The organism is Nonomuraea roseoviolacea subsp. carminata, assembly GCF_024172185.1.
Lineage (GTDB): Bacteria > Actinomycetota > Actinomycetes > Streptosporangiales > Streptosporangiaceae > Nonomuraea > Nonomuraea roseoviolacea.
Window position 1 is genome coordinate 3339720 of sequence record NZ_JAMZEC010000001.1, and the last position, 56408, is coordinate 3396127.

General features: G+C 72.0%; 54 protein-coding genes (2 of these 54 cut by a window edge). 24 read left to right on the forward strand and 30 right to left on the reverse strand.

The genetic code is table 11. The features are described 5' to 3' along the window. Nucleotides 1-239: the 3' portion of a MarR family winged helix-turn-helix transcriptional regulator gene (locus tag HD595_RS15530; RefSeq protein WP_253769628.1), read on the forward strand. Its footprint begins 214 nt before the window's first position; only the last 239 of its 453 coding nucleotides appear in the window; its start codon lies beyond the left edge, outside the window; the stop codon is at nt 237-239. On the opposite strand, the gene HD595_RS15535 is transcribed toward HD595_RS15530, so the two are convergent. After that, on the reverse strand, nt 140-1036 hold the full coding sequence (locus tag HD595_RS15535; RefSeq protein WP_253769629.1) for a hypothetical protein: 897 nt from the start codon (nt 1034-1036) through the stop codon (nt 140-142). The genes HD595_RS15530 and HD595_RS15535 overlap by 100 nt on opposite strands. Before the next feature lie 73 nt (nt 1037-1109). Further along, the gene (locus HD595_RS15540; protein ID WP_253769631.1) at nt 1110-2294 is read right to left on the reverse strand and encodes an FAD-dependent monooxygenase; all 1185 of its coding nucleotides are present in this window, start codon (nt 2292-2294) and stop codon (nt 1110-1112) included. Nucleotides 2295-2465: 171 nt separating this feature from the next. On the opposite strand from HD595_RS15540, the gene HD595_RS15545 reads away from it, so the two are divergent. From HD595_RS15545 to HD595_RS15565, 5 genes are all read left to right on the forward strand, one after another. Then, nucleotides 2466-3353, forward strand: coding sequence for an NmrA/HSCARG family protein (locus HD595_RS15545; RefSeq protein WP_253769633.1), 888 nt, complete (start codon nt 2466-2468; stop codon nt 3351-3353). A 62-nt stretch (nt 3354-3415) separates the two neighbouring features. After that, a complete protein-coding gene (locus HD595_RS15550) occupies nt 3416-3901 on the forward strand; it encodes a nuclear transport factor 2 family protein (RefSeq protein WP_253769635.1) in 486 nt (161 codons plus the stop codon). A gap of 53 nt (nt 3902-3954) precedes the next feature. Next, nucleotides 3955-4707, forward strand: a complete 753-nt coding sequence (locus HD595_RS15555; protein WP_253769637.1) for a tyrosine-protein phosphatase — start codon at nt 3955-3957, stop codon at nt 4705-4707. A gap of 134 nt (nt 4708-4841) precedes the next feature. Then, on the forward strand, nt 4842-5384 hold the full coding sequence (locus tag HD595_RS15560; protein ID WP_253769639.1) for an RNA polymerase sigma factor: 543 nt from the start codon (nt 4842-4844) through the stop codon (nt 5382-5384). Continuing rightward, complete coding sequence (locus HD595_RS15565) at nt 5381-6259, forward strand: hypothetical protein (RefSeq protein ID WP_253769641.1); 879 nt, start codon at nt 5381-5383, stop codon at nt 6257-6259. Before HD595_RS15560 ends, HD595_RS15565 begins: the two co-directional genes overlap by 4 nt. A 58-nt stretch (nt 6260-6317) precedes the next feature. On the opposite strand, the gene HD595_RS15570 is transcribed toward HD595_RS15565, so the two are convergent. Beyond that, nucleotides 6318-7067 carry a phosphatase PAP2 family protein gene (locus HD595_RS15570; protein ID WP_253769643.1) on the reverse strand — a complete coding sequence of 250 codons (750 nt, stop codon included), beginning with the start codon at nt 7065-7067 and terminating at the stop codon, nt 6318-6320. A gap of 458 nt (nt 7068-7525) precedes the next feature. Next, complete coding sequence (gene corA, locus HD595_RS15575; RefSeq protein ID WP_253769645.1) at nt 7526-8536, reverse strand: magnesium/cobalt transporter CorA; 1011 nt, start codon at nt 8534-8536, stop codon at nt 7526-7528. 461 nt (nt 8537-8997) lie between these two features. Between corA and purD the strand changes: the two genes are divergently transcribed. From purD to HD595_RS15595, 4 genes are all read left to right on the forward strand, one after another. After that, nucleotides 8998-10236, forward strand: coding sequence for a phosphoribosylamine--glycine ligase (gene purD / locus HD595_RS15580; RefSeq protein WP_253769647.1), 1239 nt, complete (start codon nt 8998-9000; stop codon nt 10234-10236). Next, on the forward strand, nt 10236-11072 hold the full coding sequence (locus HD595_RS15585; protein WP_253769649.1) for a phosphoribosylaminoimidazolesuccinocarboxamide synthase: 837 nt from the start codon (nt 10236-10238) through the stop codon (nt 11070-11072). Before purD ends, HD595_RS15585 begins: the two co-directional genes overlap by 1 nt. 82 nt (nt 11073-11154) lie before the next feature. Next, the gene (murA, locus tag HD595_RS15590) at nt 11155-12423 is read left to right on the forward strand and encodes a UDP-N-acetylglucosamine 1-carboxyvinyltransferase (RefSeq protein ID WP_253769658.1); all 1269 of its coding nucleotides are present in this window, start codon (nt 11155-11157) and stop codon (nt 12421-12423) included. A gap of 201 nt (nt 12424-12624) precedes the next feature. Continuing rightward, complete coding sequence (locus HD595_RS15595) at nt 12625-13914, forward strand: GTP cyclohydrolase IIa (RefSeq protein ID WP_175590959.1); 1290 nt, start codon at nt 12625-12627, stop codon at nt 13912-13914. A 366-nt stretch (nt 13915-14280) separates the two neighbouring features. Here HD595_RS15595 and HD595_RS15600 read toward each other — a convergent pair whose 3' ends face one another. Next, on the reverse strand, nt 14281-14751 hold the full coding sequence (locus tag HD595_RS15600) for a rhodanese-like domain-containing protein (RefSeq protein WP_253769660.1): 471 nt from the start codon (nt 14749-14751) through the stop codon (nt 14281-14283). 206 nt (nt 14752-14957) lie between these two features. Between HD595_RS15600 and HD595_RS15605 the strand changes: the two genes are divergently transcribed. Next, entirely contained in the window at nt 14958-15941 is a 984-nt protein-coding gene (locus tag HD595_RS15605) for an EamA family transporter (RefSeq protein ID WP_253769662.1), read from the forward strand. Nucleotides 15942-15954: 13 nt separating this feature from the next. Here the strand turns inward: HD595_RS15605 and hisC are convergent, their stop codons facing one another. Next, nucleotides 15955-17019, reverse strand: a complete 1065-nt coding sequence (gene hisC / locus HD595_RS15610; protein ID WP_253769664.1) for a histidinol-phosphate transaminase — start codon at nt 17017-17019, stop codon at nt 15955-15957. A 34-nt stretch (nt 17020-17053) separates the two neighbouring features. After that, a complete protein-coding gene (locus HD595_RS15615; protein WP_253769666.1) occupies nt 17054-18223 on the reverse strand; it encodes an FAD-dependent monooxygenase in 1170 nt (389 codons plus the stop codon). A 68-nt stretch (nt 18224-18291) separates the two neighbouring features. Here HD595_RS15615 and HD595_RS15620 point away from each other — a divergent pair, with 68 nt between their 5' ends. Continuing rightward, nucleotides 18292-18867 (forward strand): TetR/AcrR family transcriptional regulator, encoded by a 576-nt coding sequence (locus tag HD595_RS15620; RefSeq protein WP_253769668.1) that lies wholly within the window; start codon nt 18292-18294, stop codon nt 18865-18867. Nucleotides 18868-18876: 9 nt separating this feature from the next. Here HD595_RS15620 and HD595_RS15625 read toward each other — a convergent pair whose 3' ends face one another. From HD595_RS15625 to HD595_RS15645, 5 genes are all read right to left on the reverse strand, one after another. Next, nucleotides 18877-19542, reverse strand: coding sequence for an NUDIX hydrolase (locus HD595_RS15625; protein ID WP_253769670.1), 666 nt, complete (start codon nt 19540-19542; stop codon nt 18877-18879). A 66-nt stretch (nt 19543-19608) separates the two neighbouring features. After that, a complete protein-coding gene (locus HD595_RS15630) occupies nt 19609-21414 on the reverse strand; it encodes a DUF4434 domain-containing protein (RefSeq protein WP_253769672.1) in 1806 nt (601 codons plus the stop codon). 43 nt (nt 21415-21457) lie between these two features. Further along, nucleotides 21458-22546, reverse strand: coding sequence for a glycosyltransferase (locus HD595_RS15635; RefSeq protein ID WP_253781184.1), 1089 nt, complete (start codon nt 22544-22546; stop codon nt 21458-21460). A gap of 19 nt (nt 22547-22565) precedes the next feature. Next, nucleotides 22566-23813: a nucleotide sugar dehydrogenase gene (locus HD595_RS15640; RefSeq protein WP_268960039.1), complete on the reverse strand. Its 1248-nt coding sequence runs from the start codon at nt 23811-23813 to the stop codon at nt 22566-22568. 136 nt (nt 23814-23949) lie between these two features. Then, nucleotides 23950-25617, reverse strand: coding sequence for a glycosyltransferase family 4 protein (locus HD595_RS15645; protein ID WP_253769674.1), 1668 nt, complete (start codon nt 25615-25617; stop codon nt 23950-23952). Nucleotides 25618-25673: 56 nt separating this feature from the next. Here HD595_RS15645 and wecB point away from each other — a divergent pair, with 56 nt between their 5' ends. Then, nucleotides 25674-26804: a non-hydrolyzing UDP-N-acetylglucosamine 2-epimerase gene (gene wecB / locus HD595_RS15650; protein WP_253769675.1), complete on the forward strand. Its 1131-nt coding sequence runs from the start codon at nt 25674-25676 to the stop codon at nt 26802-26804. 105 nt (nt 26805-26909) lie between these two features. After that, nucleotides 26910-28946: a glycosyltransferase family protein gene (locus HD595_RS15655; protein ID WP_253769676.1), complete on the forward strand. Its 2037-nt coding sequence runs from the start codon at nt 26910-26912 to the stop codon at nt 28944-28946. A gap of 66 nt (nt 28947-29012) precedes the next feature. Here the strand turns inward: HD595_RS15655 and HD595_RS15660 are convergent, their stop codons facing one another. Continuing rightward, nucleotides 29013-29657, reverse strand: coding sequence for a hypothetical protein (locus HD595_RS15660; protein ID WP_253769677.1), 645 nt, complete (start codon nt 29655-29657; stop codon nt 29013-29015). 362 nt (nt 29658-30019) lie between these two features. On the opposite strand from HD595_RS15660, the gene HD595_RS15665 reads away from it, so the two are divergent. Continuing rightward, nucleotides 30020-31954 carry an NAD(P)-binding protein gene (locus HD595_RS15665; RefSeq protein ID WP_253769678.1) on the forward strand — a complete coding sequence of 645 codons (1935 nt, stop codon included), beginning with the start codon at nt 30020-30022 and terminating at the stop codon, nt 31952-31954. 1 nt (nt 31955) lies between these two features. On the opposite strand, the gene HD595_RS45825 is transcribed toward HD595_RS15665, so the two are convergent. Further along, nucleotides 31956-32738, reverse strand: a complete 783-nt coding sequence (locus HD595_RS45825) for an SDR family NAD(P)-dependent oxidoreductase (RefSeq protein ID WP_301309517.1) — start codon at nt 32736-32738, stop codon at nt 31956-31958. Nucleotides 32739-32891: 153 nt separating this feature from the next. On the opposite strand from HD595_RS45825, the gene HD595_RS15675 reads away from it, so the two are divergent. The 4 genes from HD595_RS15675 to HD595_RS15690 are packed head-to-tail and all read left to right on the forward strand — an operon-like array spanning nt 32892 to nt 36382. Next, nucleotides 32892-35054: a sensor histidine kinase gene (locus HD595_RS15675; RefSeq protein WP_253769679.1), complete on the forward strand. Its 2163-nt coding sequence runs from the start codon at nt 32892-32894 to the stop codon at nt 35052-35054. Then, nucleotides 35051-35458, forward strand: a complete 408-nt coding sequence (locus HD595_RS15680) for a roadblock/LC7 domain-containing protein (protein WP_253769680.1) — start codon at nt 35051-35053, stop codon at nt 35456-35458. Before HD595_RS15675 ends, HD595_RS15680 begins: the two co-directional genes overlap by 4 nt. Then, nucleotides 35455-35829: a DUF742 domain-containing protein gene (locus HD595_RS15685; RefSeq protein ID WP_253769681.1), complete on the forward strand. Its 375-nt coding sequence runs from the start codon at nt 35455-35457 to the stop codon at nt 35827-35829. The genes HD595_RS15680 and HD595_RS15685 overlap by 4 nt, the downstream gene beginning before the upstream one ends. Beyond that, nucleotides 35810-36382 (forward strand): GTP-binding protein, encoded by a 573-nt coding sequence (locus tag HD595_RS15690; RefSeq protein ID WP_253769683.1) that lies wholly within the window; start codon nt 35810-35812, stop codon nt 36380-36382. Before HD595_RS15685 ends, HD595_RS15690 begins: the two co-directional genes overlap by 20 nt. Nucleotides 36383-36433: 51 nt before the next feature. On the opposite strand, the gene HD595_RS15695 is transcribed toward HD595_RS15690, so the two are convergent. The 3 genes from HD595_RS15695 to HD595_RS15705 form a co-directional block, all read right to left on the reverse strand. After that, entirely contained in the window at nt 36434-36814 is a 381-nt protein-coding gene (locus HD595_RS15695) for a DUF742 domain-containing protein (protein ID WP_253769684.1), read from the reverse strand. After that, nucleotides 36811-39213, reverse strand: coding sequence for a sensor histidine kinase (locus tag HD595_RS15700; RefSeq protein ID WP_253769686.1), 2403 nt, complete (start codon nt 39211-39213; stop codon nt 36811-36813). Before HD595_RS15700 ends, HD595_RS15695 begins: the two co-directional genes overlap by 4 nt. 62 nt (nt 39214-39275) lie before the next feature. Next, on the reverse strand, nt 39276-40034 hold the full coding sequence (locus tag HD595_RS15705; protein ID WP_253769688.1) for a DUF998 domain-containing protein: 759 nt from the start codon (nt 40032-40034) through the stop codon (nt 39276-39278). Nucleotides 40035-40183: 149 nt separating this feature from the next. Between HD595_RS15705 and HD595_RS15710 the strand changes: the two genes are divergently transcribed. Beyond that, entirely contained in the window at nt 40184-41134 is a 951-nt protein-coding gene (locus HD595_RS15710; protein WP_253769690.1) for an alpha/beta hydrolase, read from the forward strand. A 391-nt stretch (nt 41135-41525) separates the two neighbouring features. Here the strand turns inward: HD595_RS15710 and HD595_RS15715 are convergent, their stop codons facing one another. The 4 genes from HD595_RS15715 to HD595_RS15730 all read right to left on the reverse strand — a co-directional run bounded on the left by HD595_RS15715 (nt 41526) and on the right by HD595_RS15730 (nt 44677). Further along, nucleotides 41526-43058 (reverse strand): xylulokinase, encoded by a 1533-nt coding sequence (locus HD595_RS15715; RefSeq protein WP_253769692.1) that lies wholly within the window; start codon nt 43056-43058, stop codon nt 41526-41528. Between the two features lie 516 nt (nt 43059-43574). After that, nucleotides 43575-43721 carry a hypothetical protein gene (locus tag HD595_RS15720; RefSeq protein ID WP_253769694.1) on the reverse strand — a complete coding sequence of 49 codons (147 nt, stop codon included), beginning with the start codon at nt 43719-43721 and terminating at the stop codon, nt 43575-43577. A gap of 166 nt (nt 43722-43887) precedes the next feature. Further along, entirely contained in the window at nt 43888-44076 is a 189-nt protein-coding gene (locus HD595_RS15725; RefSeq protein WP_253769696.1) for a hypothetical protein, read from the reverse strand. A gap of 151 nt (nt 44077-44227) precedes the next feature. Beyond that, nucleotides 44228-44677: a MarR family winged helix-turn-helix transcriptional regulator gene (locus HD595_RS15730; protein ID WP_253769698.1), complete on the reverse strand. Its 450-nt coding sequence runs from the start codon at nt 44675-44677 to the stop codon at nt 44228-44230. A 61-nt stretch (nt 44678-44738) separates the two neighbouring features. On the opposite strand from HD595_RS15730, the gene HD595_RS15735 reads away from it, so the two are divergent. The 3 genes from HD595_RS15735 to HD595_RS46735 all read left to right on the forward strand — a co-directional run bounded on the left by HD595_RS15735 (nt 44739) and on the right by HD595_RS46735 (nt 47002). Continuing rightward, complete coding sequence (locus HD595_RS15735) at nt 44739-45248, forward strand: VOC family protein (RefSeq protein WP_175590935.1); 510 nt, start codon at nt 44739-44741, stop codon at nt 45246-45248. An 87-nt stretch (nt 45249-45335) separates the two neighbouring features. After that, nucleotides 45336-45680 (forward strand): hypothetical protein, encoded by a 345-nt coding sequence (locus HD595_RS15740; protein ID WP_253769700.1) that lies wholly within the window; start codon nt 45336-45338, stop codon nt 45678-45680. A gap of 260 nt (nt 45681-45940) precedes the next feature. Then, complete coding sequence (locus HD595_RS46735) at nt 45941-47002, forward strand: helix-turn-helix transcriptional regulator (RefSeq protein ID WP_253769703.1); 1062 nt, start codon at nt 45941-45943, stop codon at nt 47000-47002. 56 nt (nt 47003-47058) lie between these two features. On the opposite strand, the gene HD595_RS15750 is transcribed toward HD595_RS46735, so the two are convergent. Further along, nucleotides 47059-47664, reverse strand: a complete 606-nt coding sequence (locus HD595_RS15750; RefSeq protein ID WP_253769705.1) for a hypothetical protein — start codon at nt 47662-47664, stop codon at nt 47059-47061. A gap of 175 nt (nt 47665-47839) precedes the next feature. Here HD595_RS15750 and HD595_RS15755 point away from each other — a divergent pair, with 175 nt between their 5' ends. Continuing rightward, complete coding sequence (locus HD595_RS15755; protein ID WP_253769707.1) at nt 47840-48295, forward strand: MarR family winged helix-turn-helix transcriptional regulator; 456 nt, start codon at nt 47840-47842, stop codon at nt 48293-48295. 19 nt (nt 48296-48314) lie between these two features. On the opposite strand, the gene HD595_RS15760 is transcribed toward HD595_RS15755, so the two are convergent. The 8 genes from HD595_RS15760 to HD595_RS15795 all read right to left on the reverse strand — a co-directional run. Next, complete coding sequence (locus tag HD595_RS15760) at nt 48315-49430, reverse strand: hypothetical protein (protein WP_253769709.1); 1116 nt, start codon at nt 49428-49430, stop codon at nt 48315-48317. A 106-nt stretch (nt 49431-49536) separates the two neighbouring features. Then, complete coding sequence (locus HD595_RS15765) at nt 49537-50946, reverse strand: amino acid permease (RefSeq protein ID WP_253769711.1); 1410 nt, start codon at nt 50944-50946, stop codon at nt 49537-49539. Between the two features lie 58 nt (nt 50947-51004). Next, nucleotides 51005-52423 carry a hypothetical protein gene (locus HD595_RS15770; RefSeq protein ID WP_253769714.1) on the reverse strand — a complete coding sequence of 473 codons (1419 nt, stop codon included), beginning with the start codon at nt 52421-52423 and terminating at the stop codon, nt 51005-51007. Between the two features lie 188 nt (nt 52424-52611). Continuing rightward, nucleotides 52612-53253 carry a TetR/AcrR family transcriptional regulator gene (locus tag HD595_RS15775; RefSeq protein ID WP_253769716.1) on the reverse strand — a complete coding sequence of 214 codons (642 nt, stop codon included), beginning with the start codon at nt 53251-53253 and terminating at the stop codon, nt 52612-52614. A 36-nt stretch (nt 53254-53289) separates the two neighbouring features. After that, a complete protein-coding gene (locus HD595_RS15780) occupies nt 53290-53988 on the reverse strand; it encodes a DUF4328 domain-containing protein (protein ID WP_253769718.1) in 699 nt (232 codons plus the stop codon). Between the two features lie 176 nt (nt 53989-54164). Beyond that, nucleotides 54165-55787 carry a GMC oxidoreductase gene (locus HD595_RS15785; RefSeq protein ID WP_253769720.1) on the reverse strand — a complete coding sequence of 541 codons (1623 nt, stop codon included), beginning with the start codon at nt 55785-55787 and terminating at the stop codon, nt 54165-54167. Nucleotides 55788-55847: 60 nt separating this feature from the next. After that, nucleotides 55848-56357, reverse strand: a complete 510-nt coding sequence (locus HD595_RS15790) for a carboxymuconolactone decarboxylase family protein (protein ID WP_253769722.1) — start codon at nt 56355-56357, stop codon at nt 55848-55850. Then, on the reverse strand, nt 56354-56408 hold the 3' end of the coding sequence (locus tag HD595_RS15795) for an NAD(P)H-dependent amine dehydrogenase family protein (protein WP_253769724.1). 1025 nt of this gene lie beyond the right edge of the window; 55 of the gene's 1080 nt are visible here — the last part of the coding sequence; its start codon lies beyond the right edge, outside the window; its stop codon occupies nt 56354-56356. The genes HD595_RS15790 and HD595_RS15795 overlap by 4 nt, the downstream gene beginning before the upstream one ends.

Genomic DNA, 56408 nt, shown 5'->3' on the forward strand with positions numbered 1-56408 from the left:
AACGGGCGGGCTACGTGCGACGGGTACGCGGCGAACGCGACCGCCGCACCGTCACCGTGGAGCTGGTCGAGGACAACATGGCCGACTACGACGCCGCCTGCCGGGCGTCCCGGCGGCACCTGGAGAAGCTCACCGCGCACTACGGGCCGGACCAGGTGCCGGTGCTGCTGGACATGTTCGTCCGCATCGCCGGGGCATACCGGTCGGCCACGCGGGACCTGCGGGAGGGCACGGGCTGACCTGCCGCCCCCTGTTCGCGCCGGCCGGAAGACCGGCTAGAGGGTGGTCGTCCGCTTCGACGGGCTCTCGTTCTCGCCGGCTGCCAGTCCCCGCCAGAGAGGACGGCGGTGCCGGTGAAGCCGGCGATCAGCAGGGCCGCGCCGAGCAGCGCCACCGGGCCGAGGTCGACGCCTGCCACCAGGAGCACCGCGGCCTTGGCGATGCCCAGCGCGGCGCCGAGGCCGATGAGGAGGCCGGCCCACCGGGGCAGGATGGCGCGCCACGTCACGATCGCCACCAGGAGCAGCCCGGCGTCGACCACGAGGCCCCCGGCGCTGAAGGTCACGTTGATCAGGTTCAGCGACTCCCGGTACGCCTCCAGCAGCATGCCGCGATCACCCGCCGGTGCCGCGAGATACCGGCTCGCCAGTTCAGGGGTGGCCGACAGGCGCAGGCACGCGCCGAGGAAGCCGATGAGGGCGGCGGCACTGGAGGCCGCGATGAACGTGGCCCGCAGCGGCGCGCGGCTGCGCAGCACGGCACCCCATGCCAGGAGAAGCACGCCGATGCCCAGCCACGACAGGACGTCGAACACGACGGCCAGGCGGTAAGGGCCGGGCGCGGTGCCCGCCACGTCCAGTTCCAGCAGTTCCTCCGGCAGGGAACCGCTGCTCGCGGGGAGGACGAGGGTGATGAACAGCACCATCAGCCCGAGATAGGCAAGGGCTGTCAGCAGTGCCCAGCGGGGCAGGAATCGCGCCCATTGCCGGGCGTTGTCGACGGTGGTGAGGGGCGGACCGGCGTCGGAGGAGGGCATGCTTGCGGCCTTTCAGAGCAGGGATGTGCTGGTGTACGGCTGAGCGAAGCCGCCTGTCGGCGGAGCGGAGCGCTCAGGCCGTCGCCCGTGCGGGACGGCGGCGCGCGGTGATCCGGGAGCGCAGCCGTCCGGCGCCCGCGGCGGCGGGCCAGAGGCGGGTCGCCAGGTTCCGGGCGACGATGCCGACGCGGGTGGCGGGGACCATCATCGAGGCGGCGGCCTGGACGTTGTTCTGCTTGGGGTCGACGAGAATGCGGTGCTCGGCCTCGTACCGGGCGAAGGCCGACCGGTGGTCGCCGGGGGTGGCGGCCAGCTCCTTCGCCAGGGTGTGGGCGCCGGCGATGGCCAGGGTGGAGCCGTCGCCGAACAGCGACACCGATGAGCCGGCGTCGCCGAGGAGCGCGACGCGGCCGCTGCTCCAGGTGTCGAGCCGTACCTGACTGACGGAGTCGAGCCACAGGTCGTCGGCGGCGCGCACCCGCTCCAGCAGCTCGGGCACCCGCCACCCGTCACCGGCGTAGGCGTCGGCCAGGATCCGCCTGTGCTGGGCGATGTCGCGATGGTCGAAGCCCTCCACCGCCGGGCCGCGGAAGATGAAGGCGACCAGCGTGCGGCCGTGCACGGGATGGAGGGACACCAGGCGGCCGGGGGCGTTGTGGAGGACGACGTCCCGCTCCTGCTCGGCCGGGTCGTCGAGCTGGAGGGTGGCGACGTACAGGCCCGTGTGGCGGACGAACTCCTCCTCGGGCCCGAAGGCGAGCCGGCGGGTCGTCGAGTGGAGCCCGTCGGCTCCGACGACGAGGTCGAACCGGCGCGGCGCGGACTTCTCGAAGGTGACATCGACGCCGTCGTCGTCCTGGGCCAGGGCGGTGATGGTGTCGTCGAACAGGAACTCGGCCGAGTCCCGGCTCGCCTCGTAGAGGATCCGCGCCAGGTCGGTGCGCGTCACCTCCACCTCGTCACCGCCGGACGCCTGCCGCGTCGCCCGCAGGTCGACCCGGCCGACCTGGCAGCCGGCGTCGTTGACGAAGCTCATCGCCGTCACCTCCGTGGCGGCCTCGCGCAGCCGCTCCGTCAGGCCCATCCGCTCGACCACCTGTACGGCCGGCCCGCGGACGTCCACCGGGTTGCCGCTGGTGCGCGGCCCCGCCGCCCGCTCGACGACGGTGGGACGGAATCCGTGCTCGGCCAGCCAGTAGGCCAGCGTGGGGCCGGCCACACCGGCCCCGGAGATCAGCACTGAGGGGTTGGTCTTCATGGTCTCGCTCCTGTCGCTGGGGCCTGCCGGCTCTCCATGGCTATGAAGTTATGACCAGATATGTAAATCCGTCAACAGATTTCATGCAGTTGACGAAAAATGAAATCTGGTCATACAGTGCCGACACCGAGCACGTCGAGCCCGGCCCATCTCGATGGGGAAGGAACCACCATGACCACGCACGCCAAGACCGTCGTCGTCACCGGCGCCACCGGGAACCAGGGCGGCGCCACCGCCCGCCACCTGCTCGCCGCAGGCTGGCACGTCCGCGCCCTCGTCCGCGACGACACCTCACCGGCGGCCGTCGCGCTGGCCGCCGCCGGCGCCGAGCTCGTCCGCGGTGACCTGGACGATCGCGCCTCCGTCGAGGCGGCGGTACGCGGCGCCCACGGCGTCTACAGCGTCCAGTCCGCCAACCCTGACGAGCTCGCCCAGGGCAGGAACGTCGCCGACGCCGCCAAGGCCGCCGGCGTCCGGCACCTGGTGTACTCCTCGGTCGGCGGCGCCGAGAGCCAGAACGGCTACTACCTGGAGCGGGGCTGGGGGCCCATCGAGAAGTGGGAGATCGAGGAGCACATCCGTGACCTGGGCCTGCCCGCCACGATCCTGCGCCCCGCCGGGTTCATGGAGGACTTCGTCAGCCCCGCCAGGTTCTTCCAGAACGGCTCTCTCAACGTCCCGTGGCACGACACCCTGGTCATGCAGCTCATCGCCATCGACGACATCGGGGCGTTCGCCGCGCTCGCCTTCGCCGACCCGGACCGGTACCTGGGCAGGGCCCTGGAGATCACCGGGGACAGGCTGACCACCCCGCAGATCGCCGCGGCGCTGAGCACGGCGGCCGGCCGCCCGATCCCGCACACCCAGGTGCCGCTCGACACGCTGTGGGAGCACGCCCCTGAGGCAGCCAAGGTGTTCACCTGGGCGGGCGAGCGGTACTTCGACACCGACCTCGCGCCCCTGCGCGACGCCCACCCCGGCCTCACGGACTTCGCCACCTGGCTGGACCGGACGGGCAAGGACCGGCTCCTGGCGCAACTGGCGTCCACGACGGCGTGACTCGTGTTGGAGGTCTGATTGCCGCCAGCGGCGGCTGTTCGCGGCAGGTGAAGCTGGATGCCATGAGCACGACGAACGCGGCAGGCGACCAGACCGACGGTTCGCGGGCGGACGAGCAGCCGCCGGCCGACGCCTGGACGGTCATGCAGAGGTTCTACGCGGCCGAGGCCGCGTACGTGGCCGCGGGCGGCTTCGGTGAGGCGAGCTATGAGCACGTCGCCGCGTACCTCGATCCGGAAGTGTGCCTGTATCAGGCTCCCGGGTTGCCGTTCACCGGCACGGGGACGTGGCGCGGCCATGACGGCATGGAGCGCTTCCTGGCCCGCTTCAGCGAGGTCTGGGAGTCGATGGAGTTCCTGGAGCAGGAGCACTGGGGCGACGCGGACACCGTGGTGGTGCGCAACCGGGTGCGCTTCCGCGCCCGCGCCACCGGCCGGGAGGTCGACACCTCGATCGTGCAGTTGATCACCGTCAGGGACGGGCGCATGCTCGAATGCCGCCCGTTCTACTGGGATCCCCAGGCCGTCGCCGACGCCTGCACGCCATAAAGCTCACCACTCCGAACCAGAACAAAACAGGCGCGGTACGCATCCGATCAAGCATGAGCGGTATCGAAGTCGAGGGTGAGCCGGTGCCTCCCGATCGGCACCTCGACTGGGACGGCTGCTTCAACGTCCGCGACCTCGGCGGAATCCCCCTGCCCGGTGGGAGATCGACCCGATGGCGGGCCGTCGTCCGTTCGGACAATCCGGAGCGGCTCACCCCCGCGGGCTGGTCGGCACTCATGGCGCACGGCGTCCGAACCATCGTCGACCTGCGCAACCACGACGAACGCCGAGCCGATCCGTGGGCACGGCCCTCGGGTCTTACCACCGTGCACGTACCGCTGGACGACGCGGACGACGCGGTGCTGTGGACCTATCTGTGGGACAACGAGCTGGACGGTTCGCCGCTCTACTACCGGCTCTTCCTCGAACGCAAGGCGCAGCGCTGCGCCGCCGCCATCGCCGCCGTCGCCCGGGCCCGGCCCGGCGGTGTCCTCGTCCACTGCGGCCTCGGCCGCGACCGCACCGGGCTCATCGCCATGCTGCTGCTCGCCCTGGCCGGAGTCAGGCCCGACGACATCGCCACCGACTACGAGCTGAGCGCCCCCCGGTTGCCTCGGCTGTTCGCCGCTTTGGGGGTCGACGACCAGACCGAGGTGATCCGGGGCATCCTGGCACGCAAGAACACCACAGCGCGTGCCGCCATGCTCGACGCCCTGGACGGGCTGGATGTGGAGGACCGTCTGCGGGCGGCGGGACTCACGGCGGACGATGTCCGAGGCGTTCGGGGTCGGCTTGCCGGCGCGTGACTGACGACTCTCAGGTGCGGCATCGCCGAATCGCGCCCGGCTGGGAGGACGTCTGAGCCCACGGGCCTCGTAGAAATGCCCCCAAAATTCTGGACATGGACGTAGATGACCGATGATCCAGTTAAGGAGACCGGATGGGAGCCGATCCCAACAGCCGGTTCGTGGAGATCTACGAAACCGTCTACGAGCCCATACTCGGGTATGTCCTGCGCCGCTGCCCGCACCCTGAGGACGCCGCCGACGTGGTGGCCGAGACGTTCACCATCGCCTGGCGTCGCATCGAGGAGGTGCCCGCGGGCGACGAGGCGAGGCTGTGGCTGTACGGCGTGGCACGCCGGGTGCTCGCCAACCACCGGCGCGGTGAGCGACGCCACGAGCAGCGTACGGCGGCCCTGCGCGAGCGGCTCGCCGCGTCCCCCGCGCTGGCCCGTCCGCCGGAGGACGAGATCTCGCAGATGGGACGGGTCTTCCGTGACCTGCCGGACGACGACAGGGAGCTGCTCTCCTTGGTCGCCTGGGAGAAGCTCGATCACGGGCAGATCTCCCGCATGCTCGGCATCTCCCGCAACGCGGTACGGATCAGGCTCTATCGCGCCCGCAGGCGTTTCGCTCGGAGCCTGGCGAAAGCCGGCATCGACCATCCTCGTGCCGTCGCCCTGGAAGGGAGCTCGCTGTGAATCTCGCCGACGTCGCCCGCGTCCACGACAAGGATCTCGCCGGAGAGGTCGCCGCACCGGAGGCACAGGGACTCATGCACGCGATCATGTCGGAGGAGCGGGAGCAGCTCACCGTGGCACGCCCCCGCCGCAAGGTCCGCCGGGGACTGGTGCTGGGTCTGGCCGCCACGGCGACGGCCGTGGCGATCGCGGTCGGCGCCGGCCTGCCGGGTGGGCCGGCAACCAGTTACGCCAACGCGGCGGTCTCCATCGAGAAGACCGACGAGTACTTCAGCGTGAACATCACCGATCCGACGGCCGACCGCCGCCGGTTCGAGGAGGCGTTCCGGGCGGTCGGGCTGAACGTCACGGTCAAGGTGGTCCCGGTGGCGCCGTCCGAGGTGGGCAAGCTGATCGGCCCCATCGTCCCGGACGGCTTCACATGGCACGGCAGCATCGGCACCCAGAGCATCGAACCGTGCTCGTCGGCGTTCTGCGCGAAGGTCTGGATGCCGGCCGACTTCCCCGGCCGCGTGGTGTTCGGCGTCGGCCGCCCCGCCAAGCCGGGTGAGCCGTACGCCGACGAGGCGGCCGTGGATCCGGCGGGCGAGGAGGCTCTGTCCGGGTACGTCAGCCGCGGCAAGACGGTGGCGGACGTGCGGGCCGAACTGCGCCGGCGCGGGCTCAAGACCGGCTACCGGCTGGTGTGGCAGTACCCGGACGGCGGCTTCTTCGACGAGGCCGTGCCGGCGAACCGGGTCAAGGATCACTGGACCGTGGCGTCCACCCGTCCCCACAGCTCCGACACCGTCGACCTGTACGTGACCCCCGGCAAGGACGCGGGCCCCGCTCCGAGCCCGCATCCCCAGCCGGAGTGGTACGACATGCCGGACTGAGCCGCCGGCGGGGGCGGCCCCGGGTCGCCCCCTCAGGGCGCCGCTCCCGTCTCGGCTGTCAGCCGTGATCGCGCTCGGCCAGGTGACCCCACGCCGCCACGACGGCGATGGACACGACCAGCAGGACGACGCTGCCGGCGATGTCGAGCACGTAGTGGTTGCCCGTGACGAGCACGACCGCCGTCATACCCAGGGGAAAGATCCACGCCAGCGACGCCAGTCGCGGATGGGAGGTCCGCAGCGCACACCACACGGCATACGCGCACCACAGCGACCACCCCACGTGCATGCTCGGCATCGCCGAATACACATTCGGGCCGTTGCCGGCCTCTCGTGCGGTATGGCCGCCCAGGATGTCGTGCTCGGCGATGATGTCGACGACGCCCGGCAGGGCGAACCGCGGAGGCGACATGGGCACCGCCCAGTAGACGGGCAGCACGAGGACGACCATCGCGACGAGGGTCCGGCGGATCTTGACGTAGACATCGGCGTGCCGGACGAAGACCCACACCAGGACGCTGATGATCACGACGTAGTAGAGGCGGTAGTAGTACACCGCCGGCTGAATGAGGGCCGGATGCTCGGTCAGCCACTGGTTCGCCCTGAGGGCGACGTCCAGGTGGAGGGCCCGTTCCACCGACTGCAGGGCCGACGCGTTGGCGGTGGCGGCTGCGGCGTCCTTCCCGACGACGGAGTGGATCCAGGTGAAGAGCAGGATCACGAGCAGCAGACCGGCCGCTTCGACGAGCGGGGCGGGGCGCCGCCCGCCCATGCTCCCGGCACGCACGGCCGAGTGGGCACGCGCCACCAGGCGCGATAATCGGCCGGGGGGCACCTCACGCGGGGTCACGCGGCCACACTAACGCCCTCCGCTTCGGCATTGTGGGCTACGTCACCCTGGTTTCCCTGACCTGCCGGGCCCAGAGGCTCTGCGGATCGCACCCGCAGGGCGAAGGCCGACAGGTCCTGCTCGTGTGCTCGATCAGTCCGAGGCAGCGGTGGAAGGCGTGGTTGGCGGGGCCTTCCGGGGTGGGGCCTGGCCGTGCAGGGCGCACCGGTCGGTGGAGTGACCCGCCCGCTTCCCGAGCCGGTTCTGGTCACACAGACCTTGATGCCTGTCAGCCCTCGGGCCTCCTCCTGGCCTTCGCCCCACACCGTCGAGGACCGGGGGTGTGGGGGCCGGTAGGCCCCCACCTGGGGCGAAGCCCCCGGCAAGGCGACCGAGCGGAGCGAGGGCCTTTGTCCTGAAGCCTCGTAGGGCCCGCTTCAGAGCCAGCCGTTACGGCGGAAGCCACGGTGCAGCAGCACGCAGGCCGTGATCATGACCGCCACCACCGCCGGGTAGCCCCAGACCTGCTTGGTCTCGGGCATGAAGTCGAAGTTCATGCCGTAGATGCCGGCGATCATGGTCGGAACGGCCAGGATGGCGACCCAGGATGAGATCTTGCGCATGTCCTCGTTGGCGAGGGCGTTCGAGCGGGCCAGGGCGGCCTGGAGGATGGAGCTGCACAGTTCGTTCGAGGACTCGACCTGCTCGCACACGCGGGAGAGGTGGTCGCCGACGTCGCGGAAGTACTCGCGCATCTCGGAGGGGATGACGCGGCGCTGCGGGAGGGCGGCCATGGGGCTCAGCAGCGGGGTGACCGCCCGCTTGAGCTCGATCATCTCTCGCTTGAGCTGGTAGATGCGGTTGATGTCGCGGGAGCTGACGTCGGCGAAGACGGTGGCCTCGACCTCCTCCAGCTCCATCTGCATGAGGTCGGCCACCTGGAGGTAGCGGTCGACGACGTGGTCGGAGATGGCGTGCAGCACGCCTGCCGGGCCGCGCTGGATCAGCTCGGGGCGCTCTTCGAGGCGCTCGCGCACCTCGGCGAGGGGGCAGTGCTCGCCGTGCCGTACGGTCACCACGAAGTCGGCGCCGAGGAAGACCATGATCTCGCCCGTGGCGATGATCTCGCTGGTGGCGGTGAGCTCGTCGTGGTCCAGGTACGCGATGGTCTTGAGGACCATGAACAGGGAGTCGCCGTAGCGCTCCACCTTGGGACGCTGGTGGGCCTTGACGGCGTCCTCGACGGCCAGCGGGTGCAGGCCGAAGACCTCGGCCAGCCACTCGACCTCGGGCGCCTCGGGCTCGTGCAGGCCGACCCAGAGGAAGGCGCCGGGCTTGGCCGCCGCGGCGTTGTGCTCGCGGACGAGCCGCAGCGACTCGGGGATGCCGACGGCGCCGCTCTTCACGCCGTCGATGTACGCGCCGTACTCGACGATGGAGTGGGGCACGCGCACCTCAGGCATCGGCTTGGCCAGCCGGGGCTGCGGGTGTGCCTGGACAGGGTGACGGTTGATGCGACGGAAAAGCGTGGACGAGCGCATGGCGGTCCCTTTCCGCCCGACCTGGCACGCTCCACGCGCGACGAAAGGTCACCTCAATCAAATGCGAATGCGTGGAGGCACGATCAGGCTGCCGGATTGGAGTGGTCGGGGGTACATGGGGTGTACGTGAGCGAGCACGTACTGCTGGGATCACCAGGATTCATCCCGGACCACCTCCAATCACACGAGACGCACATAGCCGCCCTAAGCTACCACAGGCAAGGGGAACCAAACCGACGATACCCGGGTGGCGCACAGGCCGGCAGGGAGAAGTTCACCAACGGCCGGCCCCCTTTCCGGTAATTCGACTGCCCGGCTCCCGGGAGGCCACAAGTCCGGAGGATGGCGGTAGCTGCGAGAATGGGCGCGTGCGCGTACTAGTCATCGGATCCGGCGGGCGTGAGCACGCCCTGTGCCGCTCGCTCAAACTCGACCCCCAGGTCACCGAGCTCCACTGCGCCCCGGGCAACCCGGGCATCGAGGAGGTCGCCACCCTGCACGCCGTCACCCCCACCGACCCCGGGCAGGTGGCCGGGCTGGCCACGCGGATCGGCGCCGACCTGGTCGTGGTCGGGCCCGAGGCGCCGCTCGTCGCCGGGGTGGGCGACGCCGTGCGCGCCGCCGGGATCCCCTGCTTCGGGCCGTCCCGTGAAGCGGCGATGATCGAGGGCTCGAAGTCGTTCGCCAAGGACGTCATGGCCGCGGCCGGGGTCCCCACGGCGCGGGCCCGCACCTGCGTGACGCCGGAGGAGGCGGCCGCGGCGCTGGACGAGTTCGGCGCGCCGTACGTGGTCAAGGACGACGGGCTGGCCGCCGGCAAGGGCGTGGTCGTGACCAACGACCGCGACCGGGCGCTGGAGCACGCGCGCTCCTGCGAGCGGGTGGTGGTCGAGGAGTTCCTCGACGGGCCGGAGGTGTCGCTGTTCGCGCTGTGCGACGGCGGCACCGCGGTGGCGCTGCAGCCCGCCCAGGACTTCAAGCGCGCCTACGACGGCGACCAGGGCCCCAACACGGGCGGCATGGGCGCCTACACGCCGCTGCCCTGGGCGCCCGACGGGCTGACCGAGCAGGTGATGCGCGAGGTCGTCCACCCGACGATCGGCGAGCTGGCCCGGCGCGGCCTGCCGTACCAGGGCGTGCTGTACGTCGGGCTGGCGCTGACCGCCAAGGGGCCGAAGGTGGTCGAGTTCAACGCGCGCTTCGGCGACCCGGAGGCGCAGGTGCTGCTCGACCGGCTGGAGACGCCGCTCGGCGGGCTGCTGCTGGCCTGCGCGACGGGCGCGCTGGCCGAGCACCCCGCGCCGGCCTTCCACGACGGGTCCGCGGTGACCGTGGTCGTGGCGGCCGAGGGCTACCCGGTGGCGCCGACGAAGGGCGACCCGATCGAGGGGCTGGAGCCCACGGACGGCGCGTACGTGATCCACGCCGGCACGCGGCGGGTGGACGGCGAGGTGGTCTCTGACGGCGGGCGGGTTCTCAGCGTCGTGGGCACCGGCCCCGACCAGGGCACCGCCCGGCGCAACGCCTACGACCTGGTGGCGCGGATCCGACTCCGCGGTTCCTTCTACCGCAGCGACATCGCCCGCACGGGCGCGGAGGACATGTGATGAAGCATCTGCACTCGGGCAAGGTGCGCGACCTGTACGAGACGCCCGAAGGGCTGCTCCTCATGGTCGCCTCCGACCGGATCTCCGCCTACGACTACGTGCTGGAGCCCGGCATCCCGGACAAGGGCGCCATCCTCACCCAGCTTTCGCTGTGGTGGTTCGAGCAGCTCGCCGACGTGGTGCCCGACCACATCGCCGGTCCCGGGCCCGACGCGCGCAGCATGCTGTGCCGGCCGCTGCGCATGGTGCCGGTGGAGTGCGTGGCCCGCGGCTACCTCGCGGGCGGCGGCCTGGGCGAATACCGGCGCGACGGCAAGGTGTCGGGCGTGCCGCTGCCGGAGGGCCTGGAGGACGGCTCCCGGCTGCCGGAGCCGATCTTCACGCCCTCGACCAAGGCGCCGGTGGGCGAGCACGACGAGCCGATCTCGTACGAGCAGGTCGTGGAGCAGGTGGGCGAGGAGACGGCGGAGGAGCTGCGCCGCATCACGCTGGCCGTCTACACGCGCGGCGCGGAGATCGCCCGGGAGCGCGGCATCATCCTGGCCGACACCAAGATCGAGCTGGGCTGGGACTCCGACGGCGTGCTGACGCTCGGCGACGAGGTGCTGACCCCCGACTCGTCGCGGTTCTGGCCGGCCGACGGATGGACCCCTGGCCGCGCACAACCGTCATTCGATAAGCAATTTGTCCGCGATTGGCTAATGTCGCCCGAATCTGGATGGGACAAATCCTCCGGAAACCCGCCGCCTCCTCTTCCGGACAAGGTGGTCGAGCAGACGAGGCAGCGCTACCTGGAAGCCTACGAACGCATCACCGGCCGTTCCTTTAACGGGTGATTCGGCCGGGGCACGTGGTGTGAGCGGCTACTGTTGGCCCGGTCCCCCGCCCCCACCGATGACTTCCGAGGAGCCGCCGGAAATGGTCCGTTACCGCGTGCGCGGTGGCAACGCCCTGCGTGGAACCGCCTTCATCCAGGGCGCGAAGAACGCCGTGCTGCCCATGATCGGCGCCGCCCTGCTCGTGCCGAAGGGCCGCACGGTCCTGCGCAACGTGCCGATCATCGAGGACGTGCGCAGGGCCGTCGAGCTGGCCGAGGCCGTGGGCGCCCACGTGGAGCTGCACGAGGCCGAGCGCACGCTGGTCATCGACGCCTCCCGGCTCGACAGCGCGGTCCTGCCGGCGCGGATCGCCCGGCGCTTCCGCGGCTGCGTGCTCTTCACCCCCGCCCTGCTGCACCGGCTGGGCGAGGCGATCGTCGAGGGCGTCGGCGGCTGCAACCTGGGCAGCCGCAACCTCGACTTCCACTACCTCGGCTACAAGCGTCTCGGCGCGGTCGTGGACGAGGGCGAGACCGTCATCCACGTCAAGGCGTCCGGCCTGACCGGCGCCACGCTCTACCTCGACACGCCCTCCCACACCGGCACCGAGAACCTCATCATGGCCGCCGCCCTGGCCAAGGGCACCACCGTGATCGAGAACGCGGCGCTGGAGCCCGAGGTCCTCGACGTCATCGACATGCTGACCAAGATGGGCGCCCGCATCAGCGGCGGCGGCACGGGCTTCATCACCGTGGAGGGCGTCGAGGAGCTGCACGCCGTCGAGCACACCGTCATGCCCGACCGGCTCGACGCGGGCGTGTTCGCGATGGCGGCGGCCATCACCGGCGGCGAGCTGAGCCTCGTCGGCACCGGCCTCGACCTGGGCGTGGTCCGCTACAAGCTGGAGCAGATGGGCGTCGACTTCGCCCGGCAGGGCGCGGTGCTCAACGTGCGCTGCGACCGCCGGCCGCTGCGCCCGATCAACATCATCACCGACACCTACCCAGGCTTCGCCACCGACCTGCAGTCGCCCATGATGACGGTCGCGGCGCTGGCCGACGGCACCAGCTACATCCACGAGCGCATCTTCGACGGCCGCTTCGCGCTGGCCGGCGAGCTGAACAAGATGGGCGCCGACGTGGAGGTCGACGGCAGCCGCGCGATCGTGCGCGGCGCGACCCCGCTGACGGGCGCGCGGGTGACCGCGCACGACCTCCGCTCGGGCATCGCGCTGGTGCTCGCCGGACTCGCGGCCGAGGGCGAGACCCTCATCGAGTCGGGATACCTCATCGACCGCGGGCACGCGCATCTCGCCGAGCGAATGCGGGCACTCGGAGCGGACATTACACGAGAGATTTCTGAGGGTTGAAAATGGCCGGGAAATAGTCCCTGAGCTGCCAAGACTTCCGGCCTCGCGGCCAACCTGAAGCACTTTCCGGAAAAGTCGGGCGTGACATTACGGCCCTCGCGAGCGATCGTTCCAAAAGAGAGCACTGCAAGTTACGGCAGGATGGGACGAACATTGGTCGAGAGGGCCGAAGAAACAACACGAGTGTCGCGCCCGGGCGCCATGACACCGGACCTCACCATTGGCGTGGTCGGGCCCCACGATCTGGTCGAGCGCGTCATGTTGATGGGGCACGCGGCAGCACCACTGCCGTGTCGCCTCGTGGCCGCCGCGTACCGAGATGAGCAGGAGGCGCCCGACAAGGTGACCAGGCTCGGTCCAGGCGTGGACGCGTGCCTGTTCGCCAGCCCGGTCCCCTATGACCTGGCCAGGCGTTCAGGCGTGCTGACGATGCCGGCGACGTACGTGCAACTGGGCGGCGCCGCCCTGGTGGCGGCGCTGGCCAAGGCCGCACTGGATCCGCGCATCGAACCGCAACGGGTGAGCATCGACGTGGTCTCGCGTGCGGACGTGGAGGAGGCGTACACCGACCTCGGCATTCCCGCGTCCGACGTGCACAGCCGCGACGAGCCGGGGGCCACCGGCACGATCGCGGCCTACCACGAGCGCCTGAACCGGCAGGGGGCCACCACGGGGGCACTGACGTGCTTACCGGCGGTGGCCGACCGTCTGCAGACGGCGGGGGTTCCCGTCATCAGGATCAGGCCCACGTCGGCGGCGGTGCGCAGCGCGCTGCACACGGCCGCGTTGCTCGGCGCGCACCACAGGCTGGAGGAGTCGCAGCTCACGGTGGTGCTGGTGGAGGTGCCGACGCTGCGCGAACCCGTGCGCCGCGCCGCGCCGCGGTACTGGCGCGACGAGCTGCGGCTGTCGCTGCACCGGCTGCTGGTGCAGGAGGCGAACCGGATCAACGCCACGGTGTGGCCGATCGACGATCACAGCTACCTGGTCACGGCGACCCGGGGCTCGATCACGACGGCCACCGACGGGTTCCGGGTGCTGCCCTTCGCCTCCAGGATCCGCGACGAGCTGGGCCTGGCCGTCGAGGTGGGGGTCGGCATGGGCCGCACGGCGCACGACGCGGAGGCGCACGCACGGGCGGCGCTGGCCCGCACGCAGGCGGGCAAGCAGGCCCAGGGGTTCGCCGTGGACCGCGAGGGCCGAGCGCTCATCCCCGCGCCCAGGATGCCTCCGACGGGCGCCGGCACGCTCAAGCCCAAGGGCGTGGAGGTGCTGGCCCGGCTGGCGGCCAAGCTGGAGGGCGGGGACACGGTGGTGGACGCGGAGGGCGCGGGCAAGATGCTCGGCGTCACGCCGCGCACGGCTCGACGGTTGCTGCGCACGCTGGTTGACGAGGGACTCGCGTGGCCGCTTCCGCCGAACCGCACGCCGCAGCCGGGGCGTCCGCGCCAGCTGTACCGGCTCATCGTGGAGAAGCTCGGTCCGCGGTGAGTTGATGGTGCCCGCCGTCCCGTCCTGGGGCGGCGGGCGTTTTTCGGTTTCACGGGTTACGGCACAGCCGGCTTGCCCCCACCCGCCGCACGGGGCCGAGGGCCTCCAGGGAGACGGCCTCTGACCGGGTGGTGGCGGGCCGCCGCCACGGCGCACTCTGGGCCGTGGCCTCCGTGAAACGAGCCCGTGGCTTCCGCGGCACGAGACCGGGAGCAAGCGGACTTTGCCTCCCAATGGGATGTCGCCGGATTTTTGGGGGCACGACGGCGAGGTTCTTGGTTGACCGTTGCGGATCGGGGTATGTTCTCGGACGCCCCCGATCGACGGGATTCGGACGGGGGCGCCAACATTTCGTGGTCCCGCCGGTCAGCACGCGCAGGAGATGCCCGTGACCGGGGCCGTCAGCGGGTCCGCGGGGCGGCGGCTCACTCCTGAGGCGGTCTCCACGGGGAAGCCCTCCCTGGCCCAGTACTCGAAGCCGCCGATCATCTCCTTGACCGGGTGGCCGAGCCTGGCGAACTCCAGCGCCGCCCGTGTCGCCCCGTTGCAGCCGGGCCCCCAGCAGTAGGTCACCACCGTGGCGCCGGCGGGCACGACCTCGGCGGCCCGTGTGGCGATCTCGGCGGTGGGCAGGTGCACGGCGCCCTGGATGTGGCCCTGGTCCCAGCTCTCCTGGCTGCGGGAGTCGACGACGACGATGCCGGGCACGGCGGCGGCCAGGTCGGCGGCCACGTCGGAGACGTCGGTCTCGACGGCGAGCCGGCCGCCGAAGTGGGCGAGCGCCACGGCGTTGGGGGCGGGCGGGACCGAGGTGACCGCGGAGGTGGGGATGGGCATGATGGGTGCTCCCGTCGTCGGGCCCGTGGCCGGGCTGATGGACGTGGCCGGCCCCGTGACCAGGGGTTCCGGCGTCGAAGGGATCCTCGCAGCGGCCGGGCGGCCGGTGACAGTGGCGGTCAGGACCGCGATCGATGGGATACCGCCAATTGTCTGTCCGATATCCGCAGGGTTTTTGTCAGGGTCGCCCGCTATTGTCAGGAGTCATGACGCAGAACACACCTGACCGCCGCGCGACCTTCCTCGTCTGGGGCGCGCTCGGCATCGTCTACGTGGTGTGGGGCTCGACCTACCTGGGCATCGCCGTGGCGGTGGAGTCGATCCCGCCCATGCTGAGCGGTGCGATGCGGTTCATCGTCGCCGGCGTGGTGCTCGGAGTCATCGTGCTGGTCAAGTCGGGGCCCCAGGCGTTCCGGATGACCCGGAAGCAGTTCCTCGGGGCCGCCGGGGTCGGGCTGCTGCTGCTGACCCTGGGCAACGGCATGGTGGCCGTCTCGGAACAGTACATCAGCACCGGCCTGGCCGCGCTGCTCGTGGCGTCGGTGCCGCTGTGGCTCGTCGTCTTCAGGTTCGTGGTGCGGGACCGGCCGAAGGCGCTGACCCTCGCCGGGGTCCTGGTGGGGCTCGCCGGGGTCGCGGCGCTGTCACTGACCGGGGCCCAGGGCGGCAGCGCGGTGGGGATCGTGGTGATCCTGCTGGCGTCGCTGTCGTGGTCGGTGGGCTCGTTCCTGTCGAGCCGCATCGCGATGCCGTCCAACGCCTTCGCCGCCAGCACGGTGGAGATGCTGGCGGGCGGCGCCGGCCTGATCCTGCTCGGCAGCGGCCTGGGCGAGCGGCTCGACGTCTCGGCGGTCACCGGGCGTTCCTGGGTCGCCCTGGCCTACCTGGTGCTGGTGGGCTCGCTGGTCGGGTTCACGGCGTTCTCGTGGCTGCTCGGCAACGCGCCCATCTCGCTGGTGGCGACGTACGCGTACGTGAACCCGGTGGTGGCCGTGGTGCTGGGCGCGCTCGTGCTGAGCGAGCAGGTGACGATGCAGATCGTCGCGGGCGGCCTGGTGATCCTGGTCGGCGTGGCGCTGGTCATCTCGACCGAGCGCAAGGGGCGCCGGCCGGGCCCTGACGAGATCTCCGAGGAGACCTCTGACAAGGCCCGGGGCGTGGCCCGCGAGGAAGCCAGAGCCGAAGGCTAGCGACGCGACGGCCTCAGAGCCGCGCGCGGAAGGCCGCGGCGGCGGTCAGGAAGGCGTCGTTGGCCTCCGGGTCGCCGATCGAGATCCGCGCGCCCTCGCCCGCGAACGGCCGCACCGCGACCCCCTCGACCGCGCAGGCGGCGGCGAAGTCGAGCGTGCGCTCGCCGAGGCGGAGCCAGACGAAGTTGGCCTCGGTGGGCGGCACCGTCCAGCCCTGGGCGAGGAGCGCCTCGCGGACCCGGGTGCGCTCCTTGACGACCCGCTCGACCCGCTCCAGCAGCTCGGCCTCGGCCCGCAGCGAGGCGACCGCCGCGACCTGCGCCAGGTGGTTGACCGCGAACGGCACCATCGTCTTGCGCACCGCCTCGGCGACCGGCTCGTGCCCGATCAGGTAGCCCACCCGCAGCCCCGCCAGGCCGTACGCCTTGGAGAAGGTGCGCAGCACGCACACGTTGGGCCGGTCGCGGTAGAGGGTCAGCCCGTCGGGGACGTCCTCGTCGCGCACGTACTCGCGGTAGGCCTCGTCGAGCACCACCACCACGTCGCCGGGCACCCGGTCGAGGAAGGCCTCCAGCTCGGCCCGGCGGATCGCGGTGCCGGTCGGGTTGTTGGGGTTGCAGACGAACACCATGCGGGTGCGGTCGTTGATCGCCTCGGCCATGGCGTCGAGGTCGTGGTCCTCGCCGGCCAGCGGCACGCGCACGGAGGTGGCGCCGGCCAGGTCGGCCAGCAGCGGGTACGCCTCGAAGGAGCGCCAGGCGTAGACGACCTCGGCCCCGGGCTCGCTCACGGTCTCGAAGAGCTGCTGCGCCACGGTGACGGAGCCCGCGCCCAGCGCCACGTGCCCGGCGGGGACGCCGAAACGCTCGGCGATGGCCTCGGTCAGGGCGGCGGCGGCCGGGTCGGGGTAGCGGTTGACCTGAGCGGCTCCGGCGGCGATGGCCTCGACCACGGAGGGCAGCGGGTCGTAGGGCGACTCGTTGGAGGAGAGCTTGTACGACCGCCCGTCGGCGGCGGCCACGGCCTTGCCCGGCCGGTAGGGCGGCATGGTGTCGAGAATCGAGCGGAAACGAGGCATGCCCCAACTTTAGGAGCATCCCCGGCGTGGCCGCTCAGCGAGCCCGGGCGTACTCGGGCAGGGGCCGGGCGTTCCTGGCCTGCATCCTCCGCTCCACCGCGCCGACGGCCTTCATCAGCGGCAGGCGGGCGACGACGTCGCGCACGCACCGGCCGCCCTCGGTCTTCGGCACCATGAGCCGGACGTTGGGGCCGATCTGCTGCTTCCTGTCGACCAGCGGCCGGTGGGCGGCGTCGTAGCGGGCGAAGGCGACGCGGTGGTCGCCCCCCGCGGCGGCGAGCTCGCCGGCCAGGCGGTAGGCCCCGACCAGGGCCAGCTCGGCGCCCGCGCCGGAGGCGGGGGACGCGCACCAGGCGGCGTCGCCGACGAGCGCGACGCGGCCGTCCGACCATGAGTCCATCCGCACCTGGCCCAGGGCGTCGAAGTAGAAGTCGGGGTCGGCGAGGGCCGCGTCGAGCAGTTCCCTGGTCCGCCAGGAGGAGTCTCCCCCGAACACCTCGCTGATCAGGCGCTTGTGCCCGGCGACGTCGCGGTGGTCGAGGTCCAGCGGCGCGGAGCGGAACATGAAGTACGCCTTGGCCTGGGGGTGGTTGCCGGAGCGGTAGATCCCGGTCATCCGCCCCGGGGTGTTGAACATCGTCACCCACCGGTCCTCGCCGAGCGCGGCGTCGGTGGCGGCGAAGGCGAAGTAGTGGTCCTTGAACTCGACGAAGCGCTCCTCGGGGCCGAAGGCGAGCCGGCGGACGTTGGAGTGCATGCCGTCGGCCCCGACGACCAGGTCGAAGCGGCGGGCCGGCGCGTGCTCGAAGGTGACGGTCACGCCGTCGTCGTCCTGCTCCAGGCGGGTGATGGAGTCGCCGAACATCGTCTCCACGTCGGTCACCTCGCGCAGCAGGGCGACCAGGTCGCCGCGCATGATCTCGACGGAGGCCGGGTCGCGGGTGTCGATCCGGGCGACGGCCCGGTCGGCGGCGTCGACGAACTTCATGCCCTGGACGTCGGCGGCGAGCTCGCGGACCCGCGACATGAGCCCCATCCGCTCGACCACCTCGACGGCGTCGTCGCGCACGTCCACCCCGTTGCCACCGGCCCGCGGCGCCGGCGCGCGCTCGACCACGGTCGGCCGGAAGCCGTGCCGGACCAGCCAGTGGGCCAGGGTCAGGCCGGCGATGCTCGCGCCGGAGATGAGGATCCGCTCGTTCATGGGGACTCCTTCGCGCTACGATAAGTGAAACGTGCGTTCCAGATGATTATGTGGAAGGAGCATTCCAGTTGTCAACGCCAGCCGGAGCCCGGCGCCGCGCCGACGCCGTGCGCAACCGTCAGCTCGCCCTGGAGGCGGCCACCGCGCTGCTGAGCGAGCCGGGGGCGGCCCTGACCGTGGAGGCCATCGCCAAGAAGGTGGGGCTGGGCGCGGCGACCGTCGTGCGCGCCTTCGGCGGCAAGGACGCGCTCCTGGACGCCGCCGTGTCCGGCCTCCTGGAACCGGTGGTGCGGCGCGCCCGCGACCTGCTCGCCGAGACCACGGCCACGCGGGCCCTGCACGTCTTCCTGCGCGAGCTGCTCGCCTTCCAGACCGCGCACCACGGCGTCAACGACCGGCTCGGCGGCCTGGACCTGCCCGCCACCACGGCCCTGCGCGCCGACCTCGTCCGGGCCGTCGAGGAGATGATCGAGGGAGCGCGCCGCGAGGGCACGGTCCGCACCGACCTCGACCCCCGCGTCACCACGACGCTCATCGGCCGCACCGCGCTGGCCGTCGCCCAGGCCCAGCCGCCGTCGCAGGAGCTCGCCGACGCCTACCTCACCGTCCTGCTGGACGGCCTGCGTCCCCTGAACGCGCCCTGAGCGGAGACGTCACTCCTTGAGGGAGCGCAGCATGGGCGGGTGGAGCAGCTCGGCGGGGCCGCGGCGGTAGAGCTTGGCCGGACGGCCACCGTCGCGCGTCGTCGTGGCGCCCGTCTCCACGAGGAAGCCCTCGGCCTTGGTGACCTTGCGGTGGAAGTTGCGCGGGTCCAGCGGGCGGCCCCAGACGATCTCGTACACCCGCCGCAGCTCGGCCACGGTGAACTCGGGCGGGCAGAAGGCCGCGCCGAGCGGGGTGTACTCCAGCTTGGCCCGGGCCCGCTCGATGCCGTCGAGCATGATGCGCCGGTGGTCGAAGGCCATCACCGAGAGCTCGGCGACCGGCTGCCAGCTCATGTGCGCCTTCTCCGAGGCCGGCAGGTCGGGGGCGAGACCGAGGTAGGCGACGCTGACCACGCGCTGGCGCGGGTCGCGGTCGGGGTAGCCGTAGGTCTGCAACTGCTCCAGGTGGACGGGCGCGCCGGGCAGGCCGGCCCGCTCGGCCAGGATGCGCTGCGCGGCCGCCGGAAGGTCCTCGTCGAGCTGGACGAACCCGCCGGGCAGCGACCAGCGGCGCAGGAACGGCGGGTTGTCGCGCCGCCACAGCAGCGCCGACAGCGCCTGGCAGCGCACGGTGAGCACGACCAGGTCGACGCTGACCGGGACGCTCGGGACCATGGCCTGCACGTTACACGCCCCCGCCCGCTCCCGGCGGCGTCCCGAGGCCCCGTCGGCGCGCGGGCGTCACGACGTCAGGCGGACGTGCAGGCGTTCGGTGGTCTCCTGGCCCGAGGCCAGCCTGACCCCCACCTTCACCCAGGCGCCCGGCGGCACCTGCGCCCAGTCGAACGGTACCCATGCCGTCTGCATGCCCTCGGGCAGCTCCTCCAGCGGGTCCTCGTCGAGCCAGCCGACGGCCGCCACGTCGAGGTCGCGGGCGCCGCTCTCCCACTCCACGGTGACCGTGCCGCCCTTGAGGTTGTAGCCGCGCACCTCGATGCCGTCCTGGACGTCGCGCCCGCGCCGGATCGCGTCCACCGCGATGGGCCGCGCCCAGTCCTTCCTGACCTCGCTCTCCAGGGACGGCGAGCCGCAGGTCATGAAGTCGCTCCACATGTAGGAGACGATCTTCTGGACGTACCGGCCGGCCATGGTGACGGCCTGGTCGAGGCGCTTCTTGTCGGTCTTGCCGCGCGAGCCCTGCGGGGCGCACGGCGGGTCGCCGGCGGGCTCGAACGCCTCGACGTTGGCCCAGAGGTCCACCTGGCGCCCGCCCTTGAGCAGCTCCTCGCGCATGAGCGCCATCTCGCGGTAGTAGTCGCGGGTGGAGCCGTGGTAGGCGGTGCCGTACGTGCTCTCGCCGACGACCGGCCGCAGCCGCTCGTCCACCTCGTCGTCGCGCTGGTCGGGCCAGAACAGGCCGACCTTGCCGGTGCCGCGGCTGTCCTGCGGCGCGATGATGCCGACCCCCGTGAGGGCCAGCGCCTTGAACGCCGCCGCCACCTGCTTGGGCGTCTGGCCGAAGGGGACCCGTTTGCGCGCGTCCAGGTAGGGGCTGATGAGGATGGGCTTGCCGGGCAGCTCCTGCTCGACGATGTCGTGCTGGCCCGCGTACACCTGCAGGGTGGGATTGTTCGCGAGCGTGGCGCCCATCTGCACCTCGAACGGCTGGTAGACGCCCCCGAGCGAGTCGCGGCCGGCGAATCGGACGCCGTAGTCCTGCAGGATGCGGCGGGTCAGCGTGGTGAGCGTGGGGATGTGGTGCGGGTTGGCCCTGGTCTGGTTGTCGTGCTGGCGCGGCGCCAGCGGCAGCGCGGGGAAGATGTGGATGCCGAACTGGTCGCCGAGGTCGAGCAGCTCGCTCAGGCTGTCCTTGAACTCGCCCTGCGCGTTCTTGACGGCGCCCGCGACCACGATCAGGTCGTACGGCCGGGGCTTGGTGAAGTCGCAGGTGGCGTCGTCGGAGCCGTCCATGGGCGCCAGGATGCGGTAGTAGACGCGCCGGGCCGTCACGACGCGGTGCTCCATCTCCGCGCAGCGGAACAGGCCGTCGCCGAACGCCTCGTCGGTCCGGTAGACGTAGGTGCGGGCCACCCGGTTGCCGGGATCGGCCTTCTTGAGGTCGCGCTCGGCCGCGTCGTGGCAGCTGAGCCCGTCCTCCTGGCAGTCCTTGTAGAGGGAGTCGCGCTCGCCGTCCTTGAGGATCTCGCCGTCGTCGTCCACGGAACGGTACTGCAGGCCGTAGCCGATCCTGATGACCGTGTCGCCGCCCACCGCGTGGATCTCCTGGAGCTGCTTGCGCCAGGTGCACGGGTTGGAGGTGGGCGTCACCCAGTAGCCGGTGACGGCGTACGGGGCGGACTCGTCGGTGTCGAACGTGCCGCAGGGGTCGGTGAACTCACTGACCTGGGGCGTCGGGAACGTCGAGGTGGGACTCGGCGTGGTCTTCCTGGCGACGGGCTTGGACGGCCGGTCCGACGGGAGGACGACGACCACGGCCGCGACGGCCGCCAGGATCGCCGCGCCCACGAGCACGAACAGCCAGCGCACGTTGAGGAACCTATCGTCGCGGGGATATGCCGGATGTCAGCCGTCAGCGCAGGCCCGCGGCCCAGGCTTCGAGCTGGGCGACGAAGCGCTTGGCCGAGTTGGGCCAGTGGTGGTTGGCCCGGGCCGCCGCGTAGCCGCGCGCGCCCTGAGCCCGCCGCTCCCTGACGTCGTCCCGGAGGGTGAGCACGGCCTGCGCCACGGCCTTGGGGTCCTCCCACGGCACCACGACGCCCGACTCGTACCGCTCGACCAGCTCGACCGCGCGCGGCGACGGCGTGGTGATGACGGGGATCCCGTGCGCCATGTACTCCACGATCTTGGTGGGCATGGAGTGGCGGTAGTTGGGCTCGTCGTGCAGCAGCGACAGGCCCGCGAGGGCGCCGTCGAGCCGCTTGAGCGCCTCGTCGTTCGGCATGAAGTCGCGCCACTCCAGCAGGCCCTCGGTGACGGCCTGGTTGAGCACCGGACGGCTCTGCGGGTCGGCGTAGCCGATCAGCTCGACCGCCACCCGGTACGGCTGGAGCAGCCGGGCCACCTCGATGGCCTCCATGACGCCGCGCGCCCGGGACAGCCAGCCGAGGTAGACGACGCGGTCGTCGCCCGGCGGCGTGACCGAGTCGGGCACCCACGTCTCGTTGGGCACGATGAGGTGGGCATCCTTGAACCGGCCGGCGTAGGCCGTCTCGGCCAGCAGCAGGTGCATGCGGCGCTCGGCCATGCCCTCCAGCATGCGGGCGAGGAAGCGCGCCGGCGGGCGCAGCGGCGACGGCAGCCACGGCTTGAGCGACAGCGTCGCCGGGGTGTCCTCGTGGACGTCCCAGACGATCGGCGGGCTGTTGCGCACGCCCCAGACGGCGAACAGCAGCTCGGGGTCGTGGATGAGCACCAGGTCGACCTTGTCGCGCATCCGCTTGAACAGCCTGCGGGCCGCCCAGACGGCCGCGACGCGCTTGCGCTGCGCCGCCCGCGGCAGATCGACGCCGTTGACCCACGGCCGGGGCACGATGCCGTGCGCCGTGAAGGACGCCGCATACGTGACCTCATGACCGGCATCCACGAGGGCGCGGATCTGCCGGTGCAGGATCCGCGCGTCCTCGGGGTTATGCACCACCGTCATGACGAGCACGTGCACAGCGCGCAACCCTCCGTCGCTACAGCCGCTCGACGCGTTCACCCTCGGCGAGGACGCCGCGGGTGTCGAGCACGAGCCTGGCCTTCGCCTCGACCATGTCGAGGTCGAACGCGGAGTGCTGCTGCATCAGCAGCGTCACGTCGGCGCCGACCACGGCCTCGGCCAGATCCTCTTCGCGCGGCACGGGTGTGCCGTCGACCGACCACTCCTTGACATACGGGTCCGCGAACGAGAGGTCGGCGCCCAGCTCCAGCAGCGCGCGGGCCACGGGGAGCGCAGGGGTCTCGCGTTCGTCGGCGATGTCCGGTTTGTAGGTGACGCCGAGCATAACCACTTTGGCGCCGTTCACGGGCTTCTTATGCCGGTTCAGCAGTCGCTGCACCCGGGCGACCACGTACGACGGCATCCGCTCGTTGATCTCCTGCGCCAGCTCGACGAACCGGAACGGGTAGCCGAGCTTGCGCACCGTGTACGACAGGTACGACGGGTCGACGGGGATGCAGTGGCCGCCCACGCCGGGCCCGGGCAGGAACTTCTGGAAGCCGAACGGCTTGGTGGCCGCGGCCTCGATCGACTCCCACAGGTCGATGCCCAGCTCGTCGCAGAAGATCGCCATCTCGTTGACGAGGGCGATGTTGACGTGCCGGTAGGTGTTCTCCAGCAGCTTGGCCATCTCGGCCTCGCGGGTGCCGCTGACGGGCACGACCTGCTCGATGAAGCGACCGTAGAAGGAGGTCGCCCGGTCGCGGCAGGTGGGCGTGAAGCCGCCGACGACCTTCGGGGTGTTGCGCAGGCCGAACTTCGGGTTGCCCGGGTCGATGCGCTCGGGCGAGAAGGCCAGGTGGAAGTCCTCGCCGGCGACCAGGCCGGAGGTCTCCAGCAGCGGGCGGGCCACCTCGTCGGTGGTGCCCGGCCAGGTGGTGGACTCCAGGACGACGAGCGTGCCCTTGCTCAGGTTGCGCGCGACGGCCTTGGTGGCGCCCTCGACCGCGGACAGGTCGGGACGGTGGTCCTCGTCCAGCGGAGTCGGCACACAGATGACGATCGTGTTGCTCCTGGCCAGGACGGTCTCGTCGAGCGTGGCGCTGAAGCCGTTGGCCAGCATGTGCTCGAGGTCGGCGTCGGACAGGTCGTCGATGTAGGACCGTCCGGCGTTGAGCGCGTCCACCTTGGCGGGGTCGACGTCGACGCCGACGACCTTGAGCCCGGCGGCCACCGCCTCCTTGGCGAGCGGCATGCCGACGTACCCCAGGCCGATGACAGACAAGTCTATTTCTGTCACAGCGGTGCCTTGGAAAGCCGGAAACAACACTTCATGGTCGCAAAGGTTATCTCAAGTCCACCTAGCTCACGCCTAATGCGACTGAACCTGTCGTAACAGACAGGCAATCCGGAGCCCATCCTCAGGTGAGGGACCGGTAAAGGTCCCGGTAGGTCTCGGCCACGCGGCCCCAGGTGCGCTTGGCGGCCACCTCGGCGCGACCGGCCTCGCCCATCTCGGCCCGCCGGGCCGGGTCGTCCCTGAGCCCGGCGATGGCCTTGGCCAACTCGGCGGGGTCGCCGGGCGGCACGAGCAGCCCCGCGCCCTCGGAGCCGACCAGCTCCGACAGCGCCGGCAGGTCGCTGAGCACGACCGGCTTGCCGAGGGCCATGGCCTCGACCGGCTTGAGCGGCGTGACGAGCCGGCACACGCGCAGGTCCTCGCGCGGGCAGGCGAAGATGTCGATGGCCTCCTGGGCCTGCAGCGCCTCCTCCGGCCCGACCCGGCCCGGCAGGATGGCGCTGGTGAGCGACAGCTCCTCGACCAGCTCCAGCAGGTTGGGCCGCTCGGCGCCGTCGCCGACGATGAGGACGCGCACCGGCGTGCCCTGGTCGCGCAGCAGCGCCGCGGCCCGCAGCAGGGTGGCGAAGCCCTCGTAGGCCACGATGCTGGACACCGAGCCGACCACGATCTCGTCGTCGCCGATGCCCATCTCGCGGCGGAAGGACGCGCCGTCGTAGTGGGCCGTCAGCAGGGAGTCGTCCACCGCGTTGGGGGCCAGGAAGATCCGCTCCCTGGGCACGCCGCGCTCGACGATCTCCGTGGCCATCGTCTCGGCCAGCGTGACGACCGCGTCGGCCTCGCGCATGAGGAACGCCTCGCGCTCGCGCTGGAGCACGTGCCGCTCGCTGCCCACGCGGATCGGGTCGCGGGAGGCCCAGGTCTCCTCCAGGAAGCCGCGCACCTCGTAGACGTACGGGGTGCCGGTGCGCTCGCGCACGGCGTGGGCGACGGAGCCGTTGCGGTGGTCGGTGGCGGCGTGCAGGAGCTGCGGGCGCAGCTCCTTGACCAGCTCGGTGACGGAGTCGGCGCCGCGCACCATGCGGCCGCGCATCTCGAACGGCATCTCGCCGCGCCCGTCGGGCAGCAGCCGGTGGTAGGGGACGCCGTCGATCTCCTCGTACGGCGTGACGTCGGCGAACCCCTGGAACATCGGCCAGCCCCAGCTCGTCACCACGTGCGGGTCGAGGCCCGCGGCCTTCTGGGCGGTGACGATGCGGTGGGTGCGGACGGTGTAGCCGGCCTGCGTGTACGGCAGGGCGTTGGTGACGCAGTGGAGCACCCGGCCCTGGACGCGCTCGCCGACGGTCACCTTGGCGCCGGGCGGGATGGGGTCGGGGCTGATGGCGGCCAGCTCGCCCTGGTAGTAGGCGGCCCGGCGCTTGACGAACGGGTATTTGGTGTGGGCTTCGAGCACCTGCGCGGCCAGGGTGACGTTGCCGGCGTTCCAGTGCTCCTTGGCCTCGTTCCACGGGGCCCGGATGACGCGCATGCCGAACTTGCGCACGGCGCGGCGGGCCCGGCGGGCGGCGGGCCAGGCCACCCGCCCGACGAAGGGGCGAAGGCGCGGCGGGAGGGCTTCGGCGGCGGCCTGCGCGACCCGTACGGGATCGGACTTGACCTTGGTGTAGACGACCCTGGAGACGAGGACCGGGTGCTGGACGAAGCCCCGTAGCAACCCACCGACACCGGCGCGCGCGGACTTGGCGGAAACCTTGGAGGAGTCTGGTCGACTGGCGTCGGATACCACGCGGTGACCGTACCATAGGCAGCGTTTTTTCCCTTCCGCTCTGAAAGGCGAGGTCAATGAGGGAGAACCCCCTGGTCCTGCACGTGCTGGGCGCCCGGCCCAACTTCGTGAAAGCGGCCCCGGTGGTGCGAGCGCTCGGCGAACTCGGGGTGCGGCAGGGCATCATCCACACCGGTCAGCACTACGACGCGCTGATGTCGGACGTGTTCTTCGCCGACCTCGGCCTGCCGGAGCCGGTGGCCAACCTGGGGGTCGGCTCGGGCACCCACGCCAAGCAGACCGCGGCCCTGCTCGTGGGCCTGGAGGAGGTCGTGCTGGAGCACGCGCCGGACCTGGTCGTGGTCTACGGCGACGTCAACTCCACGCTGGCCGCGATCCTGGTGTGCGCCAAGCTGGGCGTGCGCACCGCGCACGTGGAGGCCGGGCTGCGCTCGTTCGACCGGGGCATGCCGGAGGAGGTCAACCGGATCGTCACCGACTCCCTGTCGGACCTGCTGTTCGCGACCTCCCCCGACGCGCTGTCGCACCTGGCGGCCGAGGGCGTGCCGGCCTCGAAGGTCCACCTCGTGGGCAACCCCATGATCGACAGCCTGTTCGCGGCGCTGCCGTCGCTGGACCCGGCGCCCGTGGTGGCGCGGCTGGGCGCGCCGGAGCGCTACGCGGTGGCGACGCTGCACCGCCCGGCCAACGTGGACAGCCCCGAGGCGGCGGCCGAGCTGGTCTCGGCGGTGCTGGAGGTCTCGCGGCAGATCCCGCTGATCGTGCCGATCCACCCGAGGGGCCGCACCCGGCTGGCGGAGGCGGGGCTCGTGGACGGCCCGTCGGTCCAGGTCGTGGACCCGCTCGGCTACGTGGACTTCCTGTCCCTCGTCCGGGGTGCGGCGCTGGTGGTCACCGACTCGGGCGGCGTGCAGGAGGAGACGACCATGCTGGGCGTGCCGTGCCTGACCGTGCGGCCCAACACCGAGCGGCCGGTCACGATCACCCATGGCACCAACCGGCTGGTCACGCCGGCCCTGCTGCCGGCCGCGGCGGAGAAGGCGCTGGCCGACGGGGCCTCGACGCCGTCGGGTGAGCTGCCGCCGCTGTGGGACGGCGCCGCCGGGCCGCGCATCGCCCGGGTGATCTCGGCCTGGCTCAAGGGGGACAACCTCTCGCCGGCCGCCCAGGGCGCTAGGTCCGAATAGCCCCTTTCATACGGCTTCATATGGCTTTCTTCCGTTTCGCCGGTGCGCTCACCCCCGCTCCGCGTACCATGACATCTCTCCGCTAAGCGATAGGCGAGCATCCCCATGGCCGAAACTCCCGAAGAGCCCACCTTCCAGCGGCTCGGCCCCGTCAACTGGCTCCCGGAGGAGCGCAAGGTCGTCGAACGCTACGAGGCCGAGGTCAGGGAGCTGCGCCGGCGTCTGGAGATCGCCGAGGCCAAGGCCGCCTACGCCACGTGGAAGCTGGAGGCCACCCAGGCCAAGCGGACGTTCAAGCTGGGCGAGGCGATCGGCACCAAGCGGCCCGGCAAGATGCTGGAGGCCGTCAGGTCCAAGGACCGCGCCCCCAAGCCGCCCATCCCGGTCAGCGAGGCGATCGAGACGGCCAACCACCGGCCGCCGCTCGTCGAGGTCCCCGCGGTCAAGTGGCCGGCCGGGCCGGTCAACCGGCCCGACCTGAAGGTCGCCGTCATCCTGGACGACTTCTCCCGGATGGCCTTCCGCTACGAGTGGGACCAGATCGAGTTCGGGCTCAAGGACTGGCCGGAGATCTTCGCCGAGAAGCGGCCCGACCTGCTGTTCTGCGAGTCGGCCTGGCACGGCAACCAGGGCCGCTGGCGCTACCAGATGACCGGCACCAACGCGCCCAAGGAGCCGCTGCGCGACCTGGTGGCCTGGTGCCAGGCTGAGGGCATCCCGACGGTCTTCTGGAACAAGGAGGACCCGCCCAACTTCGACTTCTTCATCGACACGGCCAAGCTGTTCGACTACGTCTTCACCTGCGACGGCGACATGGTCCCGAAGTACCGCGAGGTGCTCGGCCACGACCGGGTCGACGTGCTCCAGTTCGCCGCCCAGCCGCGCGTGCACAACCCCGTCCAGCAGAGGGAGGGCCGGCTGCACGACGTGGTCTTCGCCGGCATGTACTTCCGCGACAAGCACCCGGAGCGGCGCGAGCAGATGGAGGTCGTGCTCGACCCGGTCCGCGAGCTGGGCCTGCACATCTTCGCCCGCAACGGCGAGGTGGACGAGAAGTACGCCTGGCCGGAGAAGTACCGCCCGCACATCGTCGGCGAGCTGCCCTACGACCGGATGCTGGCCGCGTACCGGATGTACAAGGTGTTCCTCAACGTCAACTCGGTGCTGGACTCGCCCACCATGTGCGCGCGCCGGGTCTTCGAGCTGTCGGCCTGCTCGACCCCGGTCGTCACCGGCTGGTCGCGGGCCATCGAGGAGACCTTCGGCGAGCTGATCCCGATCGCCCGCGAGCCCGTCGAGTCGTACAACCAGGTGCTGCACCTGATCAACAGCCCCGAGCTGCGCGCCCGTATGGGGCACCTGGCCATGCGCGAGGTGTTCGACAAGCACCTGTTCTCGCACCGCGTGGACCAGATCCTGTCGTTCCTCGGCAAGCCCGCGCCGTCGCGCTCGCGCTCGATCTCGGTGGTGCTGCCGACCAACCGCGCCGCCCAGATCGAGCACGCCATCTCGTCGGTGGCCCGGCAGATCCACCGGCCGCTCCAGCTCGTCATGGTGCTGCACGGGCTCGACATCGACCCCGTCGTGGTGGCCGACAAGGCGCGCATGGCGGGCATCACCGACGTCGTGGTGCTGCCCGCGGCGCCCGAGCTGTCGCTCGGCGCCTGCATGAACCTGGGCATCGCCGCCGCCGAGGGCGAGCTGATCGCCAAGATGGACGACGACAACCTGTACGGCGAGCACTACCTGTCGGACCTCGTGCGCGCCTTCGACTACACCAACGCCGAGCTGGTCGGCAAGGGCGCCCACTACTCCTACTTCGAGGGCAGCAACACCACCATGCTGCGCCTGCCGGGCCTGGAGCACCGCTACTCGTTCCTGGTGCAGGGCGGCACGTTCCTCGGCACGGCGGACATGTTCCGCTCGTACGGCTTCGCCGACATCACCCGCGGCGAGGACACCCACCTGGTGCGCCGGCTGAAGGAGGACGGCGTCAAGATCTACTCGGCCGACCGCTTCAACTTCGTCTACTGGCGCAGCGCCGACGCGAGCATGCACACCTGGCAGGCCGACCACATCAAGCTGACCCGCAACGCCCAGTTCTCCTTCGTCGGCCGCCCCGACGACCACGTCCTCATCTGAGGCGGCTCCGGGACCGTCCGGACCCGGCCGGTCCCGGTCGTGCGGTGACCGGGACCGGCGGGCCGCTCAGCCGTGCAGTTTCGCCAGACGTTCGTCGGCGAGCCGGCCGAGCTCGTACAGGCCGTCGCGCTTGACCTTCCGGCCCACCACGAGCAGGCTCAGCACGGCCTTGCCCCGGCGCACCAGCACGGTGCCGACCTGGACGTCCTGCCCGCCGCCCGTGGCGGTGGTGAGGTAGGCCCGCGACTGGTCGCCGCGCCGCGGCATGGACAGCTCGCGCGTGCGATAGGTCACCTTCGTGCCGTTGACCGCCGCCGTGTAGGAGGTGCAGTCCTTGGGCAGTGGCGCCGGGAACCCGGGCGTGGGCATCGAGACGATCGCCTCGGTGATCGAGCCCTTGTCGGAGGCGAAGGCGACGACGGCGGCGGGCGCGCCGGCCACGTTCGGCTCGGTGGCGTCGAGCTGCGCGGCCTTGGCGCACTCGGGCCGCTCGGCGCTCGCCGCGCGGACCGCGGCCAGGCCCTTCCGGGTCGCCTCCAGGCGGCCGAAGAAGCCCGTCTCGGGCCCGTGGACGACCTTCATGCCCTGGGGCGGCGGCAGCAGGAGGGCGCGCAGCCGGCCCGCCTCGGCGGTGGCGGCGGCGACCCGCGCCGGATTGGACCCGGTGCTCCCGGCGCTCTCGCCGGCGGCGCATCCCGCCATGAGCGTCACGCCGGCACATATCCCGGAAAAAGCCTTGAGTCCGGAAAACCGGCTGACAGTGGATTGACGATTCGACTTACCCAGCATATTTCCGAACGCTAGAGGAAACGGCCTCGGCCAGGCCCCGCAACAGCGCTATTCATGGAATCGCGCGGTTTCATGGCGGCCATATGCATTCACCCCCATTCCCGGGCGAGCGGAGTCACCGTACGGGCCGGACCAGCAGCGGATCGGAGTCTCCGCACTCCAGAGGGCCCGAACGGGCGCACACCCCGCAAAGCGGCAATTCGCCGTAACAGGTCGCGCAAAAGTTTCTCGGAGCGCTGCGTTGCGTAGCGCGGCATTTGCCCGGCGTCATCATGATCCAGCACATGAGCGACATCGACCCGCGCCGGGCGCGCGACCTCGGGATGGACCGGCCGATTTCGCGCCGTGACTTCTTCGACGGCGTCGCCGTGGTCGCGGGGGCGGCGGCGGTGGGCGCGGTCACCGGGATCCCGCTCCTCCACGGCGGCCGCGGCGCGCGGCGGCCCGAGGAGCCCCCGTACCCGCCGGCGCTCACCGGGCTGCGGGGCGACGACCCCGACGCGCTCAGCGTGCCGCACGCGCTGCGCGACGGCCGCTTCTGGGAGCACGCCGGGGCGCCCCACCCCACGGGCGAGAGTTACGACCTGGTGGTCGTGGGCGCCGGCGTCAGCGGCGTCACCGCCGCCCACGAGTGGCTGCGGCGCGACCCGAAGGCCCGCGTGCTCGTCCTCGACAACCACGACGAGATCGGCGGGCACGCGCGGCGCAACGAGTTCGCGGGCGGCGGGCGGCCGGGGCCGCTGATCGGGCCGGGCGGCTCGCCGTCGCTCGGTCCGCCCGAGGCGTGGACGCCCGAGGGCAAGGAACTCCTCGCCCTCCTCGGCGTCGAGCCGGACACGCTGGCCGGACGCCTGGACCGCGACCTCTACCCGGGTCTCGGTCTGCGCAGGGGCGTGATGTGCGACCGGGAGGCGTTCGGGCGCGACCGGCTGGTGGCCTTCGAGCCCGGCGGGGCGGCCGAGGAGTGGGTGAGCCGCCTGCCGATCGCCGAGCAGGCCCGCCGGGACCTCGTCATGCTCTACACTGACCCGCCCGACTGGCTCTCCGGGATGACGGACGAGGACAAGGAGCAGCGGCTGGCCGAGCTGACGTACTCGGCGTTCCTGCTGGACGTGTGCGGGGTCCACCCGGACGTGGAGCGGTTCTGCCGCACGATGCCGAGCGCCCGCTGGGGGTACGGCGCCGACGCCTTCGGCGCCATCGACGCCTGGGGCACCGCCCGCCGCTGGGACTTCCCCGGCTTCGGCGGCCTGGGACTCGACCGGGGCAAGCCGTCGCGGTTCAACTCGCCCACGGTGCGCAAGGAGTGGGACGCGGGCGCCCCGGTCCGCTTCCCCGAGGGCAACCAGGCGCTGGTGCGGATGCTGGTGGGCCGGATGGTCCCCGGCTTCGCCGGCTCCACCTCCGCCGACGGCGTGACGACGGCCGCCTACGACTACGCCCGCCTCGACCGGCCCGGGAACCGGGTCCGCGTCCGCCTGTCCAGCCCCGTGGTCTCGGTGCGCGGCGACGGCGACGGCTCCGCCGCGACGGTCGGCTACTTCGACGGCTACCGGCTGAGGACCGTGAGCGCCGGGGCCGTGGTGCTCGCCTGCTGGCACACCGTCATCCCGTACCTCGTGCCGGAGCTGCCCGCCGACCAGCGGCGCGCGCTGCGGGCCGCCGTCAAGACGCCCGTGCTGCACGCCACCGTGCGGCTGCGCGACTGGCGGGCCTGGCACCGGGCGGGGGTGCGGGCCGTGCGGTGGACGGGCGCGTACTGGTGCCAGACGGAGCTGGGACGGCCCGTGAGCGCTCCCGGCTACCCGTGCCCCACCGACCCCTCCGAGCCGATCCTGGCGCATCTGGTGGCCGCGCCCAGCCGCTCGGAGCTCGGGCCCGCCCGCGGGGCCGCCCTGGGCCGCCAGGAGCTCCTCAAGACCCCGTACGAGGACCTGGAGTACACGCTGCGCGACCAGCTCACCCGGCTGCTGGAGCCGTACGGCTTCGACCCGGCCGCCGACGTCGAGGCCGTCACGGTCAACCGCTGGGGGCACGGGTACGCGCCCGAGTACCGCACGCCGTGGGACGGCTTCTACCCCGACGGGCCGCTCCCCGCGGAGGCCGCCCGGCGGCCGTTCGGCCGGATCGCGATCGCGAACGCCGACGCCGAGCCGGGCGGCGGCTTCGACTCCGCGGTCACGGCGGCCTACCGGGCGGTGGACGACCTGACCCGCTGACCTACCCGACGGCCTTCAGGGTGGCCTCCCAGAGCCGCTCGGCCAGGGCCGGGTCGGACATGGCGGCGGGCACCTCCCGGGGCTCCGGCCCGTCGAAGTACCGGCCCCGGTGCTCCGCCCCGTCGCGGTGCGTGGCCAGGTGGACCAGGGTGCGCGCCCCGTGCTCGGGCGGCTTGGCGTACCCGGGCACCGCCAGGAAGAGCCGCATGAGCAGCGACCCGCCGGCGAACCCGGTGCGGATCACCCCCGGGTGGAAGCACGTGGCCGCCACCCCGCGGGCCGCGAGCCCGACCGTGAACAGCGCGTTGGCCTGCTTGGTGTCGCCGTACTGGAGCCAGCCGTTCCATCTGCGCCGCTCCCGCGACAGGTCGGACGGGTCGAGCCGGCCGCTCCGGGCCGCCCGGGACGACGTGGTCACCACCCTCTCGACCCGGTCTCCCAGGGTTCGGGTCAACACGAACGGCGCCAGATGGTTGACCTGAACCATGAGCTCGTGGCCGTCCGGGGTCACGGTCCGCCTGGTGCTCATGACTCCGGCGTTGTTGGCGAGCACGTCGATGCGCTCGTAACGCTCGGCGAGGCGGGCGGCCAGCGCCCGCACGTCGTCCAGCGACGTGAAGTCGCACGTCAGCACGTCGGCCTTCGGACCGGCCAGGCCGGCGGCCACCTCGTCGAGCCGGCGGCGGTCGCGGCCCACGAGTACCACCCGGTGCCCGCGGCGGGAAAGCTCGGCCGCCGCGGCGGCCCCGATCCCGGCGCTTGCCCCAGTAATCACGCTAATCATCCTGTTCCTCCCACTGCGCCGGGAGCTTAAACGGTGCTAGTCTCCTGTGCGATCTTCCGGAGGTGTATTTACACAAAAGGTGGAAATGCCCCTCGACTCCGAGGTTGGGACATGGGCTCGCGTAACCGGTCAATTCGGTTCAAGATCTTCTTATTGCTGCTACTACCCCTCCTATCTCTGAGCGCGTTGTGGGGGTTCGCCCTGAACCTCACCGTGGGTGACGGGCAGGCCCTCCTGCGGACCAACACCCTGTACCAGACGGTCGGGGTCACCTCGACCGAGCTGGGCCTCCAGCTCCAGGCCGAACGCGCCCGCTCCGCCGTGGCCGTCACCACGCGTGAGCTCACCAAGGACCTCGGTGCCCAGCGAGCCAGCACCGACAAGGCCGTAGCAGCCTTCCGCCGCGCCAAGACCGAGGCCGGCGGCGCCGTCACCCCCGAGCTGCGCCGCCCCCTCGACGCCCTCGACGGCGCCCTCGCCCGCCTCGGCTCCATCCGCGCCGACATCGACGCCGGCCTCAGCTCCCGCCTCGTGGGCATCAACGCCTACAACGCCGTCCTCGACGCCCTCTTCCGCTTCTACGACCACATGGTCTCCGTGCCCGACCTCCCGCTCTTCCAGCAGGCCACGGCCATGCAGGCGATGGGCAACGCCCGCGAGGTCATCGCCCGCGAGCACGCCCTGATCAGCGGCGCCCTGGTCGACGGGCAGCTCACCCAGCCCGAGGCCGCCGCGTTCACCGAGTACACCGCCACCCGCGAGTTCCTGCACGCCCGCGGCCTGGCCGGCCTCGACGTCGCGCTGCGCGGGCCGTACGAGAAGGTTTTCGACGGCGCCACCTTCCGCGACTTCGCCCGGATGGAGAAGCGGATCGTCACCACCGGCGAGCCGCCGCCCGACGCCGCCGCCTGGAACGCCGCGGTCGGCCAGGTGATGGCCCAGCTCGACCGGCTCGGCGTCTCCTCCTCCGAGGTCCTCTCCGACCGCGCCACCGGCGCGGCCACCGCCATCCTCGTCCGCATCGGCATCGCCGGCGTCGTCGGCCTGATCGCCGTGCTCGCCTCGATCGTCATCTCCGTGCGCCTCGGCCGCCGCCTGGGCGCCGAGCTGGCCGGGCTGCGCGCCGCCGCGGTCGAGCTGTCGGAGGAACGGCTGCCCGCCCTCGTCGAGAGCCTGCGCCGCGGCGACGAGGTGGACGCCGCGAAGGAGGTCAAGCCGCTCAAGGTCAGCGGCTCTGCCGAGATCACCGACGTGGGCCGCGCGTTCGCCTCCGTGCAGTGCACCGCCGTACGGGCCGCCGTGGGGCAGGCCGAGCTGCGCCGCGGCGTGAGCCAGGTCTTCCTCAACCTCGCCCGGCGCAAGCAGGGCCTGCTGCACCGCCAGCTCGCGCTGCTCGACAGCATGCAGCGCCGCACGCACGACCCCGACCGCCTGGAAGAGCTCTTCCGCGTCGACCACCTCACCACCCGCATGCGCCGGCACGCCGAGAGCCTCATCGTCCTGTCCGGGTCGGCTCCCGGCCGGGCCTGGCGCAAGCCGGTGTCCGTGCTCGACATCGTGCGGGCCGCCGTCGCCGAGGTCGAGGAGTACACCAGGGTCACGGTGGAGTCCATGCCGGCCAGCGCCATCGACGGCGGCGTCGCGGCCGACCTCACCCACCTCGTGGCCGAGCTGGTCGAGAACGCGACCCTGTACTCGCCGCCCGACACGCCGGTCCATGTCCGCGGCGACCTGGTGAGCAACGGCTACGCGATCGAGGTGGAGGACCGGGGACTCGGGCTCCCGCAGGCCGAGTACGCCGCGGTCAACGCGCGGCTGGCCCGGCCCCCGGAGTTCGACCTCGCCGACAGCGACCGGCTCGGCCTGTTCGTGGTCGGCAAGCTGGCCGAGCGGCACGGCATCCAGGTGCAGCTGCGCCGCTCGCCGTTCGGCGGCACCACGGCGATCGTCCTGGTGCCGCGCGCGCTGGTCAGCGAGCAGACGGCGCTGACGGCCGGCGACGGCGACCGTGACACCGGCCGCGAGGCCGGCGCGGACACGGGCGGCGCCGGCGGCCCGCGCACCGTCTCCGGGCTGCCCAGCCGTACGAGGAAGAAGAAGGCCCTCGCCGTGGTGAGCGGCGGGACCCATGCCGGCCTGCCCACGCGGGTCCGGCAGGCAAACCTGGCGCCCCAGCTTCGGGCGGACCCGACGCCCGAGCCGGAGCCGGAGCAGAAGACGGAACGCTCTCCCGACGAGGTACGCGATCTGTTCTCCGCGTTCCAACGGGGAACCCAACGCGCCCGAGAAGAAGCAAACGAGGAGGGGGAGGCATGAGCGCGCCCACGACCAACACCGGTGAGCTGAACTGGCTGCTCGACGACCTGACGACCAGGGTCGCGGCGGTCCGTCAGGCCGTGATCCTGTCGACCGACGGCCTGGCGGTGGGCTACTCCAAAGGGCTGACCCGCGAGGACGCCGAGCACCTGTCGGCCGTGGCGGCCGGGTTCCAGAGCCTCGCCCGCGGCACCGGACGCCACTTCGGCGGCGGCGACGTCCGCCAGACCATCGTGGAGATGGAGTCGGCGTTCCTGTTCGTGACCGCGGCCGGCCAGGGCACCTGCCTGGCCGTGCTGGCCGAGGCGAACGTCGACGTCGGTCACATCGCCTACGAGATGGCGATGCTGGTCAAGCGGGTGGGCCAGCACATCTCGACCAACCCGCGAAACACGACGCCATGACGGAGACCCCCCAGTGGCTGGACGACGCGGCGGGACCGGTCGTCCGGCCCTACGCGCTCATCCGGGGGAGGACGAGGTCGTCAGGAGACGCCTTCGACCTCGTCGCCACCGTGACCGTCGTCGGGGAGCCCTCCGGCGCGGCCGCGGGCGAGCTGGGGCCCGAGCAGCAGCTCATCCTGCGGGCGGCGCGCTCCCCGATCTCGGTCGCCGACGTGGCCGTCGAGCTGGACCTGCCCATCGGGGTCGTGCGGGTGCTGCTCGGCGATCTGCGTGACCACGGCCTCATCTCTGTGACCTCTCCCTCAGCGGCTCGGCAGCGTTCGAACGAGGGCATTCTCAAGGAAGTGATCAATGGACTCCGGGCTCTCTGACGACCCCGTGGCGCTGAAGATCCTCATCGCGGGGGGCTTCGGCGTCGGCAAGACCACCCTGGTGGGCGCCATCAGCGAGATCAAGCCGCTGCGCACCGAGGAGGTGCTGTCGGAGCGCGGGATCGGCGTGGACGACATCGACGGCGTGGAGGCCAAGACCACCACCACCGTCGCCATGGACTTCGGCCGCATCACCATCCGCGACGGGCTGGTCGTCTACCTGTTCGGGACGCCGGGGCAGGAGCGGTTCTGGTTCATGTGGGACGAGCTGTCCTACGGCGCGCTCGGGGCCGTGGTCATCGCCGACACCCGGCGACTGACCGACTGCTTCCCGTCCGTCGACTACTTCGAGCAGCGCGGCACGCCGTTCGTGGTGGCCGTCAACTGCTTCGACGGCGCGGCGCGGCACAGCGTGGACGACGTGCGGATCGCGCTCGACCTGGACCCGGACGTGCCGGTGCTGCTGTGCGACGTGCGGCGGCGCAGCTCGGCCAAGGAGGTCATGGTCACGCTGGTGGAGCACTCCCTGCGGACCCTGACCGCGACGGGCTGACGCCCGGCGCCCCGCCCCCCGACGCGGCGCCTGTCACGGCTCTGGCGGGCGCTACAGCGCCCGCAGGCCGTTGATGACCTCTCTCAGCAGGTTCTCCGTCGCGCCCGTGCTCTTGGCGAGCGGCGGACGCACCGAGACCAGCCCGTAGTGCAGCAGGTCTCCCAGGAGCACCCGCACCACCCCGACCGGGAGCTCCAGCTCCGCGGCCAGCTCCACCACGGGCCTGGCCTGCGCGGCCACGGTGGCGATCAGCCGCCGGTGCTGCGCGCCCAGCTCCGTCTCCGCCTTGGCCGGCACCGGCAGGCCGCTGGCCACCACCGAGGCCAGCAGGTCGATCTCGGGCGCGGAGGACCTGGTGCGTCCACGGGCGACCGCGTACGGCCGCACGACCGGCCCGGCCTCCTCGTCCACCCACTCGGGCTCGCGGCTCACGACTGAGTTCCCCCATCCTGGTCGCTGTCCTGACGCCCGCGCCGCCAGCCCGACTGGAGGGAGGACAGCAGGGCCCTGGCCTCCTCGGGCGAGCGCTCCTCGACGGACTGGGCGGGCTCGTGCTGCGGCTGGTTCCTGGAGGGCAGGCCGGCCCCCTGCCGGCCGCCCGGGACGGACGCTCCAGCCCCCTGCTGCTGAAGCTGGGGCGGCAGGTTGGCCTGCCGCACGCGGCGGGGCAGCCCCGGGTCGGGCTGGGACTGCGGCTGCTGCGTCTGGGGCTGCAAGGGCTGCGCCTGCGACGGCAGCGACTGCGGCTGGGACTGCAGCGACTGCGCCTGGGACGGCAAGGGCTGCGGCTGGGACGGCAAGGGCTGCGTCTGGGCGCGGCGGGACGTGCGGACGCGCCGCGGCAGCCCGCCCGGCCCGGTCGCGCCCTCCAGCGACGCGGCGGCCCCGTCGAAGCCGCCGGTGTCCTGCCGGACCACCGACACCGGCACCGGCTCGAACGGCGGCACGTCCAGCGGCGGCGGCAGCATCTCCACCAGCATCGACGGGATAAGCACGATCGCCGTGGTCCCGCCGTAGGGCGACGGCTTGAGCGTCACCGAGATGCCGTGGCGGCTGGCGAGCAGGCCGACCACCGCGAAGCCGAGCTGCTCGGTCTGCGACGGATCGAAGTCGGGCGGCGCCGCGAGGCGCAGGTTGATCGCGTCGCGCTGCTCCGGCGACATGCCGAGACCGCGGTCCTCCACCTCGACCGCGAAGCCGCGGCCGACCATCTCGCCGCGCACCGACACCTCGTTGCCCGGCGAGGAGAACGAGGCGGCGTTCTCGATCAGCTCGGCGAACAGGTGCATGAGGTCCGCCACCGCCGAGCCGGAGAAACCGGCCTCGGGCATCGGGTAGACGCGGACGCGGGTGTACTCCTCGACCTGGGCCGCGGCGCCGTTCAGCACGTCCTCGACCGGGATGGTGCCGCGCCAGCGGCGGCCGGCCGAGCCGCCCGACAGCAGCACCAGGCCCTCCGCGTGCCGGCGCATGCGGGTGGTGAGGTGGTCGAGCCTGAACAGCCGCTCCAGCGCCTCCGGCTCCTCGGTCTGGCGCTGCATGTCGTCGAGCAGCCTGAGCTGGCGCTGGAGCAGCGTCTGGCTGCGCCTGGCCAGGTTGCGCAGCGCCTCGGAGACGCCCTGGCGGAGCCTTGCCTGCTCGACCGCGGCGTCCACGGCGGTGCGCTGGACGCTGTCGAAGGCCGCCGCGAGGTCCCTGACCTCGCTCGTGGTCTGGTCGGCCACCGTGATGGGCGGCGCCTCGGCGTCGACGTCCACACTGTCGCCCCGGCGCAGCCGGGTCACCACGTCGGGCAGCTTGATCTCGGCGAGGTCCAGCGCGCTGCGGCGCAGGGCGCCGAGGTCGTGGGCGATGCGCCGGCCGGCCCTGATGGACACGACGACGGAGAAGATGACCGCGAGCAGCCCGAGCGCGCCCGCGATGCCGGCCCGGACGATGATCGAGATGCCGGCCGGCTCGATCCGGGCGAGCAGCGCGTCACCGGTGCGCCAGACGGCCTCGGTGTAGTCCTTCAGCACCGGGTCGGCCAGCTCGCGCCACATCTGCATGTTGACGGGCTCGCCCATGATGTACGAGTCGAGGGCCCGCTCCATCGTCGCGAAGCGGGAGGAGGTCGCCACCTTCTGCACCCGGGCGCGCAGCTCGGGGTCCATGTTGGCCATGGCCGACGGGAAGAGGTGCTGCCGGGCGCCGTCGATGCGGGCCAGCAGGTGCAGGTCGGTCATGCTCGGCTTGCCGTCGGCGGCCACGATGAGCGCGTGCTCGCGGCTGAGCAGCTCGCGCACCTCGTCGGCGGCGATCAGGCCGTGGCTCTGCCGGGCCAGCTCCACGTCGGTGCTCACCGTGAACGTGGAGTACATGATGTGGACGGCGTCGGAGATCTCGGAGTACTGCTGGATCAGGGACGCGGGGGTCATCTTGCCGGCGTCGACCTGCCGCCGCACCTCCGGCAGCCGGTCGATGGCCTCGAAGGCGTTCTTCAGCCGGTCGCGCATCTCCGGCGTCATGGCCGACCGGGTGCTGGCCGTCGCGCCGTTCTGGGCGAGCTTGGCGCGTACGCGGTCGACCTTGACACGGGCGTCGGTCAGCGCGGCGGGGTCGGTGGCGGTGCCCGCGAGCCGCTCCGCGGAGGCGAGCCGCTCCTGCTGGAGGTTGCCGACGATGCCGTCGGCGTAATTGATCACTTCGGTCCAGATGGTCTGGGCCTTGAGCAGGTTGACGGCCTCGCCGATGGTGGTGGCCGCGGCGAAGGCCCAGAGCGCGACGAGAGAGACCAGGGGGATGACGAGCAGTGTCGAGATCTTGAATCTGATGGATCTGCCCGATGCCATGGTACCTGCTCCCGGATAGAAGATCGCGGGAGAGAATAGCACCGATACGGGTGCGTTTAAGATCAACTAGCGATAAATCTGTGATAAGTAGGGAAATTGACGGATTTCCCGAGCCCGCGCCCCCAGGCCAGCCGGGCCAGCCACCCCGCCAGGACCAGCAGCAACGCCACCTCCGCGGCCAGCAGTCCCCGCTCCACCAGCCCGATCATCACCCCGCCGCCCGGCAGGGCCACGTACGTGATCGCCAGCAGCCCCAACCCCCCGGCGAGCGCCAGCCACTCCACCACCCGCGCCACCGGCTTCCACGCCGCGTCGGCCGCCAGCCGCGGCACCATGAGCGCCGCCGCCGCGGGCAGGCTCACGAACGCCGCCACCGACACGTACCGGTGGATCTGGGCGGTGAGGGTGAGGTCGTGGCCGATCGGCGTGGTCGGCACCACCGCGGCGACGACCAGCGCGACCGACCACACCAGCAGCAGCCGCTCGGGCGTCCCCCGGACCGGCGCCCCCGCCGCCCGCAACCCGCCCAGCAGCGCCAGCGACCCCAGCCCCATGATCGCCATCGCGACCTCCGTGACGCCCCCGCGGTCGGACACGGCGTACTCGCTGATGGTCACGTTCAGGGGGTCCAGGTACGGGTCGGGGCCGAACTGGCCGGCCACGACCGCGACGACGGCGCAGACCATGGACACGCACGCGACGAGCGCGTAGACCCCGACCCGGGCACCGGTGGCCCCGGTCGCGGCCCGCGCCTTCCCCTGAGGCGCGGGCTTCCCCTGAGGCGCGGTTGCCGGGGCGATCCTGTCCTTCACTGCCGTCATGCACCAACCCTCCCGCCCGCACCCTGCCCCAGGCATCGGGACACATCCCCGGAGCGCCCCTGATCCCTCCTCAGGGTCCCCTAGGGGTCCGGCCGGGTACGCCAGCTTGAGAGGAGAACGCACGACGAGCAGAAGGACGACACCTCATCATGAGTGAGCACATACTCGAGCCCGCGGCGCAGGAGATCGCGGACGCGACCTCGAAGCCGCCGTTCCTGTACGAGCTGGGCCCAGAAGGCGCCCGCAAGGTCCTGGACGACATCCAGGCCGCCCCCGTCGACAAGCCCGACGTCGACGAGAAGTGGACCACCGTGCCGGCCGAGGTCGGGGACGTGCGGGTCCGCGTCGTCAAGCCACCGGGAGCCACCGGCCCGCTGCCCGTCGTCCTGTACGTCCACGGCGGCGGCTGGATCCTCGGCAACGCCGGCACCCACGACCGGCTCGTCCGCGAACTGGCCGTCGGGGCGGACGCCGCCGTGGTCTTCGTCGAGTACGACCGCTCGCCGGAGGCGCGCTACCCGGTGGCGATCGAGCAGGCGTACGCCACGGCCCGCTGGATCACCCGCGACGGGGCCTCGGAGGGGCTCGACGCCTCGCGCCTCGCGGTGGCGGGCGACTCGGTCGGCGGCAACATGACGGCCGCCCTGACCATCCTGGCCAAGCAGCGCGGCGACGTGACGTTCGTCCACCAGTCGCTCTACTACCCGGTCACGGACGCCGCCCAGGACACCGGCAGCTACCGGGAGTTCGCCGCCGGGCCCTTCCTGACCGCGAAGGCCATGGCCTGGTTCTGGGACGCGTACCTGCCGGACCGCGACAGGCGCGGGGAGATCACCGCCTCACCGCTGCGGGCGAGACTGGAGGAGCTGTCCGGGTTGCCCGAGGCGCTCGTGATCGTGGACGAGAACGACGTGCTGCGGGACGAGGGGGAGGCGTACGCGCGCAAGCTGCTGGCGGCGGGGGTGCGCACGACGAGCCTGCGCTACAACGGCATCCTGCACGACTTCATGATGCTCAACCCGCTCCGGGGGACGGCCGCCGCCACGGGCGCCGTCGAGCAGGCCGTCCACGTCCTGCGCAAGGCCCTCGGCACGGGCTGACGCTCCGACCGCCGCTGTCGCGCCCAGGGCACCTTCCGCACTTCCCGCCGACGCCCGGCGGCCGGCCCACGACGGCCGCCGGCAGCGCCTCAACCGCCGCAGGCCCGACCGCGTTTCCGCGCTCTCCGCGCCTCTTGCAGGGAACCCTGGGCAGCCGCCGCCTGGCTGTAGGGCGGCGACGGTCCGGGGTCCGCACCCAAGACGGCCGCCGGAAGCGCCCGGCCGCCCCCGTCGCCCGGCGTAGGCCCCGACCGACTTCCCGCGCTCCCCCCGCGACTCCCGCAGGGGACCGTGGGACCCGCAGCCTGGCGGGGGACAGGCGGCCAACGGGAGCACGCGGTCAACCGGAGCGCGCGGTCAGCGGGGATGTGGCCGTCACCGGGGCGGGCCGTCAGTGGGGGCGGTCGAGGATGTGGGGGCGGGCCGCGGCGTAGCGGTGGCGGATGTCCGGCACCGCGTCGGCCTCGTAGAGCGCCGCCTCCTGCGCCGACCAGGCGACGTCCCCGTCCAGCAGCCAGGCCGCCTGGTAGGCCGCGCCGTCGGCGACGTACTCGCCCGGCGGCGGCGCCAGGACCGGCCGCCCGAAGACGGTGGGCGCGATGCGGCGGACCGCCTCCGAACGCGCGCCTCCACCGATCAGCAGCACCCGCTCCGGCGAGAGCCCGAGCGCGTCCAGGCCGTCGGCCAGGCCGCACAGCATGCCCTCGATCGCGGCCCGGGCGAGGTGGGCCGGGGTCGAGGTGGCGAGGGTGAGTCCGTGGACCGCGCCCGTGGCGGTCGGCTGGTTGGGGGTGCGCTCGCCTTCGAGGTACGGCACCAGCGTGAGACCGCCCGCACCGGCCGGGGCCTGGAGCGCCAGCTCGCCGAGCCGGTCGAGGCCGACACCCGTGAGACGGGCCGCCGCGTCCATGACCCGGGCCGCGTTCAGCGTGCACACGAGCGGCAGGAACCGGCCCGTCGCGTCGGCGAACCCCGCCACCTGGCCGCTCGGGTCGGCGCTCGGCGCGTCGGACACGGCGAACACGGTGCCCGAGGTGCCGATCGAGACCACGACGTCCCCGGGCCGGGCGCCCACGCCGAGCGCGGCGGCCATGTTGTCCCCGGTGCCCGGCGCGATGCGCGTACGTCCCACATCACCGCCGTGACGCGAGCCCTCCCCGGCAGTGGTCGTCCCACGTGCGAGGAGGTCGGCGGCGGACGCGCCGCGGGCGAGAGCGTCGGCGCCAGGGCCGGCTGGGGCGTCGGGGGTGGCGGCGTCGGCGACCGGGCCGAGGACGCGCGGCAGCAGCGGGACCGCACCGAAGGCGGCCTTCAGCAGATCCGTGCGGTACGCCCCCGTGGCCGGGGACCAGTAGCCCGTGCCCGAGGCGTCGCCGCGATCGGTGGTCAGGTGGTCGAGCGGCGGGGGCGGGGCGTCGGCCCACGCGTCGAAGGGCAGCCCGAGGGCGCCCGCGAGCCGCCAGGTGAGCCAGTCGTGCGGCAGGCACACCGCGGCCACCCGGCGGGCGTTTCCGGGCTCGTGCTCGGCCAGCCAGCGCAGCTTGGCGATCGTGAACGAGGCCACGGGCACGCTGCCCACCGCCTCGGCCCACGCCGTGGGGCCGCCCAGCTCGGCGACGAGCGCCGCGGCGGCCTCGGCGGAGCGCGTGTCGTTCCAGAGCAGCGCGTCGCGTACGACCTGGCCCGTCTCGTCGAGGCACACCATGCCGTGCTGCTGCCCCGCCACGCTGATCGCCGCCACGTCGTCGAGCCCGCCCGCCTCCTCGACGGCCCGCAGGAACGCGGCCCACCAGTGCGCCGGGTGGACCTCGGTGCCCTCGGGGTGGGCGGCCCGGCCCTGGCGTACGAGCCGGCCGGTGACGGCGTCGCGGACGACGACCTTGCAGCTCTGCGTCGACGAGTCGACCCCGGCGACCAGCGTCATGCGGTCACACCCCGGACGTCGCACGCGCGGGGGAGGTGGATGTTAGCGCTACCCATGGCCTCGATGCTGCACGAACCACACGGGGCATCACAAGCCCGCCCGCCGTGCGAGCGATCTCGGACTCCGTAATCGTGAGCTCGACACCTCGCGCACCTGGCACGGCCACCACCGCAGACTCGCCATCCCCGCCGGCCGCGAGCCTCCCTCGCACCGCCACCGACGCCTCTCGCGACACCAGCGGCCGTGCACCCTCGCCACCGCCGTGCACCCTCGCCACCGCCGTGCACCCTCGCCACCGCCGTGCACCCTCGCCACCGCCGTGCACCCTCGCCACCGCCGCGGACTCGCGACACCCTCACCCGCAAGAGCCCCACACCGCCACGCGACCTCGCGGCACCGCCGATCACGAGCCCTGCGCCACCGTCGGGGCGGCCTCGGGGCGTCGAGATCACTCACCCGACGCCGTCGGCGCGCCGCCGCGACGCCGGTATTCGCCGCGCCCCGACGGCGCCTGCGCTACGTGGCGGCGCCGAGCGTCGCGGCGCCGAGCGTCGCGGCGCCGAGCGTCGCGGCGCCGAGCGTCGCGGCGCCGAGCGTCGCGGCGCCGAGCGTCGCTACGTCCGGAGTCGCGCCGTCGGGCGTCGCGCCGTCGGCCCGGAGCAATAGGTGGTCACGACCCCAGGCTGAAGCAATGGGTGGTCACGACCCGGCCCGGAAGGACTGGTGGCCACGACCCAGCCAAGAAGCATGGATGGTCACGGCCCCAGCCCGGACCGACGGATGGTCACGGCCCCAGCCCCCGGGGCGAGATCGTGGGTTCAGCAGCAGGTCACAGGCCGGAGGGGTCGCGGCCCACGCTGATCTCTTCGGCGATCTTGCGTAGTTCGGGACCGTCGAGGCCGGGCGCCTTGGGAAGCTGGCGCACCAGCGCGTCGAGCACCACCGGCACCGGCGCCCCCGCCAGCCGCCCCGCGATCCCGTGGACCGCCCTGAACAGCGCGTCGTCCATGTCGTACATCCCCCGCTCCTTCGTCCCGTCGCGCGGGGCCTCCGCTCCCCGCGGGGCCGAGGCCACTCCCCCGGCCACCCGCGCAACGCTACGACCTGCCACCGACAGTTTCCGCGCCGGCGACCCAGCGTGTCCGAACCGCGGGAGCCGGGGGCCCGGGTCAGCGCTCCAGGCCGGACCGGACCGTGGCGCAGATGTCGTCGAGCGCCCGGATCTGCTCGGGGTCGAGCACGTCGAACAGGCTTCTCCGGACCTCCTCGACATGGCCATGGGCGGCGGCCGCCAGGGCGGTGAAGCCCTCGTCCGTGAGCACCGCGAAGTTGCCGCGCCCGTCCTCCGGGCAGCGCTCGCGGCGCACCCACCCGCGCTCCTCCAGCCGCGAAACCGCGTGCGACAGGCGGCTCTGCGAGGACTGCGCCCACGTGGCCAGCTCGCTCATGCGCATGCGCCGCTCCGGCGCCTCCGACAGCCCCACGAGGATCACGTAGTAGGTGTGCGGCATTCCGCTGTCGCGCTGCAACTGGCGGTCGAGCGCCGCGTACAGGAGCTGGGTGGCGGCCACGAAGTTGCGCCAGGTGCGCTGCTCGTCGTCGTCCAGCCATCGGGTCATGGGATGCATTTTACTTGAACTCTCATATACATTGGACATAGATAGCCGAAAGGGGAGAACAATGCCGGTCCAGCGACTCAACCACGCGGTCCTGTACGTCCGTGACGTGGAGCGGAGCGTCGCCTTCTACCGGGAAGCCCTCGGCTTCGAGGTGGTCATGGGCATGCGGGGGGCCGCCTTCCTCCAGGCCGCGGGTTCGAACAACGACCACGATCTCGGCCTGTTCGAGATCGGGGCGGGCGCGGGGCCGTCGCCCGCCGGGCGCACCTCGGTCGGGCTCTACCACCTGGCCTGGGAGGTCGACACGCTCGACGAGCTGGAGCGCGTCGCCGCCCGGCTGAGCGAGATGGGCGCGCTGGTCGGCGCGTCGGACCACTCCACCACCAAGGCACTGTACGCCCAAGATCCCGATGGGCTGGAGTTCGAGGTGTCGTGGCTGGTCCCGGCCGCGCTGATCGACGACGAGGTGCTCGCCGCGCGCAGCTCGGTCCGGCCGCTCGACATCGCCGCCGCCAAGCAGCGGTACGGCGGGCAGACCCGCGGCGGCGTGGGCGTCTCCGTCCCCGCCTGACGCCCGCACCAGGAGGCGCGGGAGGAAACGATCGGGGCCCGAGAGGTACCGTGGCCTTGTCCGACTCCCGCGCCTTGGAGAACGGTCATGTCGAGCGATCCTGATCACGTGCTCGACGCCATCGACGGCGTCGTCGACGAATGGGAGGCGCTGAGCGCCGACGCGATGCGCTGGGTTCCTCCCGAGAAAAGACGGACGGATCTGGTGGGCGAGGTGACCGAGATCTTCGCTCCGCTCACCAACGCCCTCGCCGAGGCGTTCCGCCCGCTGGGCGACGCCGTGACGCGCCTGCTGGACGGCCTCACGGGCGGCGACGACCACCCCGATCAGGCCGACCACGCCGACCAGGCCGATCACGGCGATCACGGCGATCACGGCGACGGTTACGACAGCGCCGGCAGAAGCGGCGACAGCAACGCCGGCGAGCGCTGAAACGCGCGCGAGCCGGTCGCGGGGCCCTCGTCCTCCGAGCAGCGCGCGTCCGCGGCGCCATTCGTTGTGCGCATTTCCCGCGAAATAGCCGAGATTATCGCCAGAATTCCGCTCGAATTCCGGCGGCTGGTCATTGTTTCCGGCGGGATCTAGAATGGAGCGCGAGGCAGACGCGCAAGACCCGGATATCACGGCATCGACACCGTCGGCGTTACCGCTGCCCGAAAGCTGAGAGTTCGCACCACCGGAGTTGATGCCGGGTGACCGACAACGAGGGGCGAATCGCCCGCGAGCTGTGCGCGGCGCTCAACCCGGCCGGCAGCCCGGTCGAGGTGGGCGCGGCCGTCTCCCGGATCGTCCGGCGCCGGGTGGCGCACGACGCGCTCCGCCTGGTCGGCCTGAACCCGGCGATGGGCATCGGCCTGGGAGCGTTCAGCTTCTGGCACGAGTACCCGCCCGCGCTGATCAGCGCCCTGGTCCTCAACCGCTACCTGCACGGCGAGCCGTGCCCGCTGCCGGTTCTCGCCCGGCAGAGCGTCCCGGTGTGCGTGGTGGGGGCGGGCGCCGGCGACGGCCGGCAGAACACGTTGCTGCGGCGGGTGCTGGCCGCGCACGGGGCGAGCAGCGAGCTGCGGCTGCTGGTCCGCGACCGGCACGGGGTGTGGGGCATGCTCGGCCTGCTCCGGGCCGAGGGCGCCAGGCCCTTCGGTGCGGGCGACGTGCGTGAGGTCCAGCGGTTCGTCCCCGCGCTGCTGGCGGGGTTACGCGGCTACGTGACGGCCGGTCCGCTGACCCCCACGGTCCCGGCGCTGCCGACCGGGCTGATCACGATCGGCCCCGACCACACGGTCGGGTCGGTCTCCCCCCAGGCGCGGGCCTGGATCCGCCAGATGTGGCCGGCCGCCGGCAGCGGGGTGCCGGAGTGGATCGCCGGCGCGTTCTGGATCGGCCTGTCCCTGCACGTCAGGGCGCACCGGCGCGATCCGCGCGCCTGGACCCCGTCGATCTGCGCCCCGGCGGCGAACTTCGGGCGCTGGGTGCTGATCCACGGTCAGCCGCTGGACGAGAACGGCCACAGCGACGTGGCCGTTCTCATCCAGGCGGCCGGCAGCGCCCTGCTGCTGCCGTCCTTCTGCGACTGGTACGGCATCACCGCCGCCGAACGCCGCGTCATCGAGCACCTCCAGGCGGGGGCGGCGGCGAAGCAGATCGCCCGCGCCCTGGACCTGTCCACCTACACCGTCAACGACCACGTGAAGTCGGTGTACCGGAAGACCGGGGCCCAGAGCCGGGACGAACTCATCGCGGCGATCGCCGGCTGACCGCCGCGACGAGCCGGCGATCAGCCGGCTGACCGCCTCATCCTCGGGCCGCCGGGTCAGGCCACGATCGAGATGACCTTGCCGATCGCCTGGCCGGCGGCCACCACCTTGATGATGGCGTCCAGGAAGACCCCGAGGTCGGCGTTCACCCTGGCCTCCCAGCGCCAGGACCAGCCGGCGGCCAGGAGCGGCCAGCCCTCGTGCACGGCCGGCTTCACCTGGGAGTCGCCCCAGTCGTCGTCCCGCGACCCCGACTCGAACGTGCCGTGCACCCGCCCGCTGTGGGAGAAGAGGTAGATGTCCCCGACGGAGTCCCTGACCGCCCACGCGAAGGCCGTGTCGTAGCTGATCGCGCCCGACACGTGGAAGTGCCCGCTGAAGTTGTACGCGCCGCTCTCGTGCAGGGCCAGGTTGGCCCAGCCGCCCACGGCGACGCCGTCCTTGAACCCGATCCGCGCGTCCCACGGCCCGAGCATCCCCTCGGCCGCCGTCACCGGCAGCCCGATCCCGGCGGCGCCGGCGACGCGCCGGCCGAGACCGTCCGAGCCGGGCGACGCCATCTCCAGCGAGGCCCCGACGGACGCGCGCACGTGCGGCGCGGTGTCGAGTTCGTGCAGGGCGGTGGCCACTCGGCGCTCTTCTTCAGTGGTGAATCGTGACATTTCCGTGTTTCTCCTTCCGCCGCCGGATTCCCCGGCCGGTGCCTTTCTTGCCTCTTCAGAATCGGGAAAAGGGCGCCGGGCCTGAATCCCCAACACTGGGGATGGCGACAGGGGAGGTGACGAGCCGACAATGACATCGGACGGGAGGTTCTAAAAGGACTGTTACATTGGTGGCATGGCATCGCTCGGGACGCTTCTCCGCCACGTGCACGAGGTCATGGACGGCGCGATCGCGCAGATCTACGCCGATCTCGGCATGCCCGACTACCGGCCGCGCTTCTCCCCCGCCGTCCGGGCCCTGGCCGCCGAAGGCCCCATGGCGATCCGCGACCTGGCCGCCGCCGTCGGCGTCACCCACTCGGCGGCCAGCCAGACGGTCCACCAGATGAGCCGCGCCGGCTTCGTCACGCTGGCACGCGGCACCGACGGGCGGCAGCGCGTCGTCCACCTCACCGAGCGCGCCCGGGCGGCGCTGCCCGCCATCGAGGCCGAGTGGGCGGCCACCACCCGGGCGGTGGCCGAGCTGGAGAAGGAGCTGCCGGCGCCGCTGACCGCCGTGCTGGAGGCCACGGCCGAGGCGCTGCGCCGCCGCTCCTTCCACGAGCGCGTCGCCGCGCACAACCACCCGTAGATATGCCCCGGGAGCCGGTTCAGGACTGCACGGGCAGGCCGAGGTGCTCGGCGATCGCGGCCGTCACCGGCGTGACCGTGGGCAGCGGCGGGCCGGCGAAGTGGCCCGGCTTGTGCGCCCGCAGCAGCAGCTCGCCGCTGCGCTCCCAGTCGAACCCCTTGCGGCCGAGCAGCCCGGCGAACACCTCGCTCGCCCTGGCCGGGTCGCGCTCGGCCAGGCGCTGGAGCGGCACCGGCGACACGGTGTCGCCCCGCAGGTAGGCCGACAGCAGGTCGCGGTACGCGGCCCGGACGACGAGCGAAGGATCGTTGAACAATTCCTCCAGTTGCCCGAACTCCGCGTAGTAGCCCAGCCCCGCCGCCTCGTCGAAGATCAGGCCGACCGTGCGCGCCGCCGTCAGCGGGGCGGGCGGGTCGATGTCCCTGGGCGGCGGGCCGCCGAGCCGCGCCACCTGGTGGGCGAGGTAGCCGCGGACCATCTCGGCGACGTCGGCCCCGGGCAGCACGATGAGGTCGGCCCCGAAGTACTCGGTGAAGCACCGGCGCTGCGCCCGCTGCGTCTCCCGGGCCTGGGCGAGCAGCACGGGGTTGCGGAAGACCCACTCCGGGTGGGCGAGCGCGAGCCGCGCGGCGACCTCCACGAGGGTCTCGCGGGCCCCGGCGGTGTGGACGGCCGGCGGCGCGCTGATCAGCCAGTCGGCGCCGAGCGGGATCAGCCGTCCCACGACGAGCATGCCGGGCTCCAGCGCCGCGAACGCCCCCTCGCCCAGGTTGGAGAAGGCCCGGTAGACCAGCTCGTCCACGAGGTTGAACAGCAGCACGGCCGCGTCGTCCACGGCCCGCACCTCGAACACCCCCTCGACCACGATCTTCCAGCTCGCCACGAGCTCCACGTCGGCGCGGTCGAGCCCCGGCGTCTCGGCGAGGAAGCGGTCCACGACCGTGTCGCCGCCGGGCAGCGGGTGCTGGTGGGCGAAGAAGTCGACGGGCAGGAACGCCGCCGCCTCGTCGGCCGGCGTGTCGTCGGAGTAGAACCGGTCGAGCACGACGCCCAGCTCGGCGGCGAACCGCCCCGAGGTGGCGAAGTGGACCAGGTCGGCCTTCAGCTCCACAGCCCGCGCAAGCCTGCTCATCATCACCCTCCGTGCCCGGAGCGGCACAATGCGTCCCGCGTACGGAGTGACACTAACCGGCGACGCGGTGCTCACGCGGGCGGTTCGGGCAACTCGTGGCCCCCCGGGGCTACACCTCGCCGGCGGTCTCCGCCTCCAGCGCGGAGTGCCGGCGACTGTAGCCGAAGTAGATGACCAGCCCGATCACGAACCAGACGGCGAAGCGCAGCCACGTGAGCGGGTCGAGAAACGTGATCAGCCAGATCGAGAAGACGACCCCGATGGCCGGCACGAACGGCATGCCCGGCGTGCGGAACGTCCGCGGCAGGTCCGGCTGGCGGTACCGCAGCACGATCACCGCGACGCAGACCACCACGAACGCCAGCAGGATCCCGATGTTGGTCAGCTCGGCCGCCTCCCGGATCGGGAGGAACCCGGCGATCAGGGCGGAGGCGATACCCACGATCCAGGTGACCCGCGTCGGCACCCGGCGCACCGGGTGGAGCTTGGCGAACCACAGCGGCAACAGCCCGTCGCGGCTCATCGAGAACCACACCCGCGTCACGCCCAGCATGAACGTGAACATGACGGTCAGGATGCCGATGATGGCGCCGACCGCGATCACGGCGGCCAGGCCGCCCAGCCCGACCGAGGCGAACGCCGAGGAGAAGCCGCTCTCCGGGTCGATGTTCTTGTAGTTCTGCATGCCGGTGAGCACGAGGCACGCCAGCACGTACAGGATCATGGAGATGACCAGCGAGTAGATGATCGCCTTCGGCATGTGGCGCTGTGCGTCCTTGGACTCCTCGGCGGCGGTGCTCATCGCGTCGTAGCCGAAGACGGCGAAGAACACGGTGGCCGCGCCGGTGATGGCGCCGCCGACCCCGAACGGGAAGAACGGCGTGTAGTTGGCCGTGTTGATGTAGAAGAAGCCGACCACGACGACCAGCAGCACCACGGCCACCTTGATCGCGACCACGAACGTCTCGAAGCGGGCGGCGGCGCGGATGCCCATGTTCAGCAGGGCCGCGATCAGCAGGCACAGGACGACCGCGAACAGGTCCACCCGGTGCCCCGCGCCGGTGCCCGGCGCGCCGAGCATCCAGGCGGGCAGGCGGAAGCCGAGCTCCTCCACGAGGAAGCCGAAGTAGCCGGAGATGCCGATGGCCACGACGGCGACGATGGCGGTGTACTCCAGCAGCAGGTCCCAGCCGATGAACCAGCCGACGATCTCGCCGAGCACCGCGTAGCCGTAGGTGTAGGCCGAGCCGGCCTTCGGGATGAGCCCGGCGAACTCGGCGTAGGAGAAGGCCGCCGCCGCGCTCGCGATGCCCGCGATGAGGAAGGAGACGACCACGGCCGGTCCGGCGGTCTCGTGGGCCACGGCGCCGGCCAGGGCGAAGATGCCCGCGCCGATGATGCCGCCGATGCCGATGGCGGTGAGCTGCCACAGGCCCAGCGTCCGTGACAGCTCCCCCTCGTGCTCGTGCGCGATCTGGTCCACGGGTTTGCGCCGGAAGACGCTGCGAGAAGACACCATGACGATCCTCCTGAGCAAGGTTCGGCCCCGCGGGTGGACCTTCCCGCCGGGACCGCACCTATGCCGGGGCGTTCTCGCAGCTCAACCGGCGCGAACGCGGGCTGAGCGCCAGCCCGGCGGCCAGGCAGGCGAGGGGGATGGCGGGAACCACGTACCGGACGTCGAAACCGGCGAGGAACGGCGGCGCCACGATCAGCGCGGCGGCGGCCAGGCCGGGCAGCAGGGCGTCGCCGCGGCGCCGGACGACGGCGAGCGCCAGCGTCCCGGCCAGGGCGAGCGTCAGCAGCGGGAACGGCAGGTAGCCGAAGCGCTGGTAGGCGCGTAACCAGCCCGCGTACGGCTCGTGGATGCGGGTGGCGGCCGGGCCGCCCTCGTACGCCTCGGCGACCGGCCGGACCGACGGCTTCAGGGACCGCTCCTCGAAGGGGAACCAGTACGGGTTCGTCCGCTTCATGGCGGCCTCGCGCCTGGTGGTGCGCTCCCAGCGCAGCAGCCACCGCAGGTCGGAGCCGGCGGCGGCCAGGTAGTCGCCGGGCTGGGCCATGATGGCGGCGCGGGCGAACCGGCCGGCCAGGGCGTTCCGGTCTCCGTGCGTCTTCTTGATCGGCGACCACGGGGCCCACAGCCAGAACGGCGGCGCGGGGCGGCCGGCCACGGGGGTGTCCGGGCAGAGCGGCGTGAGCCGGGGCTCCGGCCGGATCACCGCGCAGTCGGCGAACGTCATGGTCCGCGCCCACAGGAACAGGCCGTCGGCCCGGGTCAGGCCGAAGACGCCGCTGGTGGCGGACATCCACGTCGCGTACGCCAGCAGCGGCGCGAGGCCGGCGACCGCGAAGGCCCCCCACACCCGCCATCCGGTACGGCGCAGCAGCAGCCGGGCGCCCGCCAGCGCGAGCACCACCACGCCGATCGTCCGGGTGAGCGCGGCCAGGCTCAGCACGAGTCCGGCGAGCGCGGCGGTGGCCGGGGGGACCCGCCGCCGCAGCAGCACCAGCACCCCGCCCGCGACCAGCACGGTGAACAGCGCGTCGGCCATGACCATGTGTTCGAGCAGGATCAGGAACTCGTCGTACAGCAGCGGCGCCACCAGCACGGTCGCGCCCCAGCCGGGCAGCCCCCGCCGCACCAGCAGCGCGTACGCCGCCACGGCCAGCCCCGCTCCCAGCAGGTGCTGCACGGCCGTGACCAGCCCGAGGCCGGGGCCGGGGGCGAGGGCGCCGAGGAACAGGGAGTACCCCAGCGGCCGGAACGCCCCGGGCACCGGGCGGGCGGCCGACTCCAGGTAGGCGAAGGAGTCGGCCCAGAAGAACAGCGCCGGCCGGTACCCGAGCATCGCCAGCCCCCGCAGGGCGAGCCCGAGTACCAGCGCGACGGCGAAGGGGACGTGCCGCCCCCTGGACCGCTGTCCGGGCGGGCGCCCGTTTTTGAACAGGCGCCTGTTTCCGGGCAGCACGAAACGAACGGCCGGCGCCGTCATGGAGGTCCCCCTGGGCTGTGGGTCAGCCGGGTCCCCCCACGCGCGAGCCCCCGCCGACGTGATGGTCTGTCGGTTCTTGGCGTCTCACCGTGAGGCCGTTACCGCCCCCAGGTGAGGCGGGGGCGGGAACGACCTCACCCGTGTATTGCCGTCAGACCCGAAAAGGGTTCACGTCGCCGGAAATATGGTCATTCGGCGGGGCGGGGCGGCGATCCGGGCAGGCCCAGGGTGCGGTGGAGCATGCGGTGCATGTGGGCGCGGAAGCGGCGCTGGGCGCGCGGGTCGTCGGGTCCGCGCCGCGCGCCGCTCTTGTCGAGCACCCCGCTCAGCACGAAGCTGTGGATGCACCAGATCATGGTGCTGACCGTGTACGGCACGTCCGCCTCGGGGTCCACGTCGAGCATCGAGGTGATGGTGTCGATGACGAGCTGGGCCAGCGGCAGGACGTAGGCGGGTTCGAGCCCGGTGACGTCGCTGGCGTCGGACAGCCAGCGGTGCGTCCACAGGGCGGGGTGCTCGGGGTTCTCGACGCAGAAGTCGATGTAGCGGTCGATCAAGTGGTGCAGCGCCGCCACCTTGTCCGTCGCCGGGGCCGCCACGAGCTCCTGGACCGCCTCCTCCAGGACCACGCGGTGCGCCTCGTTGGCCCGCTCCATGACCGCGAGGTACAGCTCGCGCTTGCTCCCCACGTGGTAGCTGACGGTGGCCACGTTCAGCCCGACGGCCTCGGCGATCTGCCTGGTGGAGGTGCCGTCGTACCCAAGCCCGGCGAAGAGCTTTGTCGCGACCTGGAGGATCATCTCGCGCTGATGTGTGTCACCTGAAATCACCCGAGTGAGGATAGGTGTGGCTTTTGTCCCCATCAATCAGTTGATGGGCAGGTTTACGGTAAATTGCGGCAAAGCATCCAGGCGCGCCTCCTGGTCCCGCGTGATCTTCATGACGACGTACGCCGCCAGCGCCCCCGTACCGGCCCAGGACAGGGATCCGATCACGTCCACCCGCGCCAGCTCGCGCAGGGACTCCAGGTCCGAGTGCCACAGCAGCGCGGCCACCACGTCGAGCACCCAGAAGCTGATCACGAACGCGTTCCACCAGATCCAGACCAGGACCGGGCGGCGCGCCAGCGGGAGCGACGGCACCGGCGCGCCCGGCTTGGAGGCGTTCCAGACGTCCTCCACGACCTGCTTGGGGAACCACAGGTTGACCACCGGCACGAACCAGCCCAGGATCACCCACGGCCGGGCCCGCCGGTGCGGCCCCGGCGCCAGCACCTCGGCGTTGCCCCGCACCCGGTGCAGCCACGCCAGGAACGCCACCGCCGCCAACGCGAACACCGCCACCTTCACGTACGCGGCGCCGAGCAGCAGCGTGTCGGTGACCTCGACCTCAAGCGACCGCACGGACCCCGAGTCGACCAGCATCCGCTCGATGATCGTGACCCGCCACAGGCTCAGCCCGGACCCCACCACCCTCACCAGGGCGTAGACCGCCAGCATCACGACGGCCCCCAACGCCGGCCCCCGCACCGGCCGGAGGCGCGCGGCGGGCGTCGCCGGATCCATGGGATCTCCCTCCCCTAGACACCGAGAAGCGCCAGTATGACGGCATATTCGACCCTTCTTGATCGAAACGGTCGGAACACTCGTCGAGGAAGTTCCTCAGGCGCTCGGGCCGGGCGCGGGCTTGGGAGTTCCGGCGGGCCGTCCAGGCTCCTCGGCGACGGCCCGCCCGCTCTCACCTACAGATCCGTCGCGATGATCTTCTCGATGTTCCGCTCGGCCAGGGCGGTGATCGTGACGAACGGGTTCACGCTGGTGTTGCCGGGGATCAGCGCGCCGTCGACGACGTACAGGCCCGGGTGGCCGGCGAGCCGGCCGTAGTTGTCCGTGGCCTTGCCCAGCACCGCGCCCCCGAGCGGGTGGTAGGTGAGGTGGTCGCCCCAGATCTTGTACGTCCCGAAGAGGTCGGTCCGGTAGATCGTCCCCTCCTTTGAGTTGATCTTGTCGAAGATGCTCTTGGCCATGTCGATGGACGGCTGCTTCCAGGCGGTCTGCCAGTTCAGCTCCACCGCGCCCGTCGCGGCGTTCCAGGTGAACTGGGCCCGGTTCGGGTTCTTGGTGATCGACAGGTAGAACGAGGCGAACGTCTCGATCCCGGTCGGCAGCGGCGCGACCTCGGCGAACGCCCCACCGGCCGCCCAGTTGTCGATGCCGCTGCACGGGATGGTCGACTGGTGGGAGCCGGTCGGGTCCCAGAGGTGGTTGGCCCGGCCGCACATCACGTTGCCGTTGTCGCCCCAGCCCCTGCCGACCTCGCCGTTCAGGTTGGGCAGCGCGCCGGTGGCCTTCAGCTTGACCAGCAGCTTGCTGGTGCCGACGCTGCCCGCCGCGAAGAAGACCCGGTCGGCGGTCACGGTCTTGGTGGCCGTGACGGCGCCGTTCGTGTCGAGCTGCTCCATGACGACCGTGTAGCGGCCCCCGGACGCCGGGGCGACCGAGGTGACCTTGTGCAGCGGCGAGATCGCGACCCGGCCGGTGGCCCTGGCCTGGGCGAGGTACGTCTTCTGCAGCGACTTCTTGCCGTGGTTGTTGCCGTAGAGGATCTCGCCCGCGAGGGCCGACTTCGTGACGGTGCCGGCCGCCTCCTGCTCCATGTAGTCCCAGTCGTACACGTCCGGGACGAAGACGAACGGGAACCCGGACCGCTGGGCGTGCTTACGGCCGACCCGCGAGAACTGGTACCACTCGGTCGAGTCGAACCAGGCCGGGTCGATCGTGGAGACCCCGAGCCCCGCGTTGGCGCGCGGGTAGTAGAGGTTGTACATCTCGTCGGCGTTCACCGTGGGCAGGATCGCGGCGAAGTTCTCGCGCTTCGGGGTGACCGCCATGCCGCCGTTGACCAGCGAGCCGCCGCCGACCCCCCGTCCCTGGTAGACCGTGATGCCGCCGAACTCCTCGGCGTCCAGCACCCCGGTGTAGCGGGGGATGTCGCGGTCGATGGGGAAGCCGAGGAAGTAGTTGAGCGGCGCCTTCGTCCTGGTCCGCAGCCAGTACGAGCGCCGGTCGGGCTCCAGCGTGCTGCAGAAGATCTTCCCGTCGGAGGCGGGGGTGTCCCAGGCCATGCCCATCTCGACCATGTGCACGTCCACGCCCGCCTGGGCGAGGCGCAGGGCGGCGACCGACCCGCCGTACCCGGTGCCGATCACGAGCGCCGCGACGCTCGCGCCGTCCGCGATGGGGCCGGCCAGGGCCCGCGAGGTGGCCCGGGCCGGCTCGCGGCCGTACAGGGCCGCGGCCCCGAGCAGCGCGCCGGTACCGGCGATGAATCCGCGACGCGAGATGCCAGAGGTCATGTCACTCATGCGGCGTTCCTCACTCTTGAGGGGTTGTACGGGGTTGCTCGCGCCTGAGTTGTGAGTGATCTACTGCTTGGCGGGCCCGGCCGGTGAGGAGCCGCCGCTGGGCAGCACGCACACGGTGTCCAGCCCCAGCACCCGGTTCAGCCGGCCGAACGCCAGCCACGACCCGATGCTCATGCTCAGCTCCACGATCTGGAGCTGGCTGTAGTGCGCGGTCATCCGCGCCCAGAACTCGTCGTCGATGCCGTGGTGGTCGAGGACGTACCGCTCGGCGTACTCGGCCGCCAGCCGGGTCCGCTCGTCGAAGGCGTCGGTGGTGCGCCAGTCCGCCACCGCGTCGGCGAACTCCGGCTCGACCTTCTGCCCGTCCCGTTCGGTACGCCAGTCCAGGCAGAACGCGCAGCCGTTGAGCTGCGCGACGCGCAGCCGGGCGGCCTCGAACTCGCGCAGGCCGAGGGTGGTGTGGGCGTACACGGCGAGGGAGAAGTGGGAGGCCGCGGGGCCGATGCCGGGGACCAGCTCGCCCCACACGTACGTGATCGGGTCCTTGCCGTCGGGGATGTCGACCCTCACGGATGGCTCCTTCCGAGCTTGCCTGTCGCGGGACGCAGCGGGACGTCGAGC

Coding starts and splice junctions, on each gene's coding strand:
- HD595_RS15750 (WP_253769705.1), bottom strand. CDS start 47,664: ATGTCACGATTCACCACTGAAGAAGAGCGCCGAGTGGCCACCGCCCTG.
- HD595_RS15600 (WP_253769660.1), bottom strand. CDS start 14,751: ATGCCCATCCCCACCTCCGCGGTCACCTCGGTCCCGCCCGCCCCCAAC.
- HD595_RS15680 (WP_253769680.1), top strand. CDS start 35,051: ATGAGCGCGCCCACGACCAACACCGGTGAGCTGAACTGGCTGCTCGAC.
- HD595_RS15785 (WP_253769720.1), bottom strand. CDS start 55,787: ATGAGTGACATGACCTCTGGCATCTCGCGTCGCGGATTCATCGCCGGT.
- HD595_RS15535 (WP_253769629.1), bottom strand. CDS start 1,036: ATGCCCTCCTCCGACGCCGGTCCGCCCCTCACCACCGTCGACAACGCC.
- HD595_RS15755 (WP_253769707.1), top strand. CDS start 47,840: ATGGCATCGCTCGGGACGCTTCTCCGCCACGTGCACGAGGTCATGGAC.
- HD595_RS15780 (WP_253769718.1), bottom strand. CDS start 53,988: ATGGATCCGGCGACGCCCGCCGCGCGCCTCCGGCCGGTGCGGGGGCCG.
- HD595_RS15685 (WP_253769681.1), top strand. CDS start 35,455: ATGACGGAGACCCCCCAGTGGCTGGACGACGCGGCGGGACCGGTCGTC.
- HD595_RS15560 (WP_253769639.1), top strand. CDS start 4,842: ATGGGAGCCGATCCCAACAGCCGGTTCGTGGAGATCTACGAAACCGTC.
- HD595_RS15725 (WP_253769696.1), bottom strand. CDS start 44,076: ATGTACGACATGGACGACGCGCTGTTCAGGGCGGTCCACGGGATCGCG.
- HD595_RS15690 (WP_253769683.1), top strand. CDS start 35,810: ATGGACTCCGGGCTCTCTGACGACCCCGTGGCGCTGAAGATCCTCATC.
- HD595_RS15665 (WP_253769678.1), top strand. CDS start 30,020: ATGAGCGACATCGACCCGCGCCGGGCGCGCGACCTCGGGATGGACCGG.
- murA (WP_253769658.1), top strand. CDS start 11,155: ATGGTCCGTTACCGCGTGCGCGGTGGCAACGCCCTGCGTGGAACCGCC.
- HD595_RS15615 (WP_253769666.1), bottom strand. CDS start 18,223: ATGAACGAGCGGATCCTCATCTCCGGCGCGAGCATCGCCGGCCTGACC.
- hisC (WP_253769664.1), bottom strand. CDS start 17,019: ATGCCTCGTTTCCGCTCGATTCTCGACACCATGCCGCCCTACCGGCCG.
- HD595_RS15585 (WP_253769649.1), top strand. CDS start 10,236: ATGAAGCATCTGCACTCGGGCAAGGTGCGCGACCTGTACGAGACGCCC.
- HD595_RS15760 (WP_253769709.1), bottom strand. CDS start 49,430: ATGATGAGCAGGCTTGCGCGGGCTGTGGAGCTGAAGGCCGACCTGGTC.
- HD595_RS15550 (WP_253769635.1), top strand. CDS start 3,416: ATGAGCACGACGAACGCGGCAGGCGACCAGACCGACGGTTCGCGGGCG.
- HD595_RS15740 (WP_253769700.1), top strand. CDS start 45,336: ATGTCGAGCGATCCTGATCACGTGCTCGACGCCATCGACGGCGTCGTC.
- HD595_RS15735 (WP_175590935.1), top strand. CDS start 44,739: ATGCCGGTCCAGCGACTCAACCACGCGGTCCTGTACGTCCGTGACGTG.
- HD595_RS45825 (WP_301309517.1), bottom strand. CDS start 32,738: ATGATTAGCGTGATTACTGGGGCAAGCGCCGGGATCGGGGCCGCCGCG.
- HD595_RS15545 (WP_253769633.1), top strand. CDS start 2,466: ATGACCACGCACGCCAAGACCGTCGTCGTCACCGGCGCCACCGGGAAC.
- HD595_RS15595 (WP_175590959.1), top strand. CDS start 12,625: ATGACACCGGACCTCACCATTGGCGTGGTCGGGCCCCACGATCTGGTC.
- HD595_RS15625 (WP_253769670.1), bottom strand. CDS start 19,542: ATGGTCCCGAGCGTCCCGGTCAGCGTCGACCTGGTCGTGCTCACCGTG.
- HD595_RS15605 (WP_253769662.1), top strand. CDS start 14,958: ATGACGCAGAACACACCTGACCGCCGCGCGACCTTCCTCGTCTGGGGC.
- HD595_RS15765 (WP_253769711.1), bottom strand. CDS start 50,946: ATGGTGTCTTCTCGCAGCGTCTTCCGGCGCAAACCCGTGGACCAGATC.
- wecB (WP_253769675.1), top strand. CDS start 25,674: ATGAGGGAGAACCCCCTGGTCCTGCACGTGCTGGGCGCCCGGCCCAAC.
- HD595_RS15555 (WP_253769637.1), top strand. CDS start 3,955: ATGAGCGGTATCGAAGTCGAGGGTGAGCCGGTGCCTCCCGATCGGCAC.
- HD595_RS15770 (WP_253769714.1), bottom strand. CDS start 52,423: ATGACGGCGCCGGCCGTTCGTTTCGTGCTGCCCGGAAACAGGCGCCTG.
- HD595_RS15540 (WP_253769631.1), bottom strand. CDS start 2,294: ATGAAGACCAACCCCTCAGTGCTGATCTCCGGGGCCGGTGTGGCCGGC.
- HD595_RS15730 (WP_253769698.1), bottom strand. CDS start 44,677: ATGACCCGATGGCTGGACGACGACGAGCAGCGCACCTGGCGCAACTTC.
- HD595_RS15700 (WP_253769686.1), bottom strand. CDS start 39,213: ATGGCATCGGGCAGATCCATCAGATTCAAGATCTCGACACTGCTCGTC.
- HD595_RS15655 (WP_253769676.1), top strand. CDS start 26,910: ATGGCCGAAACTCCCGAAGAGCCCACCTTCCAGCGGCTCGGCCCCGTC.
- HD595_RS15705 (WP_253769688.1), bottom strand. CDS start 40,034: ATGACGGCAGTGAAGGACAGGATCGCCCCGGCAACCGCGCCTCAGGGG.
- HD595_RS15715 (WP_253769692.1), bottom strand. CDS start 43,058: ATGACGCTGGTCGCCGGGGTCGACTCGTCGACGCAGAGCTGCAAGGTC.
- HD595_RS15710 (WP_253769690.1), top strand. CDS start 40,184: ATGAGTGAGCACATACTCGAGCCCGCGGCGCAGGAGATCGCGGACGCG.